Below are 47,188 nucleotides of genomic sequence, written 5' to 3'. Positions count from 1 at the left end.
GTCACTAATCTATTACATTAATAATCTCCTAAAAATCATATTCCCCTCATTTTCTTCAAATGATATGATGAACAAGGGTATATCCCCACCACTCTTATAGCGGTGGGGATTTTAATGTCAATATGCAACATACTACACAATAGAAGGTGATTTTTATGAGAAAATACGCAGCAATTGCTTTATGTACGTCTGCCATTCTAGCAGGCTGTAATACTAACAATGTAAGTCCAGAACCTAAAAAAGAGAAAACGGCTCAAGGGATTAAGAAACAAGAAGAGACTGTGCAAGAACAAGGTAAAATCTCATATAATTCAGTTACACACGAATCTACAAACACAAGTATTCATATTACAGACATAAAAGATTCTTTAAATGAAGTACAATATAAAATTTGGCGCACAGCTGATGGCAAGGAAAGTTCTAAATCTTTTTCTTCTAAAGAAAAAGAGAAACAATTCACACTTCTTTTTGATATAAAGGAATTTGAAGGAAAACGCGGTGAGTTCCAAATTGAAGCAACAGGACTGAAAGAAGATGGGAAAACAATCCCGCTTACGAAATCTACTATTACTTTCGAACAAAAGGTTCCTGTTCTTATGTATCACGCAATTGATGATTATCATGGTCAAGGCATTAAAGACTTATTCGTATCACCAGCTAACTTTGAAGCACAAATGAAACATTTAAAGGACAATGGTTATACGCTTTTAACGTTTGAACGCTGGGGCGATATAAATAAAGTAAATAAACCGATTTTCGTTACATTTGATGACGGTATGAAAAATAATATGAATGCATTTCGCATTTTACAAAAGCTAAAAGATGATACTTTTAAACCGGCAGCAACAGAATATATGATTGTTGATAACGTTGATGTAGAAGGAGCATTGTCTACTTCTGAAATAAAAGAAATGGTTGATTCCGGCATTTTCTCGGTGCAATCTCATACTGCAACACATGCAGACTTACCGAAAATTACAAACTATGAGGAAGAGTTAAAAGGTTCAAAAGAAAAGCTAGAAAAAATAACAGGTAAGCCTGTTATCGCGATTGCTTATCCATTCGGTCATGTAGATGATAAGGTTGTTACAGAAACGAAGAAGTATTATCAATTTGCGTCGACGACAAAGCCTGGGCAATTCATTACGAAGGGTGAACCTGATGAATTGTTAAAGATGAAGCGCGTTCGTATACACCATACAACGACTGTAGAGCAGTTTGCTTCTTCAATTAAGTAAATATAAGGGCTCAATACATTTTGAGCTCTCTTTTTACTTTATATTTATATATATTTTTAGAATTTTCTTGTATTATATATAGTAAGAAATCTTTCAAATTAAAGGAGATTATACATATGTCATTTGAACAAACGTTAGAGAAATATGCTGCTCTTGCAGTTAATGTTGGTGTTAATATTCAACCTGGACAAACTTTATCAATTAGTGCACCTCTTGAAGCTGTACAATTTGTACGCCTCGTTACAGAAAAAGCATATAAATCTGGTGCAAAACACGTATATGTAGATTGGAATGATGAGACGTTAACACGCTTAAAATTCGATCTAGCTCCTGAAGAAGCTTTCGCTGAATTTCCATCTTGGAAAGCACATGCTCGTGAAGAATTAGCAAAAGAAGGCGCTGCATTTATGTCTATCTATGCAGAAAACCCTGATTTATTAAAAGGTGTAGAAGCATCGCGTATTGCAACAGCTCATAAAGTAGCTGGAGAAGCGATGAAAGTATACCGTGATTACGTACAAGCCGATAAAGTAAGTTGGTGTGTCATTTCTGTTCCTACGAAAGAATGGGCTGCGAAAGTATTCCCTGACGTAGCGCCAGAAGAACAAGAAGCAAAGTTATGGGATGCTATTTTCAAAGCTACTCGTGCTGATTTAGAAAATCCTGTAGAAGCATGGAAAGAACATGATGAAACATTACATACAAAAGTGGATTACTTAAACGAAAAGCATTATAAAGCTCTTCACTATACAGGTCCTGGAACAGATTTAACAATCGAACTTCCAGAAAAACATGTATGGGCTGGTGCTGGTAGCTTAAATGAAAAGAACGTACCATTTATGGCTAATATTCCAACTGAAGAAGTATTTACAATGCCACTTAAAACAGGTGTAAACGGCCAAGTTTCTAGTACAAAACCGTTAGTATTTGCAGGTAATATTATCGATAATTTCACGTTAACATTTGAAAACGGGCGTATCGTAGACTATAAAGCTGAAGCTGGTGAAGAAGCTTTAAAACATTTAGTAGAAACAGATGAAGGTTCTCACTTCTTAGGAGAAGTAGCTTTAGTGCCTCATGACTCACCAATTTCAAACACAAATGTTTTATTCTACAATACACTATTTGACGAAAATGCATCTTGCCACCTTGCAATCGGAAATGCTTATGCATTTAACTTAGTTGGCGGAAAAACAATGTCTAAAGAAGAACTTGCTGAAAACGGCGCAAACGCTAGTATCACACACAACGACTTCATGATTGGATCAGCTGAGCTTGATATTGACGGTATTACTGCTGATGGCAGACATGAGCCTATCTTCCGTAAAGGTAACTGGGCGTTTTAAATTTATTACCATAAAGAAACACATTGGATAATCCAATGTGTTTCTTTATTTATTTGGTTTCAATTCAAATTTTATCGTTCTATTTTCATGCGTAAACTCCGGTCTATACGTAGCGATATACGTATTTTCTTTCGCTACGTCAAATAGCATGATATCTTGAATTTTTTCATCTGGTGCTAACTTTTTACTAATAAAGCTATCAGGGTTATTATATTCTTTAAATCTTGTACCTTTCTTATCGGTAATCTCAAATTCATAAAATGCAAAAGGTATTTCCTTTTTACTATTATTTTCTACTTTGAAAATAATCCCCAAAATCTCCTCTTTCTTTTTATTCTCACCATAATCCGGATATCCTAATTTAACTGAATCGATAGTTACTTGCAAACCATCTACGTCTACTGTCTCCCCTATTTTATACACTTTATCTTGAACATCTTCTTGTTTACTTTCATTACTATCTTTAGTCTCAGTGCAAGCACTTAAACTAAAAGCTATGCCAAAAATTAAAACAATTTGACTTACCTTTTTTAACATACTCTTTCCTCCACATAAGACAATATTTCATATGTATCATAACAAAACGCTTTACTCTTTCTTGTCATATTTTGTCGTATTAATTGCTAACTGCACAAATAGAAAAAAGCTATCTTCTACAAAAGATAGCTTTCATGATGCCGATGAAACCTTAAGCCCAATGACACCCAAAACAATAAAAAGAATACAAAATGCTTGAAATAAACTAATATGCTCTTTAAAAAAGTAAACACTAATGATTGTAATAAGTAATGTTCCAACGCCAGACCAAATAGCATAAGCAATGCTTAAATGAATCTTTTTAACGACGATAGCAAATACGCTAAAACAAATACCATAGAATACGAAAATTAGTACACTCGGAACGAGCTTTGTTAAACCATTTGATAGTTTCATCGCAATTGTTCCAGCTACTTCAAAAATAATTGTAACAAGTAATAATAGCCAATATACCATACTAAAATCTCCTTCTCTGTTACCTTATAGAGATTCTAGTATACTACTTATAGTCCCAATGAAATATATTTAATTTCTAAATATTCCTCGATGCCGAAATGGCCTCCTTCACGACCGATACCACTTTCTTTAAATCCACCAAATGGTGCTTGTGCAACTGATGGAAGACCGTCGTTTAGACCGATAATACCGTACTCTAACGCTTCACTAATTTGGAATGCTTGGCTAATGTCTTTCGTGAAAATATACGCAGCTAAACCGTATGGTGTATTATTTGCACGTTCGATTACTTCATCAACTGTTTTAAATTTCGCAACTGGTGCCACTGGCCCAAATGTTTCTTCATTCATACAAAGCATCGTATCATTTGCCAATCCAATTACAGTCGGTTGAATGAAATGTCCCTCTAACTCTGCGACCTTTTGACCACCATATAAAACTGTTCCACCTTTTTGAATAGCATCTTCAATATGTTCTTGTACTTTTGAAACTGCATTCTCATCAATAAGTGGTCCGACAGTCGTTCCGTCACCGAAACCGTCTCCTACTTTCAACTGCCCTACTGCCTTTTGGAACTTCTCTACAAATACTTCGTATACTTCTTCTTGAACGAATACTCGGTTTGTACATATACACGTTTGTCCTGCGTTACGGAATTTCGAACCAATCACCGCTTCTACCGCTTTATCTAAATCTGCATCATTCATTACGATAAACGGAGCGTGACCACCTAACTCAAGTGAAACTTTTTTCATCGTTTGCGCAGCACTAGCCATTAACTCTTTCCCGATTTCCGTTGACCCTGTAAAGGACACTTTTCGAACACGACTATCTTCCATCCACGTATCAGCAATTGCTTTTGCACTACCTGTTACGATATTGATTACGCCCTTTGGAATATCTGCTTCATGAGCTAATTCAGCTAATTTCAATGCAGTTAATGGCGTTTGACTCGCCGGTTTCACAACGGCTGTACAGCCTGCTGCAAGCGCTGGGGCTACCTTTCTCGTAATCATCGCTGCCGGGAAGTTCCAAGGTGTAATAGCTGCCATAACGCCAACTGGTTGCTTCATAACTAAAATGCGCTTATTCGGATGAGAAGCAGGAATCATTTCACCATATACACGTTTCCCCTCTTCTGCATACCATTCAACAAAACTATTTGCATAATTTACTTCACCAAGCGCTTCTGCAAACGGCTTTCCTTGTTCCTTCGTCATAATCGCTGCGATCTCTTCTTTATTTTTATCAATAAGCATGAACCACTTTTTTAACTTCGTGGCACGATCTGCTGCCGTTAACTTAGACCACGTTTTAAAAGCTTCATGTGCAGCATCAACAGCTTGCTTTGCCTCTGTTACTTCGCCTTTTGGTACAGTTGCAAATATTTCCTTCGTCGCAGGATTATTTACTTCAATTTGTTCTTGTAGTGTAATCCACTCACCATTTATATACATCGCCTTTTTATCTATACTTACAAAAGTCGCCTTTTTATCCAATGTTTTCTTCCTCCTCTATGAACTTCTTAATTTTCCTAGTAGCAGCAGATTGACTAATTTGCAAAAACTCAGCTACTTTATAACTTGATCCATACGTTTTATACGCTTTAAGAATAATATTTCTCTCTACCTCTTCCAGCATTTTATAAAGGCTTTGCCCCGATTGTTCAACTGCAGCCTCTTGCATAGAGAGTGGCAAATCCTCTACCGTTACAACATCATCGACAGTAATAACAATTCTCTCAATTACATTCTCTATTTCTCTATTGTTTCCTTCCCACGGATATCCAACAAACATTTGTAACGTACTCGGCGCTAGTTTCACATCACGTCCGTACTTTTTATTAAATTGCTGCAAGTAATGATAAATAAGCGGCAAAATATCTTCTGTTCTTTCCCTAAGCGGGGGAATTGCAATTGGAATGACATTCAAACGATAGTATAAATCTTTCCGAAATGTTCCTTGTTTCACCATCTCGCTTAAATCTCTATTTGTTGCCGCCACAATTCGGACATCCACTTTTTTTAATTCTCTTCCGCCTATAGGGCGAAATGTTTTTTCTTGCAATACTTGCAAAAGCTTCGCTTGAATTTCAAGCGGCATTTCACCGATTTCATCTAAAAAAAGAGTTCCTTTATGCGCGGATTCTAATAGTCCCTTTTTCCCTTCACGATTCGCACCTGTAAAAGATCCACCTGAATATCCAAAAAGCTCTGATTCAATTAAATTAGTTGGCAATGCCGCACAATTAATTTCATAGAAACTTTCATTCTTACGGTGACTCACTTCATGTAAATGGCGTACTAATCGACTTTTCCCAACTCCAGTCTCGCCTAAAACGAGAACAGTACTATCCACTACAGATACTTTTTTGATTGTATCGACTATTTTTTGCATAGCTAGACTTTTAAAAATAAGTCCTTCATGCTCATATGTTTCTCTTAATTCTTTTTTATATGTTTTTAGCTGATTATCCATTTCCTCTACCTTTTGACGTAATTGATAGAGTTCAGTAAGGTCCCGAGAATAACTAATCACTCTTCTTAAATTTCCCTCATCATCAAAAACAGGCCTTGTACGAACGTGTAAATACTCTCCTGATTTTGTAGTTTGAACGAGTTCAATTGGCCTCTTTTTTTCAATCACTTCTAATGTCGCTGATGGATAAAAGATTCCATCCTTTTGTAGTTCTTTTACATGCTTACCAACTAACTCTTCGGCAGCTAGTTGGTAGTGCCTTTCACATGTACTATTTACACGCACAACGATCCCTTGCTCATCTGTAACAAAAATTTCGTCAAACGCATATTCAAATACATCTTTTAAATCCATTAACACTCGTTCCTTTTCTGCAACCATCCTAGCCACCCCTAACTTCAAATCCATCGATCCACTTCACTACCTTTATTATAAAGTGAATTTTCTGCATTTAATATAGAGTCAGCTAGAATGTTTGCTATTTATACTTCAGTTTTTAAACGCGAGCGATGTTTGTTTGTTCATAACAAGCTTGCAACGATTCTTCAATTATTGTTAATCCTTCTTCAAGTTGCTCATCTGTAATAACTAAAGGCATTAACACACGGATAACATTTCCATATGTTCCTGCTGATAATAACAGTAACCCACGCTTATTTGCTTCTGTACATAGATTAGCTGTTAACGCTTTGTCAGGTGCTTTCGTCTTACGATCTTGAACGACCTCAAATGCACACATTGCTCCTAACCCACGCACATCACCGATGCAATGATATTTATTTTTCATCTCTTCGAATCGGTTCATTACGACTTTTCCTAATTCTATCGCTCTATCATTTAATTTCTCATTTTCTATTACATCGAGAACAGCTAATGCAGCCGCACATCCTAATGGACTTCCTGCATACGTTCCACCAAGTTCACCTGGTGCAGACTCATTCATAATTTCTTTACGTCCAATGACACCACTTATCGGTACACCAGCACCTAATGATTTAGACACTGTAATTAAATCTGGAACGACATCATAGTGATCAATTGCAAAATATTTTCCTGTACGACTAAAGCCTGTTTGTATTTCATCCGCTACAAATAAGATGCCGTTCTCTGAACAAATGCGGCGTACTTCTTGAACAAATTTCTTACTTGGGACGATAAATCCACCTTCCCCTTGAACAGGTTCCATTACAACAGCTGCAATTGTTTCTGGTGCTACTTCCGATATGAAGAAGTTCGTAAACTCTTCAATAATAAAATCATCATACTGCTCTTCCGTTAATCCCTCTGGGCGACGGTATTCGTATGGAAATGGCGCTTTATATACTTCTGGAGCAAAGGGACCAAACCCAAATTTATATGGCTTCACTTTACTTGTCATCGTCATTGTCATTAATGTACGCCCGTGGAAACCTTTAGAAAATGCGATAATACCAGGTCTCTTCGTATATTTACGAGCGATCTTCACCGCGTTCTCAACTGCTTCTGCACCACTATTTAAAAAGAGGACTTGCTTATCGAAACTTCCCGGTGCCAATGCCGCAAGCTTTTCCGCTAATTCAATATATGGCTCATACATCATGACATTAAATCCAGTATGAATGTATTGATCGACTTGTTTATGGAGCGCTTCTTTAACCGTTGGATGACAATGCCCTACGTTAATTGTCCCAATTGCTCCTGCAAAATCAATGTACTGATTACCATCAACATCTGTTACAAGAGCACCATTTGCAGATTGTACAAACGTTGGGATGCCGTTACTTACTCCTTTTGGTACTATATTTTGACGGCGTTCTAATAAAGATGCCGCTTTCGGTCCTGGAATTTGTTCATTTATTTTAGCAAATTTTTTTGTGTTCATTGCGTACCCCATCCTTTTCTTTACATTGTTTTCTCTTTTTATTGCAAAATGTATGCCAACTTTCTTTTCTAGCATTTATCCTATATTCTTTGTATCCAGGCATAAAAAATAAGTCTATAAAGACTCATTAAGAGTCTTTATAGACTTATTTTCCTTACACATTAGACTTTTCTTTCTCCCAGAAAAACTCACCCGATTGAGAAATAAACTCTTCAACAGAATCTAACACTAAATCAGCAAGTGGTTCTAATGTTGGACGGTCTCCCGTACCAGATAGCACCCCAATTGCATAGCAATCGCCATTTTGGGCTAAATGTAAATCAGTTGGCGTATCTCCAACAACCGCAACCTCACATGATGCTAAATTAAATTTTTCACAAAACACTTCTATAATCTTTTTATCTGGTTTTTGCGCAGGGAATGTATCCGAGGCTATAATATAATCAAAAAAGTTCTCCAACTTATATTGTTTTAAAAATAATTCTGTTGGTGCAAAATCATCCGCCGTGACAACCCCTAATATAAATCCTTTATCTTTTAATGCCTGTAACACTTTCGGTAAATCTGCTGTCATTTTCATATGCGAACGATGCTCATACATAAGGGAAAATAACTTCTCACTTACCCACTGATGCATCTCTTCTTCTCTAGCAGACTCAATATAATTACAAAGCCCCTTCGCTACATCAAGGCTTGTTCCAGCAGCTATTGCACTCCTTGGATTAACAAATGCCCCCTCTACACCAATCTCTTCTAATAAGGTCTGCCGCATTGTACTTGGTAAATGATATAAACTTATACATTCAGCTACAAGTTCTTCAGCTACTTTTATCCATATTGAATGAAAATCCATTAATGTCCCATCTTTATCAAATAATATTGCTTTTACCTTCTCCATAGCACCGATACGATAAACTTAACTAAATCTATACAATTCAATCAAATTCACACAAGTTAGTGCTTCATCGTGTTCTCGCAGCCCCAAAGGGACGAGGGGTATAACACTCCACACGAGGCAGTATCGTTACCTCCTATTATCAAGCTTTTATTTTACCCATCTTGATAAATTTATCGAAGCATTTAAATCTCTATCGTGATGGCTATTACATGAAGCACAACGCCACTCACGTATTTTTAAACTCCACTGTCCTTCTGGTTGAACTGAATGGTCGTATTTCATGCCGCAACATGAACAAATCTTGCTTGAGGCGAACCATTTATCAGCTTTTACATACGCAATGCCATACTTCTCGCACTTGTATGACAAACATTGAAAGAAGAAGTTTAATTTTTGAAATGAAAATGCTTTCGATAGTTTTTTGTTTTTTAACAGGTTTGAAATAGATAAGTCTTCCACAACAATTCTCATTGGTTTGGTTTTCACCAATTTAGCTGTTGCTTGATGGATATGGTTATTTCGGATATTCGTAATTTTCCTAGATAACCGCAGGTGCTCAGCTTTCGCTTTTTCATATCCGGCAGATTGAATTTTTACACCTTTTTTAAATCTCCTAGACATATCTCTTTGTGCTGACTTTTTCCTTTTCAAAAGTTTTTTAACCTTAGCATCTTTGTTTATATTTCGTTCTTTCGTACCATTAGAAGCTACAAACAGCTCTTTTAAACCAACATCCACACCAATCGACTCATTGGTTAGTTCTTGTGATTCAAAGTCTTCTTGGAACCCTACACTAATCCACCAGTGACGACCATCAAAGGTAACTCTTGGATTGGATGGCTTTTTGTTTCTTGGTAGTTGTTGGCTTGTTTTCACTTCTCCAATAGACTGAATATCAACTACTTTCTTTCCTATAATCAGTCTTTCATAATTGGCATAAAACCCTTGAATTAAATCTTTTTTGGATTTATAAGAAGTGTGATAACCATTTTTGTACTTTTTGAACGAATGTTTTCGCGCCTTGTCAAAATCTTTTGAAGCCTGTTTAGGAACTTGTGCGTTGATGTCATGTAACCACTCATATCTCTTTCGCTTCTTGATCTTTGTAAATCGTTTCTGTAAAGCTAACTGTGAAACAGATTTTCCAAATAGCTTATAATATCTATCACTTATTCTTTTACAATAGTTATAAGCAAATCTTGCAGCACCAGCATGGTTTCTAAGCACTTTTTCTTGTTCAGGCGTTGGAATCAGTCTAACTTTCTTCGCCAATATCATCAGAATGTAACTCCTTTAATGAAAGATTTGTTCTTCTGAATCGTAGCGTGTTCCACCAGCATTCTCCTGAGACCACTCGGATGCAAACCTGTTAATTCCGATACTTGACTAACTCGTGAAAATTTCATTATTATTCTCACCTCATCGAACCAAACATAGCACGTACGTTCGATAAAATCAATAAAGTTTGATAGATTCAATAAAATTTATCTTGTTCAACTAAGGGCGCAATTCCTTAGCCAGTTCTCTTATGAACTTCTCATGTTTTCACATGAGCGCAGACTATATGTTTATCTCTTTAGAGATAGAGGATTTTTCCACCACCATAGGCTTGTGATGTACTCTCGTCAGTTATACGAGATAGTCGTTGAACGTTCATCCTATCACTTTTGACTTAGATGATTCGAGGCGGAAGACCCATTGTTCTAGTGTTTAGGATTTAACCTTGCACCATCTGATTGATTTTTTCTGCTTTCGCAACATTCACGCTCGCTATTTCTAGCCACGTTGTAGTTCAATCAGCTTTAGGGATTGCCCGCAGTTAACCCTCACTACTAGCCAATCACTTGACTAGCAGGGCTTACTGATATATTTAATTAACATTGGTTATAATCGGTTAAATAAATCGTAACAGTTAGTTACCCTACCTCTCATTTCTTATCTCTTCCAGTGTATCAATAAAGTATGGATGTAAAATAAAAGAATTGTAAAAATACCATAAAAATCAAACTAACTCCCAATTTACAATTCATTTTAACAAAGTAAAAAGGATGCCTTTACAGGGCATCCTCTTGATGTTCAGGAACAAATAGTTCTAAACAATGATATATATTTTCGAATTCCATCGGTGCATCTCCACCATACTCACCATCTAAATTAATCATTAGTTTATCTGGTGAATGTACTTTAATTCGGTTCGCTTGTGTATATAACACTTTTGGATTATTAATATGTTCACCACGTTGTGCTTGTGTTGCTGCTTTAATTAAATCAGCGATAGAACCTTTTTTCAGTACTAATAGGTCAAATAACCCATCGTTAATAGATGCATACGGTGCTACCTTTTCAAATCCACCTACTGAACGAGTATTCGTAATTAAAAACATCGTAATTTCTTCTTGTAGTAACTTTCCATCATACTCAATTTCAACATATGTCGGATGCAATGATGGTAACATCTCGATACCTTTTAGGTAATAAGCAAGTTGTCCTAATACTGTCTTTAACTTACTCGGTACTTCGTATGTTAATTCTGTAATACGACCGCCACCAGCGATGTTAATAAAATATGTATCGTTCGCTCTACCGAGGTCTAATGGCACTGTTTTTCCTTCGCAAATAATATCTGCTGCCTCTTCAATAGAACGAGGTACACCAATTGCACGTGCAAAGTCATTTGTCGTTCCAACTGGAATAATTCCAAATTTCGGACGGAATTCATGCCCAACTAAACCGTTTACTACTTCATTTAATGTACCGTCGCCACCAGCCGCAATAACAACATCAAACTTACGATCCGCAGCTTGCCTCGCCGCCACAGTAGCGTCTCCAGGACCCGTTGTCGCATGACAAGATGTCTCATAGCCAGCTTGTTCTAATTTTTGTAATACTTCTGGTAAGCTCTTCTTAAATAGCTCACGCCCAGAAGTAGGATTATAAATAATTCTTGCTCGCTTCATCATTTATTAGCACAGGAAATTTCTTTATGTATCGAAAAAGAACATACTGAACTTCTATTCAGTATTCCCATGCCTACCTCCTCTCATCTTGCTATCCTTCTTTTATCCCGCTCAAACAGGCAGTAAGAACCCGATTCGTGTAGTCCATCAAAAGTAAATATTCATTTCAATGGTTTTTTTATTTGACTCCAAAATTTATCCCGCTATTTGCGGGCAGTAAATGCCCGATTGGTGAGGGCTAATAATCAATGGTGGATGAACCTCCTACTGATTAAAGTTTCACTTTATTTCTATCCATTCTTCCATAAAAATTTACATATAACGAATAATAACTATCTATTATTTCATGAGATGAAAAAAAACCTCTATGTTTAGATTTATCATTATTCCCACCTTTTTGCAACTATCATACCATAGTTGCTATACAAACATTTTTCCACTTTTGACAGTTAATCAAACGTTTGTTTAAACGATTTTGTCTCATTTAAACAAACGTTTGATTAACCTAGAAAAACACCCATGTACGGGTGTTTTTCTGCTTAATCTTTAAAAGTCACTACTATTATCGCTTATTAATCTCTTCAAGTAAGATTTTGTTAACAAGTGGTGGATTTGCTTGTCCTTTTGTAGCTTTCATAATTTGACCAACTAAGAAGCCAATTGCACGGTCTTTACCGTTTTTAAAGTCTTCGATAGATTGCTCATTATTATCAAGAATTTCTGTTACAACTTTACGAAGTGTACCCTCATCAGAAATTTGAACAAGACCTTTCGCTTTAACGATTTCTTCTGGGTCTCCACCTTTTTCAATTAATTCGTTAAATACTTTCTTCGCGATTTTAGAAGAAATTGTACCTTTTTCAATTAATTGAACCATTTTAGATAAACCAGCAGGCGTTAATGCAACGTCTTTTAATTCTTTTTGTTGTTTGTTTAAGTATGCAAGTACTTCACCCATTAACCAGTTCGATGTTAATTTCGCATCAGCACCGTCTGCAACAGTTGCTTCAAAGAAATCAGACATTTCTTTCGTTAATGTTAACACGTGTGCATCATAAGCTGGTAAGCCTAATTCTGCAACGTAGCGAGCTTTACGTGCATCTGGAAGTTCTGGAATAGAAGCTCGAACTGCTTCTTTCCACTCATCATCAATGTAAAGTTCAACTAAGTCTGGCTCCGGGAAGTAACGGTAATCGTCAGATCCTTCTTTCACACGCATTAAGATTGTTTTCTTTGTTGCTTCATCATAACGACGTGTTTCTTGTTGGATGATGCCACCAGATAACAGTTCTTTTTCTTGGCGCACTTGCTCATGCTCAAGACCTTTTTGTACGTAAGTGAATGAGTTTAAGTTTTTCAGTTCCGCTTTTGTACCGAACTTCTCTTGTCCAACTGGACGAAGAGAAATGTTCGCATCACAACGTAATGAACCTTCTTCCATCTTACAATCAGATACACCAGTGTATTGAATGATTGATTTTAACTTCTCTAAGTATGCATATGCTTCTTCTGGCGTACGCATATCTGGCTCAGATACGATCTCGATTAAAGGCATACCTTGACGGTTGTAGTCTACTAATGAACCATCAGCTGTATGCGTTGATTTACCAGCATCTTCTTCTAAATGAAGACGTGTAATACCGATACGTTTCTTTTTACCGTCTACTTCGATTTCAATCCAACCATTTTCACCAATTGGCTTATCAAATTGAGAGATTTGGTAAGCTTTCGGGTTATCTGGATAGAAATAGTTTTTACGGTCAAACTTTGTTTCCGTTGCGATTTCACAGTTTAATGCCATTGCAGCTTTCATTGCAAAGTTAACTGCTTCTTTATTTAAAGTAGGAAGTACCCCTGGGTATCCTAAGTCAATTACACTTGTTTGTGTATTTGGCTCCGCTCCGAATTCTGTTGGACTCGCAGAGAAAATTTTCGAATTTGTTTTTAACTCAACGTGAACCTCTAAACCAATAATTGTTTCTAAATTCATCTATGCTCGCCTCCTTACAGACTTGCTTTTTTTGTATGATAGTCTGTTGCTTGCTCAAACGCATGTGCAACGCGGTAAATTGTCGCTTCATCGAAGTGTTTACCAATGATTTGTAGACCAAGTGGCATGTTGTTAGCACCGAATCCACATGGAACAGAAATCGCTGGAACACCCGCTAAGTTTACTGGGATTGTTAAAATGTCATTTGCATACATTGTCATTGGATCATCAACTTTTTCGCCCACTTTAAATGCCGGAGTTGGCGTTGTTGGTCCAATAATAACATCATAGTTAGCAAATACATTTTCAAAGTCGTTTTTAATTAATGTACGTACTTGTTGTGCTTTCTTGTAATATGCATCATAGTAACCAGAGCTAAGCGCAAATGTACCAAGCATAATACGACGTTTAACTTCATCACCGAAACCTTCACTACGTGTGTTTTTGTAAAGATCTAATAAGTTATTGACATTATCAGAACGAACACCGTAACGCACGCCATCAAAGCGTGAAAGGTTCGCAGATGCTTCAGAAGAAGATAGTAAGTAATACGTTGCTAGAGCGTATTTAGAGTGTGGAAGCGATACTTCCTCCCAAGTTGCGCCCATACCTTCTAATACTTTTAAAGCAGCTAGTACTGACTCACGAGCTTCTTCGCCAACACCTTCGCCTAAGTATTCTTTCGGTACAGCAATGCGTAAACCTTTAACATCGCCTGTTAAACCAGCTAAATAGTTTCCAACTTCAACGTTTGCAGAAGTTGCATCCATGCGGTCAATACCTGAAATAGCTTGTAATAAGTATGCATTGTCTTCTACTGTACGTGTAATCGGTCCGATTTGGTCAAGTGAAGATGCGAATGCTACTAATCCGTAACGAGATACGCGTCCATAAGTTGGTTTTAAACCTACAACACCGCAATATGCAGCTGGCTGACGGATAGAACCACCCGTATCAGAACCTAGAGAGAATAGTACTTCTCCTGCTGCTACAGCTGCTGCAGAACCACCACTAGATCCGCCCGGAACGTAATCTAAGTTCCATGGGTTTTTCGTAGCGTAGAATCCTGAGTTTTCATTTGAAGAACCCATTGCGAACTCGTCCATGTTTAATTTACCGATTGTAATTGTGTCAGCAGCTTTTAGCTTTTGCACAACTGTCGCATCATAAATTGGATCGAAGTTTGCTAACATTTTGCTCGCACAAGTTGTACGAAGACCGTTAGTTACAATGTTATCTTTTACACCAATTGGCATACCGAATAATAAACCATTATCTTCAGCGCCAATTTTTGCATCTAATTCTTTCGCTTTTGCGCGTGCATTTTCTTCATCTAATGTAAGAAAAGCTTTTACGTTATCTTCAACATCCGCAATACGTTTGTAAGATTCTTCTACTAAATCCGTAACGGAAATTTCTTTGCTGTTTAACTTCTTATGTAACTCTGATACTGAATGATCAAATAATGACATCGAAATTCCCCTCCTCTATTCTAATACTGCTGGAACACGGATTTGATTATCTTTGTGATCCGGTGCATTTTTTAATACTTCTTCAACTGGTAAACCTTTTTCTGGTACATCTTCACGCATAACATTTTTCATAGTTAATACATGAGTTGTTGGTTTTACATCTGTTGTATCTAATTCATTTAACTGTTCTGCAAATGTAACAATTGCATCTAGTTGTTTTTGAAATTTTTCTGCTTCTTGATCAGTAATTGCAAGACGTGCTAAATGTGCTACGTGCTTTACATTCTCAACGGAAATTCTTGACACGGCTAGGCCACCTCCATAATATATCGTTCAATCTACAATACTATTGATGATACCAAATTTTCAGTACTTCAAGCAAGTCAACACAGAGTACTTACGCCATTTTTACATAAAAAAAGAAAGGCAAATGCCTTTCTTTACAATTTACTCTTTATCTAACGGTTTATTTTTCGGAAATCTCTCGTTATCTTCTTCATTATCACGAATTGTTTTTTGTAATACAAAACAAGACATCGTTAAAAATAATGTTCCAATTAAATAGTATCCTTTTACACTAAGCGTTTCATCTAACGTATAAATCCCAATTAGCATACCTGAAAGCGCACAAACAAATGAAGTCCATGCTAAAAACGTGAACGCTTGCGTATTACGTCTTCTCATCGTTCTCCCCCTCGTTAGCTGTATACCCATTATAGATAAGTATATTTACCATGATGGATTTTTATGTAAATTCTAGTTTTATATTTATAAATCTATCATAAAAGAATACTATTTTAAAGAAAGTTTTCTGCCTAATCTGAAAAAACAATTAAAATCATTGACAATTATTTCTATTCTACATAAAATAAAAATAAATATTACGAACCTCGAAATATACGGGAGTGGAATTAATTGTTGCAATATGAACATTTTTTAGACTTACTGCTAGATAACGCCAAGAAACTTTTCTATCCTGAAGAATGGGTAAGCCTAGATTTAACACTTTCTAAAACAGAAGTATTTTGTTTACTTTGGATGGAACGAAATACCGATATTACAATGACGAAAATTGCTGATCTTCTTGATATACCGATGAGTACAACAACGGGCGTTGTAAATCGCCTTGTAAAAAAGGGATTTATTGAACGCTACCGTGATGAAAATGACCGACGTATTGTATTAATTCGGTTAACAGAAAACGGCGTAATGCTCGTTCAAGAAGTAAAACAAAATGCGGCCCATTACTTTAGCTTAGTAACAGAAGCATTATCAGAAGAAGAAAAAGCATTCTTACTACAAATCTTCCAAAAAATCATGAATCACATCGCTACGTCACAGCAGAAAACAGAAGAAAAAGTTTCTACACCTAAAATGAAAAACATTCCGATTGAATAAAACCCTATCTGGGTTTTTATTCAACTATTTACTTCGACACTCGTAATATTCGACATTCGAAACAAAGGGGATATGAATGATGAGAATTATCTTGTATACAGGTAAAGGCGGCGTAGGAAAAACTAGCATTTCAGCAGCAACAGCAATTCAAAGTGCGAAACAAGGATTAAAAACATTAGTAATGAGCACAGATCCTGCTCATAGTTTAGGAGATTCATTTGGTATAAAGCTATCTTCTGAACCACTAGAAATTCGTGAAAATTTGTGGGCACAAGAAATTAATACAATTTATGAAATGGAAAAAGGCTGGGGAAAATTACAGAAATATATTACACTACTCTTCACTTCCAAAGCAGCTGATGATATTACAACAGAAGAGTTAACGATGTTTCCTGGTATGGAAGATTTAATTAGCCTACTTCGCGTACTCGATTATTATAAACAAAACACATATGATGTTATTATCATTGATTGTGCTCCAACAGGAGAAACATTAGCAATGTTAAGCTTTCCAGACATGCTCGGCTGGTGGATGGAAAAATTATTTCCTATTAAAAGAAAAGTTTTAAAAGTCGTTCGTCCTGTAGCTCAACCACTCCTTGGTGTTCCTCTTCCAACCGACGATATTATGGACGAATTAACAAGTACACTTGAAAAGCTCGGAGAAATGAGAGATATTTTATCAAATCGAGAAGTAACAAGTATCCGCATCGTTGTAAATCCTGAAAAAATGGTCATTAAGGAAGCCCAGCGCAGCTTTACTTATTTGAATTTATACGATTATAACGTAGATGCCATTATGATTAACCGCGTCATCCCTAACACTGTCACCGATCCTTATTTTCAGGCATGGAAAGATACACAGAAGAAATATAAAACATTAATTCAAGATAGTTTTCAACCCCTTCCTATTTACGAAGCTCCAATGTTTGAACAAGAAGTTGTTGGTTTGTCTATGTTAGAACGTGTAGGAGATTCTTTATTTAAAACTGATCATTCCCCTACAGAAGTAAAATTTAACGGGCGCACTCAATATGTAAAAAAGGATGGCGATGAGTATATTTTCGTTCTGTCCATTCCCTTCTCAAACAAAAGTGAACTTTCCTTAAATCAAAAAGGTGATGAACTTATTATTCGAGCGGGTTCTGTTAAACGGAACATCACGTTACCAAAAACATTAACACACCTTTCTATTCAAGGAGCAAAATTTGAAGAAGATATACTAAATATTCGGTTTGGAGGTGTAGTACATGCATGAGGAATTACTACGAAGGGTAATTCGTACAAAAGTAAAAGTCGGGATGCATATATTAGAAGAGCTACCTAATCCAATCCAACAATCAGCTAAGCAAATATTAAATATTTTACAAGAGGAACTAGCTGCTTATCTGAAAGAACGAGAGCATCATGAAGTTAATTTAAAAAATATCATAATTGAATAACCATCTCTGTATAGAGGGCCTTTTTTAGGCTTTCTATACTTTATTGGAGTGATGTAAATTGATGAAAAAACATTCCACTACTATATTCTGGATCATTCCCTTATTATTTTTCATTCATAACCTTGAAGAAGCTTTCCAAATGCCACAATACCTTGCTAATCAATTTTCAATCCGTCTTATAACTAGCCAACAATTTTTCATCGCCATTTCCGTATTAACAATCTTTGTATTACTTATCGTCTTTCTATATCAACTTAACTTCTTGTCTTCTATATGCTGGATTATTTTTATACAAGGGGCCATCTTCTTCAACTCTGTTCAACATATTATTTTGTTTTTCATTTATCGCTCTTATAACCCCGGCGTAATATCAGCATTTTTCATTACTCTCTTTTCTATTTTCTTTTTTTTATCAAAAAAACACTTAATTCATCCAAAGCAATTCGTAATTACACTCCTTTTCAGCTTATTTTCTTATCCCATTATAATTTGGATCACCTTACTGTTCGCTAGCTACTTTCATTCATAAAAAAAGACCAGGAAAATTCCTGGTCTATCACTCTACTTAACAAACATTGGATTCTATGTTATACAAAATTGGAAGGTACAGAGTTAGGGTTTGTTTGTTAAGTTTATATGTTGAACGAACTAACAGCGGAGGGGTTCCTTCTGTTAGTCCATTAAACCCAATGATTATTTTACGATTTTTTCAAGCTCATCAAGTGAAAGATCTACTGAAATGGAACCATCATTTGTTTCTTTCTTAATTGCATCTGTTACTTCTTTTGAATGATATAGTTCAATTACTTTTTTCAATGTTGGATCATCTTTATCTTTCGTACGAGCTGCAAAAATATTAATATATGGCTTCGCATTTTCATTCTTTGGATCTTCTAAGAAAATAGGATCCTTCGCTGGATCTAATCCAGCTTGACCAGCAACACCGTTATTAATAACTGATGCTGCAACATCTTTTAACACACGAGGTGTTTGCTGTGCGATAACCGGTGTAATTTTTAATTTCTTCGGATTTTCAGCAATACCACTTGGATCTCCAAATAGACCAAAGTCTTTTTTAAGCTTTAATAATCCAGCTGCATCAAGAAGTTTTAATGCACGTGCTTGGTTCGTTGGATCGTTTGGAATTGCAATTTCTGAACCATCTGGGATTTCATTTGCTTTCTTATATTTTTCAGAGTATAAACCCATTGGCGCAATTTGCGTTGTACCAACAGCTGTAATATCTAACTTATGCTCTTTTTTAAATTGCTCTAAGAAAGCAATATGCTGGAATGAGTTTAATTCAATATCTCCATCAGCTAACGCTTTATTTGGCGTTGTGTAATCAGAGAACTCCACCAGTTTAATCTTAATCCCTTCTTTTTCAGCTTTTTTCTTCAAAATTTCCCAAGCGTCTCCATCCGTTCCAGTTACACCGACGCGAACTACTTTTTCTTTCGCTCCTGCACCCGTGTCTCCACTTGAGCAGCCGCTTAATGCTGAGACTCCTACAATCACTGATAATGCAAATGCTAAAATTTTCTTCATTTTCTTTTCCTCTCTTCCTTTTTATGATCTGCGTAACAAGACTTTCGCAAAGTAGTTTCCTAAATTTTGAGCTATCTGTACGAGAATGATAAGTAACACGACCGTTACGAACATAACTGATGTATCAAAACGTTGATAACCATATGTCATTGCCAAGTCACCAAGACCTCCACCACCGACAAGCCCAGCAACTGCAGAAAATTCGATTAAACCAACTGTCATAAATGTGACACCTAAGATTAATGGTGCTAACGCTTCTGGTACAAGGATTTCAAAAACAATTCTAATTGGCGAGGCGCCCATTGCTTGCGCTGCTTCAATTACTCCTTTCGGAACGGAAACAAGGTTTGTTTCAACCATTCTAGCAATACCAATTGATGCGACTAACGTCATCGGGAAAATTGCCGCTGCTGTTCCAATCGTCGTTCCGATAACACTTCTTGTTAGTGGACTCAAGGCTACTAAAAAGATAATGAATGGTACCGGACGAATTGTATTAATTATGATGTTAAGAATAGAAAAGACCCATTTATTTTCTAAAAAGTTTCCTTTTCTCGTTACATATAAAAGTAAACCTAGAGGTATACCCAGAATTGTAGCGAATATAAGGGTTACAATTACCATTAAGAGGGTATCCCCCGTCGCATCTAGTATGCGCGGCCAAAATATACTCCAATCAACTCGCATGAGCTTCTACCTCCTTCAGCTGCACTTGCAGTCTTAGATGTTGTAATGCTTTTTGAATTTCCCTCTGCTCACCTTGCAACTCTACAAGAAGATTTCCAAATAGCACATTTTGAAGTTCAATAATATTTCCGTACAGTACATTTACATCGACGTTATAGTTTTTTGCGATATATGATAGTACCGGCTGTCCTGTCTCCTCACCAGTAAATGTTAGACGATAAATTTGACCACCATTTTGAATTTTCGCTAGAACACTTTCCGGTAAATGATCATTAATGACAGAACGTACAAAGTTTTGAGTCGTCTTTGTTTTTGGTTGCGTAAAAACATCAAACAGTTTTCCTTCTTCAATAACTTTCCCCTTCTCCATTACAGCTACACGGTGACAAATTTCTTTCACAACATGCATTTCATGTGTAATAAGAAGAATTGTTAAATTGTATTCTCGATTTACTTTCTTTAATAAGTTTAGAATTTCTGTCGTTGTTTCTGGATCTAAGGCTGATGTTGCCTCATCACATATAAGAATATCTGGCGATGTCGCAAGTGCTCTAGCAATGCCCACACGCTGCTTTTGCCCACCTGATAGCTGCTCTGGATAATAGTTTGCTTTATCTTCTAACCCTACAAACTTCAGCAGTTCATTTACTCTTTCTTTTATCTCATTCTTTGGTACTTTCGCTAACTTTAATGGATAAGCAATATTTCCAAATACTGTTCTTGAATTAAATAAATTAAAACTTTGAAAAATCATTCCGATTCTTTGTCTTAGTTTACGCAATTCTTTCGTCGATAATGATGTAATATCTTTATCATCTATTGAAATCGTTCCTGCCGTCGGTCTCTCTAACATATTTACTAGGCGTAATAACGTACTCTTTCCAGCGCCACTAAAACCGATAATGCCAAAAATTTCGCCTTTCTCAACTGATAATGTTACATCCTCCACCGCATGAACAGATTGGCCAGCTGATTCATACACTTTACTTACATTGGTAAAAGAAATCATTTTTTTCCCTCCTATATGCTGTAAAAACTTGAAGCAGAGCTTTCGAGGTAAAATAAAAAGTGCCCTCCTTCTTATCAACCATAAAGATAAGAAGGAGAGCACTTATATGTACTCGTTCACATCTTCTCATCTTCCAAGCCTTTATATGGCTTGCTGGAGTTAGCACGGTATTAAAAAACCCGTTGCTGAGGTATCGTAGGGCCAGTCCCTCCACCTCTCTGGATAAGAATGTATCGATTTAATTGTCGTTTAATTAATTCTCATTATAGAACTCAGAATAATAAGAGTCAATACATTTTTTAGAAAAATATTAATTATTCCTTTATTAAAATTTTCAGATGAATATTCATCTGAAAAATAGTAACTTTCAAGGTTATTTAAAATTCTTCTTCCTCATATTTTTAAACAGGAGAATCCTCTCTACGAATTGAATAAATTTATTTGAATATGAAACTCGGAGGAAGATAAATATATGAAAACAGCTCTTTTACTCGTCGATATTCAAAACGATTATTTTCCAAATGGAAAGATGGAATTGCGTAATCCAGTAGAAGCAAGCGAATATGCTAATCAGTTATTACAACACTTTAGAACAAACAGCGAACCTATTTTTCATATCCAACACGTAGCTATAAAAGAGGACGCTACTTTTTTCCTACCTAATACAGAAGGTGTACATATTCATGAAAGCGTACGTCCACTTAGAGAAGAAACAGTTATAGTCAAACATTATCCAAATAGCTTCCGAGAAACTAATCTTCTAGAGCAATTAAAACGTTTAAATATTGAACATGTCGTTGTATGCGGGATGATGACTCATATGTGTATCGATGCAACAGTAAGGGCTACATTCGATTTTGGCTTTCAATGTACCGTTATACATGACGCTTGTGCTACAAAAGACCTTTCTTTTAAGAACGCTACTATACCAGCTGTTTATATTCACAATACAATTTTAGCTAGTTTAAATGGCGTATATGCAAATGTAATAAACACGCAAGAATTTTTAGCTACATAAAAAAACACTCCTTTCAGTGAGCAAAACTGAAAGGAGTGTTCCTTGTCGAACCATAGATTTTCTTTCAAATTGTATTATACAGGAAATTCTCAAAATGAATACTAAAAAATATGACTAATAAGTCAACTTTTCTCATCATTTTATTTCTGTTCACATGTTTATCACGCTATTAATAGGTTTTAGCTCATTCTCTTCGAACGACGGTAATATATGGGGGTTCAATTTTAAAAGGAGCTCTTCACATTCTGTGAAGAGCTCCTCTACTATTTCTTATAAAGTTTCAGAAGTAGTTTTTGCTTGCATGTGAAGTGCTAAGTAATCAGGTCCACCAGCTTTAGAGTCTGTACCAGACATGTTAAAGCCACCGAATGGTTGGTAACCTACGATTGCACCAGTACATCCACGGTTGAAGTATAAGTTACCAACGTGGAAGTCTTCGCGTGCTTTTTCAATATGGTCACGGTTGTTAGTAATAACAGCACCTGTTAAACCGTATTCCGTATTGTTTGCAATTGCAAGTGCATGATCGAAGTCTTTCGCTTTACAGAATGCTACTACTGGTCCGAAGATTTCTTCTTTCATTAAGCGAGCATCTTCTGCAACGTCAGCAACGATTGTTGGTTGGATGAACCAGCCTTTAGAATCGTCTCCTTCGCCACCTGCTAAGATTCTACCTTCTTCTTTACCAATTGCAACATAGCTCATTACTTTATCAAATGCAGCTTGGTCATTAACAGGACCCATGTTTGTACCTAATACCGCTGGGTTAGCAACTGTTAATTCTTTTGTTAATTCAACAGCACGATTTAATACGTGATCGTATACATCTTCATGGATTACTGCACGAGAACATGCAGAACATTTTTGTCCTGAGAATCCGAATGCTGATGCAACGATAGACTTAGCTGCTAATTCAAGATCTGCTTCTTTATCAACAACGATTGTATCTTTACCGCCCATTTCAGCGATAACACGTTTTAACCAAATTTGTCCTGGGTTTACTTTCGCTGCACGCTCGTAGATACGGATACCTACATCACGAGATCCCGTGAAGCTTATGAAACGTGTACGAGGATGATCTACTAAGTAGTCACCAACTTCAGAACCGTTACCTGGAACGAAGTTTACTACGCCAGCTGGTAAGCCAGCTTCTTCTAATACTTCCATAAATTTCGCTGCTACTACAGGAGTTGTACTAGCTGGTTTTAGTAATACTGTGTTACCAGAAACTAAAGCAGCTGTTGTCATACCTGCCATAATTGCGAATGGGAAGTTCCAAGGAGAAATGATAACACCTACTCCTAATGGAATGTAAGAGAAACGATTATATTCAATTGGACGGCTTTCTACTGGAATACCGTCTTTTAATTTTAACATTTGACGACCATAATATTCCATAAAGTCGATTGCTTCTGCTGTATCAGCATCTGCCTCATTCCATGGCTTACCTGCTTCTTTTACAAGAATAGCAGAGAATTCATGTTTTCTGCGACGAACGATTGCTGCAGCACGGAATAAAATGTCTGCACGCATTTCTGGCTTTGATTTTCTCCAAGTTTGGAATGTTTCATCCGCTACTTGCATTGCTTTTTCAGCTAACTCACGGCTTGCTTTTGAAACACGACCAACAAGTTCCTCTTTATTTGCAGGGTTTACAGAAACAATTTTGTCTTCTGTAGTGATTTTTTCTCCCCCGATAATTAATGGATAGTCTTGTCCAAGATAAGATTCTACTTTCTTTAAACCTTCTTCAAACGCTAATTTGTTAGCCTCCACTGAAAAATCTGTAAATGGCTCATGTTTGTATGCTACTACCATTTTTTTAGCCTCCCCTTAGAAAAACGTTTACATTTTACAACATTATTCTACACGATAATTTAGATTTATTCAAATATTCCTAGACTTATATTTTAAAAATTAATAAATTTTTAAAATATAATAAAAAAAAGAGATTCATACATGCGTATGAATCTACAAAATATGAGTATATTCCAAAACATTTTTCCCGATCAATAATATAGTAACCAACAAAAATAAAGTCCTTACATATCCAACACCTTTTTGAACCGCAAACTTCGATCCAAAATAAGCACCTAAGATCATTGATAATCCCATGATAATACCGTATTCAAAATGAATTATGTCTAAGAATAAAAAAGTAATTAAAGATACAATATTACTAACAAAGTTCAAAAGTTTTCCAGATGCTGCCGCTTGAATAAAATCCAAGCCAATTAATAAAAATGCAAAAATTAAAAACGACCCTGTCCCTGGTCCAAAAAAACCATCATAAAATCCTATCATTAAAATAGCAAAGAAAAATATTAATGTTTTTCTTTGCGTCATCTTCTTATAGGTAGACACACTTCCCCAATTCTTTTTTGCAATAATATAAATAGCAATAAATACCAACATTACAAGTACTAATGGGCGTAAAATATCCGATGGAATAAATTTTACTACTAAAGCACCTGCAACAGCTCCAACAATAGTTAACGGGATTAACTTTCCTACAATTTTAAAATCAACTTTTCCTGATCGAATGAAATACATCGCACTCGTAAACGTCCCCATTGTTGCCGCTAATTTATTCGTTGCAATTGCCGAAGCTGGCGATAGGCCAACAAACATAAGTGCAGGAAGCGAAATTAACCCTCCTCCTCCAACAACGGAATCAATAAAAGCTGCTAAAAAACCGAATGCAATTAATAAAATAATGACTTGAAAACTTAATTCTTCCATGAGCTTTACCCCTTACCCCTATTTTTTACAACATTTTAAATTATAACAAAATTACATAAGAAAAAAAGCTGTTCCATAGAGGAACAGCCTTCATATTTAATCTAAAATTTTCACAAGTGGTTCATCTTGTTTTGCTTCACGTATAATAATAGCTTCTGGGCGTTCTACAGATTTAATCGTTACTTGTACTTTCATATAATTCGGGAAGTATTCCATAACAAGCCCTGCCACATATTGTGTAAAACCAACTATTTCCGCTTTTCCATTAAACTGGACAGGAATATCAAGCTTCATTTCTCTTAATTCATCATCTCTATACATACCAGTACCAATAACAGCTGTATAGTCGCCTTGGAAATAATCGCTTAGTTTTGCCTTAAAGTTGGATACTCTTGCAAGATCTTCACGTTTATTATCTGTTTTCGCTTGCTCTGATGGGAACAAATAATATTTTTCATTAATTTGTTTCCAATCTTCAACCGTTTCACTACCTTTTTCGACATTTGCATAAGAAACAAAATTACCTGGCACGAGCGAAGACTTTGGAGCTTGGCGATAAATCGCAAATGTTATCGGAATATTTTTTGTTTCAGGTTCTTTTTGATGTATGACTTTCAAAATTTCTTGCGCCATTTTTTTCCCTTCAGCTAACATCTTTTCATCTGGGATTGCAGCTTCACGTGGGTAACCATGCTCTTCGTTAAAATATTGAACAGAATTCATCGCTAATCCAACTACCATACCAACACGTTCCTCGCCGTTATCGCCTTTTTTCACATAATAATCATGCTCTAAAATATTTGAAATATATATTGGATTTTTTTTATTTTTCACTTCTAGTGATTCGGATCCTGTTCCTAATGCAGGATTTAATCCTATATTAGGAAATTTAACTGCATCTTTTTTTAATTTTTCCTCTAGTTCCTTTTGTTCAGCATCTGTACGTTTTCTTTTAACAAGCATCTGTATAGTTTGAGTATCTAGAGCTTTTCCGCCTTTTAAAAAATTATCTTTCGTACTAAATGATTCTTTTGCAATTCGCATTAATCCTGTTTCAAATTCATCTATATCAAGGCGACTATTTAACCCTTGCACCACTAAACCACGTGCCTTTCCACCATCAAATGGAATAGTCGTCTTATAATATTCATCCGAAATAGCGTATTTTGGAACAACTGATTGTTCTTTTGCTTTCCCCGATTTCCCAGCCACTTTTTCATCTTTGTCGGCACCTGCACTACACCCACTTACAAGTAGGCCAAGGCTTAATACCGCTAATGCTATTTTTTTCATGGTAAGTTTGCACCTCTTACTTATTTAGCTCTTGTAAGAACCTCTCTTCATTCCAAACCTCAACATTATGTTTCTCCGCTTGTGCTAATTTCGAACCAGCTGCTTCACCTGCAACAACTAAATCCGTACTCTTACTAACACTTCCTGTTACTTTTCCACCTAATGCCTCAATCTTCTTCTTCGCTTCACTTCGTCCCATAACTTCTAGCTTACCTGTTAAAACAACCGTTTTTCCTGCGAAGTAAGATTCAACATTTTGTAAATCTGCAATTTTTATACCTTTGTATGTCATATTTACGCCATACTCTTTAAACTGCTGTAATAACTCTAATACATCTTCATTATCAAAATATGTCACAACAGATTGAGCCATTTTTTCGCCAATTTCATTAATTGCTTTTAGTTCTTCTTCCGTTGCTTTTACAAGCTCATCCATCGTTTCAAAGTGCTCTGCAAATGTACGTGCTGCTTTCGCTCCAACGTGGCGAATTCCAAGACCAAATAATAATCGCTCTAACGAGTTTTCTTTAGAATTTTCAATTGCTTGTATTAAGTTTGTTGCTGATTTTTCACCAAAACGTTCTAACTGTAATAATTGCTCTTTCGTCAATGCATATAAATCAGCAAATGTACGAATATAATCTGCATCAAAGAGTTGTGTAATGACACGTTCTCCAAGTCCATCAATATTCATCGCATTTCTTGAAACGAAATGGATTAATCCCTCTCGAATTTGAGCAGGACAAGTTGGATTTATACAACGAAGTGCTACTTCTTCTTCTAAACGAACAAGTTCACTCTCACATGCTGGACAATGAGTTGGCATGCGGTATTCTTCTTCCTCACCAGTACGCTTATCAAAAATAACGTTCACAACTTCAGGAATAATATCTCCAGCCTTCTTCACAACAACGTAGTCACCAATTCGAATGTCTTTTTCACGAATTAAATCTTCGTTATGTAAAGAAGCACGACGAACAATCGTACCAGCAACTCTCACTGGCTCTAGTTCTGCAGTCGGTGTTACAACCCCTGTTCGGCCAACACTTAATTCAATGCCTGTTAATCTCGTTACAACTTCTTCAGCTGGGAATTTATAAGCAATCGCCCATCTTGGACTCTTCGCTGTAGTTCCTAGACTTTCTTGAAGAGCAACATCATCTACTTTTATAACGATTCCATCAATCTCATAATCAAGATGCGGACGTTTTTCTTGCCATTCTTCTACATAAGCTATAACTTCTTCAATTGTTTCACATGTACGGCGATTTGGATTTGTCTTAAATCCGAGTTCACCTAAGAAATCCAGCGATTCACTATGTGATGAAATTGTTTTTTCTTCTACATTCGCAAGACCATACACAAACATAGATAAGTTACGCTTCGCTGCAATTTTCGGATCAAGTTGACGTATTGAACCTGCTGCTGCATTACGCGGATTCGCAAATACATCTTCTCCATTTTGCTCTTTTTCTTCATTTAGTTTAACGAATGAACGCTTCGGCATATAAGCTTCGCCTCTTGCTTCTAACGTTACTTCTTCATTTAAACGAAGTGGGATAGCTTTAATCGTTTTTAAATTTTGAGTAATATCTTCACCCATTACACCATCACCACGTGTCGCCCCTTGAATGAAGCGTCCTTTTTCATAATGAAGCGAAACGGCAAGCCCGTCAATTTTTAATTCACATATATATCTTACATTCGCACCATCAATTCCTTGACGTACTCTTCTGTCGAAATCACGTAAATCTCCTTCGTTAAATGCATTTCCTAAACTTAACATTGGTGACTTATGTGTTACTTTTTCAAATATATCAAGAACAGTCCCCCCAACGCGAACGGAGGGAGAATCTTCACTCATAAACTCTGGGTTCTCTGCTTCTAATTTTATAAGCTCCTGCATATTACGGTCATATTCCGCATCAGAAACAGAAGGATTGTCTAATACGTGATATTGATAGTTAAATGTATTTAACAAGTCACGTAATTCTTCTATACGTTTTTTTACTATCTCTTTTGACATATCCTCATTCCTTTCCTATTGTTTCGTCACAGGTGCAAATTTTGCTAACAAACGTTTAACACCAATTGGGCTTGGGAACGCAATATCTAATTCTTTTGCATCACCTTCACCTTTTACACTTACAACTGTACCGACTCCCCATTTTTGGTGGGAAGCTTTATCTCCTACTGCCCAGCCAATTTGTTCGCCGCCTGTCGTCTTAGCTGCAGGGCGCGCGAAAGCTGAACGAGAGCGTGTTGCTGTTGTGATTGTCGTTTTGCCGCTACTTGCCGTTCTGCCTTTTGTACCAAACGATGTTTCACGCTTCGGCGCTGTTTCATTTAATGATTCCACTAGTTCTGTCGGGATTTCTGTAATAAATCGAGACGCAGCGTTCATACTTGTTCTACCAAATAATGTACGCATTTGCGCGTTAGATAAATATAGCTCTTCTTCTGCACGAGTAATACCTACATAAGCAAGACGACGTTCTTCTTGCATTTCATCCTCTTCCATAAGAGAACGAGTATGAGGGAATATCCCTTCCTCTAAGCCAACAATAAAGACAACCGGGAACTCTAATCCTTTCGCCGAGTGCATCGTCATTAAAATAACTTCTTCACCAGCAGTTGGGTCTTCATCTACACGATCAATATCAGCAACAAGTGCTAAATCTGTTAAGAATGCAACAAGGCTCTTATCTTCGCTTTGAGATTCAAATGTTTGCGTAACAGATAAGAACTCGTCTAAGTTTTCTAAACGACCTTCCGCTTCTAAAGAACGTTCATTTTTCAACATATCGCGATAGCCTGTTTTTTCAATAACTTCTTCTACTAATTCTGTAACAGATAAATACTCTTGCATATTTACCCAGTTATTTAATAAATTCGCGAATTCTTTTACTGCCTTTGTAATTTTTGCACTTACTCCAACATGCTCAATCTCATCAAATACAGCAGTTAATGAAATTCCATTTTGCACACCGTAATTAATAATTTTATCGATAGAAGTCGCACCAATGCCACGCTTTGGCACATTTATAATACGTGCAAAACTAATTTCATCATCTGGATTACCGATTAAACGTAAGTACGCCAAAATATCTTTAATCTCTTTACGATCGTAGAACTTCGTACCCCCGACAATTTTATATGGAATGTTAGATTTAAGGAAAATCTCCTCGACCATACGAGACTGAGCATTCGTACGATATAGCACTGCAAAATCAGTATATTTTCGTTTCCCCATTTGAATATCGTCACGAATTTTTTTTGCAACAAAATACGCTTCGTCCTTTTCAGTTGCAGCACGATAATACGAGATTTTACTTCCAACTTGATTGTCTGTCCATAATTTCTTCGGCTTACGATTCGTATTTTTTTCAATAACAGCATTCGCTGCATTTAAAATATTTTGTGACGAACGATAGTTTTGTTCTAACAGAATTACTTGTGCATTCTCATAGTCTTTTTCGAATGACAAAATGTTAGAAATATCTGCACCACGCCAGCGATAAATAGACTGGTCAGAGTCACCCACAACGCAAAGATTTTTAAAACGCGCTGCCAAATGTTTAACAAGAAGATATTGCGCTTTATTCGTATCTTGATACTCATCAACATGAATATATTGGAACTTACGCTGATAAAACTCTAGTACTTCTGGAACACGTTCAAATAGCTGAATCGTCGTCATAATTAAATCATCAAAGTCTAATGAATTATTTTTCAAAAGACGTTTTTGATACTCTGTGTATACATCGCTCGTTAATTTTTCATATGGATCAGCCATTGTAATTTTTTTTGCATATTTATCCGCAGATAACAGTTCATTTTTCGCATTACTAATACCCGCTAAAATAGAGCGCGGCTCAAATTTCTTCGGATCAACATTGCGCTCTTTCATAATTTTTTTGACTACAGTTAGCTGATCACCTGAATCTAAGATTGTAAAGTTACGATTAATACCAATACGATCGATATCGCGTCGTAAAATACGTACACACATAGAGTGAAACGTCGAAATCCAAATATCTTCTGCTTCTGGTCCCACAAGTGTATCAATACGCTCACGCATTTCACGAGCTGCTTTATTTGTGAAGGTAATAGCTAGTACATTCCATGGTGCTACACCTTTTTCACCAAGTAAATACGCAATACGATGTGTTAACACACGTGTCTTACCACTACCTGCACCTGCCATTAATAGAAGTGGTCCATTCGTTGTTTGTACTGCTTTTTGTTGCTGTGGATTTAAACCGTTTAATAACTTATCTGTCATACTCATATACGCCTGCACCTACTCTCCTTTTACTGCTTTAACTGTTTTTAACGCCGATTTTATATCATCATAAATAATATTTCCAACAACTACTGTATCAGCATATTGTGCCATTTCTTTCGCCTGTTCTGCATTAGAAATACCACCGCCATAATATAACTTAGCTTGTTTCAATTCTGCTTTTACATTTTTAACAAGTTCAACATCTCCATACGTACCGCTATATTCTAAATAAAATATCGGTAAACGTAATAGCTTGTCTGCTAAACGAGCATATGCAATAACGTCATCTTCTGTTACATCACATTTCGCTTCTGTAAGCTGGGCTACTTTCGCTTCTGGATTTAAAACACAATACCCTTCCATAAAAATTTCGTCCCAGTCCATAATATCCCCAAATTCTTTCAATGCCTCATGATGAACACCTGTTACCCATTCTACTTTTCGGCTATTTAAAACACTTGGGATGTAATAAAAATCAAATCCTGGTGTAATTGCTTCTACATCAGAAACCTCTAATACACAAGGAACTGCATATCTACGAATGCTAACTAGCATGTGTAATACGTTATCAATTGTAACTCCATCACTTCCGCCTACAATAACCGCATCAGTTCCAGACTCACAAATCATTTCTAAATGTTCATCGCTTAACTCCTTATTTGGATCAAGCTTAAATACATGTTTCCATCCGGAAATATCGTACATGAAAACACCCTTCCTTTTCTCTAGTTATATATATTTCTGTTCAAAATAACAGTTTATTTTCATCATTATTGTTTTAACTTCATCTTAAATATTTGTTTAAAACGGAGAATTAAGTTTGGAATTACCTCTTCCATATTTTTTAAACTAGAGGATTTAATTTTGAAGTTTCTTTTATGCATTCTTTCATTATAACAAAAAAAGTTACTTACACACACGCACATTCCAACATCTTTTTCCACGTCAAATGTTGGATTACATATCCCAAAAATCAAACGGGATACTAATAAAAGAAATAGTATTATCTATTTCAACTTTCATAAAAAGGAGTGTTTTTCTAATGAAGCAAAATATCGGGACAATAAACGCTCTAATTCGAATTACACTTGGGCTCGTCCTCTTCGGATGTAGTGCAACTAAACTTGTACGCAAGCCGTGGTGCACTTGGTCTAACATTTTTCTATGGATTGGTGCAATGAAAGTTGCAGAAGGAATTGTTCGTTTCTACCCTGTTGTTGAAATGTGGAAATTCGGAAAATATATGAACATGGGGGCATTTAAAATGCCTAGCATGAATTTTGCTGAAAAAGGACATGCTAAAGAAGAAGTGAATCAAACTTCCACTCATGACAAGCCAGAGTCAAAAGGAAGTTATGACGCTTCTGACAAAGAGATTGAGTCAGCGATTGAAGATATAATCCTGGCAAAACCGCTTTGAATCATTTGTCACGATGCAAGATGCTCTCAAAGGGACTTAGCTGCTGCAGTGGGCGGTTAAGTCTTCTTTATTTTACCATAAAACAGAACGTATATTCTCTTTTTGAACCTTAAAATGTATATAAAAGATATCAACCAATAAAATTCAGAAAATTAGATGCATACCTCTTGCTTAAGATGATATAAAAGTGATATCATTTTTATATCAGGAGGCGATCATATGAAAGAAAAACAAGTATTTTATGTAAATGGTTTTCTCGGTATTATTGGAATTTTGATTTTAGCTGCTATCGGTGTATTTTTCCTTGCACAAGAAATTTTCATAGGAGCGGCACTAACTATTATATTAGCCGCAGTTCTCGCTACAGGTATCGGTATTGTTCAACCGAATCAAGCGAAGGTTATTACGTTCTTCGGTAATTATTTAGGAACAATTCGTCAAAACGGTTTATTTTTAACGATTCCGTTCGCATTCCGTCAAACTGTATCTTTACGTGTTGAAAACTTTAACAGTAAAAAATTAAAAGTAAATGACGTTGATGGAAATCCAATTGAAATTGCAGCTGTTATCGTATATAAAGTTGTTGATTCTGCAAAAGCAATGTTTGGTGTTGAACATTATGATCGATTTGTAGAAATTCAAAGCGAAACGGCAATCCGCCATGTTGCAACAAAATATCCTTATGACAATTTCCAAGATGAAACCTGCGTTACGTTACGCGGAAATACTGAAGAAATCTCTGAAGAATTAAAACGTGAGTTAGAGGCGCGTCTTGAAATTGCTGGTGTAGAAGTATTAGAAACTCGTTTAACGCACTTAGCTTACGCAACAGAAATTGCCCATGCAATGCTACAACGCCAGCAAGCAAAAGCAGTATTAGCTGCTAGAAAAGAAATTGTTGAAGGTGCTGTGAAGATGGCGAAAGATTCCATCCATATGTTAGATGAAGAAGGCGTACTAGAACTCGATGACGAGCGTAAAGCAAATATGGTAAACAACTTATTAGTTGCCATCGTTTCAGATAAAGGTGCGCAGCCAGTTATTAATACAGGAAGCCTATACTAAGGGCTATAAGTAATTATGGCTAAAAAGAAAAGCTTTCCATTACGTATTGATCCTGAATTACACGCAGTCATCGAAAAATGGGCAAATGATGAATTTCGTAGCGTCAATGCACACATCGAGTATTTACTTCGAGAAATGGCAAAGCAAAAAGGGAAATTAAAAAAAGATAAAGATGCATAAAAAATCCCGCTGATTCCTCAGCGGGATTTTTACATATTAACTTTTCGTCATCTCATGCCCAATTGCACGATATCCTATATCACTTCGATAAAATAGACCATCACTCTCAATTTTACCGATTTCTTTATATACTTTATCTTTTGCTTCTTGTAAACTATTTGCCTTACAAGCAACAAATAATACACGGCCACCGTTCGTTACAAAGTCCCCATGTTTCATTGCTGTACCTGCATGGAAAACAATCACATCTTGCAGTGCATCTAGTCCGCTAATAATATCACCTTTTTTATATGCTTCTGGATATCCTTTAGAAGCAAGTACAACACCGATTACCGCTTCTTCTGACCATTGTAACGTTAGTTCACTTTCATCTAATACAGCGTTACATACATCAACTAAATCGTTTTCTAATCGAGGTAATACAACTTCTGTTTCAGGATCACCGAAGCGTGCATTAAATTCAATTACCTTCGGACCATTATTTGTTAAAATAAGACCTGCGTATAAAATACCTGTAAACGAACGGTTTTCTTCAATCATCGCCTTAGCAGTTGGATGCAATACGGTTTGAATCGCTTCTTGAACTGCTGATTCTGGAATTTGTGGTACTGGAGAATATGCACCCATTCCACCCGTATTTGGACCTTTATCACCATCAAAAGCTCTTTTATGATCTTGGGCGATTACCATTGGATGTACAGTTGTTCCATTCACGAATGCCATTAATGAAAATTCTTGTCCATCTAAAAACTCTTCAATAACAACCTTCTTACTTGCCGCGCCGAATTTCACATCTTGCAGCATTTCTTTCACAGCTTGTAATGCCTCTTCAAGCGTCATCGCTACCGTTACACCTTTACCAGCAGCTAGGCCGTCAGCTTTAATAACGATTGGTGCACCAACTTTTTGAATGTACTGTACTGCTTCTTCATAATCTGTAAAAGTTTCGTACGCCGCAGTTGGAATATCATACTTTTTCATAAGCTCTTTTGTAAAAGCTTTACTACCTTCAATAACAGCAGCCGCTTTATTCGGACCAAATACGCGAAGTCCCTCTTCTTTAAAACGATCAACAATTCCATTCATAAGCGGAATTTCTGGTCCAACGAAAGTTAACTCAACATTATTCTCTTTTGCAAATAAAACTAATGCATCAAAATCATTTTCATCAATATCAACTGGTGTTGCAACATCTCTCATACCTTCATTACCTGGTGCTACATATACCTTTTCTACTTTTTCAGATTGTGCAAACTTCCAAGCTAAAGCATGCTCACGCCCACCGCGGCCAATTACTAAAACATTCATATTTCATCCCCCAATAATTAAATAAGTACAAACTAGAAGCTATGCTCCTAGTTTGCTTTTTCATATCAATAAAAGGTTATCTCGACCGGACTTTTTAAACATCCATATCAATAAAGGTTTAAAAAGGAGGATTAAGAGAACCAAGCAGGTCGAGGCGCATTTGCCAGGAGGACACGGAGTGTAGCTTTCCTACATGAGTACCGCACTGGCGATGCAACGACGACATGCGAAGGTTATCTTAACCGGACTTTTTAAACATCCTCTATTAGTGTTTGAAATGACGTACGCCAGTGAACACCATAGCAATCCCATAAGTATCTGCCACTTTAATAGAATCTTCATCACGGATTGATCCGCCCGGTTGAATGATTGCTGTAATTCCTGCTTTTGCTGCTTCTTCTAATGTATCTGGCATTGGGAAGAAAGCATCAGATGCAAGCGCGCTACCTTGTGCTTTTTCACCAGCTTGTGTAATTGCGATTTTTGCAGAACCTACACGGTTCATCTGTCCCGCACCGACACCAATTGTCATATCATCTTTCGCTAAAACAATTGCGTTTGATTTCACATGTTTTACAACTTTCCAAGCGAGTTTTAAATCTTTCCATTCTTGCTCTGAAGGTTCACGTTTCGTTGGAATTGAAATTGTACTTTCATCTAATGATAACGTATCTTCCTCTTGAACAAGAAGTCCACCTTGTACAGAAGTTAGTTTTTTGCTTGCACTTGTCGCTTTTTCAATATTTATAGTTAATAAACGTAAGTTCTTCTTACTTTGCAACACTTCTAAAGCTTCTTGCGAGAACGAAGGTGCGATAACAATTTCTAAGAAAATTTCATGTAACTTTTCTGCTGTAGCTTTATCAATTTCACGATTTGCTGCGATAATACCGCCGAAGATTGATACTGGATCTGCTTCATAAGCACGAGTATATGCTTCGTGAATATTAGTTCCTACTCCAACACCACATGGATTCATATGTTTTACTGCTACTACTGCTGGTTCTGTAAATTCTTTTACGATGCTAAGCGCTGCGTCTGCATCATTAATATTGTTATACGATAATTCCTTACCGTGTAATTGTTCTGCGTATGCAACAGAAGAAGTTGCTGCGAATGGCGCTTTATAGAAAGTTGCTTTTTGATGTGGGTTCTCGCCATAACGTAAGTCTTGCTTTTTCTCAAATGTCACAGTTAATGTTTCTGGACTTTCTTCACCCATTTGCTCTGTTAAGTAGTTAGAGATTAACGCATCATATGCCGCTGTATGACGGAATACTTTCGCTGCTAATTTACGTTTCGTTTCTTCTTTTACTTCACCGTCTTCTTTCAGTTCTGCTAATACAACATCGTAATCTACTGGATCTACAATTACCGATACAAATTTATGATTTTTCGCAGCAGAGCGAATCATTGTCGGGCCACCGATATCAATATTTTCAATTGCATCAGCAAATGTTACATCAGGCTTAGCGATTGTTTCTTTAAATGGGTATAAGTTAACAACAACAAAGTCAATTGGCTCTATACCTAACTCATTCATTTGTGTTACATGTGTTTCATTATCACGAACTGCTAATAGACCACCATGAATATTTGGATGTAATGTTTTCACACGGCCATCCATAATTTCAGGGAAACCAGTTACCTCAGAAATGCCGATTACTTGTAAGCCATTTTCTTCTAGTAACTTTTTCGTACCACCTGTTGAAATAACTTCAATCCCTTGTTCTAGTAACCCTTTAACAAATTCTACTACTCCTGTTTTATCTGAAACACTTACTAATGCACGCTTTTTCATTTATCCTTCACCCCTGGTTGTATGTTAGTTAACAGTTGATTCTTTCACAGACTGAACAATTTGATTCACTGTATTTACGTATAATTTATGTTCAACTTGTTGAATTTTCTTTTGTAAGCTTTCTCTCGTATCCCCTTCAGAAACAACCACTGCTTCTTGTGCAATAATTGGCCCTGTATCCATACCTGCATCTACATAATGAATTGTTACTCCAGTTACTTTCACACCTGCTTCTAACGCTTGACCGACAGCATCTTTACCCGGAAAGCTCGGTAGTAATGATGGATGAATATTAATAATCTTCCCGCCGTATGCTTCTAGTAACGTCGGCCCGATTAAACGCATATATCCAGCTAAAATAACATAATCAATTTCATATTCTTCTAGCTTCTTTAATATCTCTTTTTCAAACGCTTCTTTTGACTCATATGCTTTCGCTGAAAAAGCAAAACACGGAATATGATGATAATTTGCCCGTCCAACAGCGCGTGCTTCTGGTTTATCACATACTAATAAACTAATTTCTGCATCCAATCTTTTTTCTTCTACCGCATTAACGAGAGATTGAAAGTTAGATCCGCTTCCAGAAGCAAAAACTGCTAATCTACTCATAGTGCTGTGCCCCCATTAAAAGTAACGCCAGCTCCTTGTATAGTACGTCCAATAATACGAGCCATTTCTCCTTGCTCTTCAAGAAGACGAACAACATCTTTTGCATCTTCTTCCTTCACTGCTACTACCATACCAATACCCATGTTAAAAATATTGAACATTTCTTTCTCTTCCAGTTTTCCAACTTCTTGAAGCAAACTAAAGATCGGCTGAATTTCCCAAGATCCTAGTTCAATCTCAGCACCGATTCCTTCTGGCAACATGCGTGGAATATTTTCAATAAATCCACCACCTGTAATATGCGCCATACCGTATACTTCATGTTTCTTCAATAGTTCTAAAATAGGTTTGACATAAATTTTCGTTGGTTTTAATAATTCTTCACCAAGAGGTAGTTCTAAGCGGCCATAAATACGCTCTAAAGATAGTTCCCCATCTTCTAATAACACTTTTCGTACTAAAGAGTAACCATTGCTATGAATACCGCTAGATGCTAAGCCAATTAGCACGTGACCAGCTTCAATCTTTTCACCTGTTACAATTTTCTTTTTATCAACAATCCCAACTGTAAAACCAGCTAAATCATATTCTTCCGTAGAATACATTCCTGGCATTTCAGCTGTTTCTCCACCGATTAATGCACAACCAGCTTGGCGACAGCCCTCTGATATACCTTTGACGATGTTTTCAATTTTACTAGGTTCAGCTTTACCACAAGCAATATAATCAAGGAAGAAAAGCGGCTCTGCTCCTTGGACAACAATATCATTTACACACATTGCTACTGCATCAATACCAATTGTGTCATGTTTATCTGCCATAAAAGCGAGCATCAATTTCGTTCCCACGCCATCTGTTCCAGATACTAATACAGGTTCTTCTAATGCAAATTTTGATAGATCAAACATACCTCCAAAACCGCCTAAACCGCCTAGTACTTCTTTTCTCATAGTTGTTTGTACGTGTTTTTTCATGCGAGATACCGCTTCATATCCAGCTTCAATATCTACTCCTGCTTGCTTATATGCATTCGCCATCGTTATTTACACCTCGTCTTTTAATTTCTCCCCATCCAGGGCGGGCTATTTTAAGAAAGGATCTAGCTCCTACATCAAAAGAAGTAGAAGCTTTTCTCACTTTTCTTATTTCATACTTTCTAAAAGCTCTTGCTCATAATCATAAAGAGCTGTTGGATAGTCCCCATTAAAGTAAGCCATGCATAGGCCGCCATATTTCCCTTCATATGGACGTCCAATTGCATCTACTAATCCATCTTCGCTTAAAAATGTTAAAGAATCTGCTCCGATCATTTCACGGATTTCTTCTACTGTATGATTTGCTGCAATTAATTCTTTTCTCGTTTGAATATCAATGCCATAGAAACATGGATATTTCAGAGGTGGTGAAGCAATTCTTACGTGAACTTCTGTCGCTCCAGCTTCACGAAGCATACGAACAATTCGTTTACTTGTCGTTCCTCTTACGATAGAGTCATCAATCATAACAACTCGTTTCCCTTCAACTACACCTCTTACTGCGGAAAGCTTCATCTTAACCCCTTGCTCGCGCAGTTCTTGAGAAGGTTGAATAAACGTACGTCCAACGTAACGATTTTTAATTAATCCTAACTCATATGGAATACCTGTCGCCTCCGCATAGCCAATCGCAGCTGAAATACTAGAGTCTGGTACACCAGTAACAACATCAGCTTCAATAGGAGCTTCTGCCGCTAAACGTTTCCCCATATTCTTACGTGCTGCATGAACATTAACGCCTGCAATATTAGAATCTGGTCGTGCAAAGTAAATATATTCCATACTACAAATTGCATGTTCTACATCGTTTGTGAAACGATCTACGTGAATTCCTTCATCATTAATGATAAGTAATTCACCCGGTTCTACATCACGAATGTATGTTGCACCTACTACATCAAAAGCACATGTTTCAGATGCTACAACGTAAGCATCCCCCATCTTTCCAATTGAAAGCGGACGGAACCCATTCGGATCTAATGCAACGATCATTTCATTTCCAGTTAGTAAAAGATACGCAAACGCACCTTTCACTTTATTTAAAGCCTCTTTTACACTTTCAATTAAAGAATCTTTCGTGCTACGTTTAATAAGATGTAAAAGTACTTCTGTATCTGAACTAGTTTGAAAAATACTGCCCTCTGCTTCTAATTCACGACGAAGCATTTTTGCATTAATTAAATTTCCGTTATGAGCTAACGCCATACTATGATCGGAAAAACGGAACAACAATGGTTGAACGTTAGCAACTTCACTTCCACCAGCTGTTGCATATCGTACATGTCCGATTGCTGATTTTCCATTTAATCCTTCTAGCTCACCTCTTGAAAACACTTCTGATATTAAACCTAACCCCTTGTGACCGACGATTTTTTCCCCATTATTTACGACAATGCCTGCGCCTTCTTGCCCACGGTGCTGTAAACTGTGCAATCCGTAGTATGAAACTTGTGCTGCATTTTCATGCCCCCAAATTCCGAAAACGCCACATTCTTCGTTTAACCCCTTTATTTCAGCAAGCATGGGATTGCCCCTTTCCAAGCCTTTCTCATTTCATCTACATTTGCTGTAAGTAATACTTCATTTTCTTCATTATGAATTGTTACTTCATTTGTACTTGTTACTTCTCCAACTTGGATTGCTTCTACCACTTTCTCAAACGCCTCTTTATTTTCACGTTTTACAGTTATCACGAAGCGAGACTGTGATTCAGCGAATAATGCTGCTGTTGCTTCTCCATCTAATTTCACAGTAGCACCTAAGCCTTTAGCACCAATTGCACTTTCTGAAATCGCAACTGCTAAACCACCTTCAGCAACATCATGTGCAGATTGAACAAGACCAGCTTGAATTGCTTCTAATACTTGTTTTTGGCGTTTTAATTCTACATCTAAATCGATACTTGGTGATTGACCGAAAATTTTGCCGTGAATCATTTTCTGTAATTCACTTCCGCCAAACTCAGCTTGCGTCTCACCAATTACATACACTAAATCACCAGCTTGCTTAAACTCTTGTGTTGTTACATGTTTTAAGTCATGCACAAGTCCGACCATCCCAACAGTTGGTGTTGGATATACAGCTTCACCACTACGCTCGTTATACATCGATACGTTTCCGCCGATAACTGGTGTTTGTAATGTGCGACAAGCTTCACTCATACCGTCTACTGATTTCTCAATCTGCCAGAAGATTTCTGGTTTTTCTGGGTTACCGAAGTTTAAGCAATCTGTAATTGCAAGTGGCTCTCCTCCAGAACATACGATATTACGCGCTGCCTCTGCTACTGCAATTTTACCGCCCATCTCTGGGTCTAGATAAATGTAGCGAGAGTTACAATCTGTCGTCATTGCTAATCCTTTTTCTGTACCGCGTACACGTACAACTGCAGCATCTGAACCTGGCGTAACAACTGTGCTTGTGCGAACTTGGTAATCGTATTGATCGTATACCCACTCTTTACTTGCAATTGTTGGTTGCTGTAATAAAGCGAATAACGTTTCTTTATAATTTTCTACTTTTGGCGTTTCCATTTTCATTGCTTGGAATTCAGCAAAGTATGCTGCTTCTTTTGATGGCTTATGATAAATTGGTGCTTCTTCTGCTAAAGCATCTGCTGGAACTTCAGCTACCTTTTCACCTTTATGGAATAAACGAAGCATTTTATCTTCCGTTACTTTCCCCATCGTAACCGCTGCAAGACCATACTTCTCAAATAAATCTACTATTTCTTGTTCTCTACCTTTTTTCACAACAATTAACATACGCTCTTGTGATTCAGATAGCATCATTTCATATGGTGTCATTCCTGTTTCACGCTGTGGTACATCATCTAAGTACATTTCAATACCCATTCCTGCTTTACTTGCCATTTCTGCAGATGATGATGTTAAACCAGCCGCACCCATATCTTGAATTCCAACAAGTGCATCGGATTGAATTAATTCTAAACACGCTTCAATAAGAAGTTTTTCCATAAATGGATCCCCTACTTGAACCGCTGGACGTTTCGCTTCTGAGCTTTCAGATAGTTCTTCCGACGCGAATGTTGCACCGTGAATACCGTCACGACCAGTTGATGCTCCTACGTACATTACTGTGTTACCAGCACCGTGCGCTTGCCCTTTTTTAATGTCTTCGTGGTTAATCAAACCTACGCACATTGCATTTACAAGTGGATTTCCTTCATAACATGGATCAAATTGTACTTCGCCGCCAACAGTCGGAATACCGATGCAGTTACCGTATCCTGCAATTCCTGCTACTACTTCTTCGAATAAATATTTCACACGTGGTGACTGTAATTCACCGAAACGAAGTGAGTTTAATAGAGCTACCGGGCGTGCTCCCATAGAGAATACGTCACGAATAATACCACCAACACCTGTTGCAGCTCCTTGATATGGTTCAATAGCTGAAGGATGGTTATGACTTTCCATTTTAAATACAACTGCTTGATTATCACCGATATCTACAATTCCAGCACCTTCTCCAGGTCCTTGCAGAACGCGCTCACCTGTAGTTGGAAACTTACGAAGAACTGGTTTCGAATTTTTATAACTACAATGTTCAGACCACATTACAGAGAATAACCCTGTTTCTGTATAATTTGGCAGACGACCTAAAATCTTTTCAACCATGGCAAACTCTTCGTCTGTTAGCCCCATTTCCGCATATATACGCTCTTCTTTAATTTGTGTTGGATTTGGTTCAAGCATTAACGACATATGTTTCCCTCCACTGTTTTAAGATAGATTGAAAGACTTTTAACCCTTCAGCACCGCCAAGTAATTCATCTACAGCACGCTCTGGATGTGGCATCATACCAAGTACATTTCCTTTTTCATTTACAATACCAGCAATATCTGAAACGCTACCGTTAGGGTTTTCTACGTAACGGAATGCGATTTGATTGTTCTCTTCTAATTGTTTAAGCGTCGCTTCATCACAATAGTAATTCCCCTCACCATGCGCGATTGGAATATTAATTACTTCATCTTTTCCATATTGTGATGTAAACATCGTTTCATTATTTTCAACACGCAACTGAACAGTGCGACACATAAATTTTAAGTTTTCGTTTCTCATTAACGCTCCTGGTAGTAATCCTGATTCAACAAGAATCTGGAATCCATTACATACACCTAAAATCGGCTTTCCTTGCTCAGCAGCTTTTTGCACTGCTTTCATTGCATTAGCAAAGCGAGAGATAGCACCGCAGCGTAAGTAGTCACCATAAGAAAATCCACCTGGTAGTAGAATTGCATCATATTCATCTAGATTCTCTGTATCGTGCCAAACGTAATCTACTTCTTCGCCAAGCTCATCTTTAATTGCATGGAACATATCGACATCACAGTTCGAACCCGGAAATACTATTACGGCAAATTTCACTGTGCGACAACCTCCTCAACTTCATAACGGAAGTCTTCCATTACAACGTTCGCTAATAGTTTTTCACACATTTCCTTTACCTTGCTATCTAAATCAGATACAGATTTATCAATTGTTAGTTCCATGTACTTTCCGATTCGAACATCTTGTACTTCTGTGAATGAAAGACTATGAAGTGCTCCTTTTACTGCTGTTCCTTGTGGATCTAATACGCTTTCTCTTAATGTTACATATACCTTAACTTTATACATGTGAAATTCCCCCTAAACGTTTTAAAATCTCTTCATAAGCATCTGTTAAATTTCCAAGATCGCGACGGAATACGTCTTTATCAAACTTTTCATTGCTCGTTTCATCCCATAAACGGCAAGTATCCGGTGAAATTTCATCCGCTAAAATGATTTCTCCTTCTTCCGTTACACCAAACTCTAATTTGAAATCTACTAATCTTACACGACAGCTTGCGAAATGATCAATCAACACTTGATTGATTTGTAGAGCCATATCTCGTAATACACTTACTTGCTCTGGTGATGCAACGTTTAATACACGAATATGATCTTCCGTTACAAGCGGATCTCCTAAATCATCATCTTTGAAGTAAAATTCTACGATTGGTTCTGCAAGTACAGTTCCCTCTTCCATTCCTAATCGTTTTGAAAGACTTCCTGCAATTACATTTCTTGTGACAACTTCTAAAGGAATAATACTCACTTTTTTAACAAGTTGTTCTGTTTCAGATAACTTCTCAACAAAATGTGTTTTAATTCCCACTTCTTGTAACTTTCTGAACAATAAAGTTGTAATTTCATTGTTCAAACGACCTTTTCCTGTAATCGTCTCTTTTTTCTCCCCATTGAAAGCAGTCGCACTATCTTTGTACTCTACCCAAACCATATCTGCTGATTCTGTACGATAAATTCTTTTTGCCTTACCTTCATACAGCAATTCTAGCTTTTGCATTTCGCAAGCCCCCTGTAGTTTGAAAAATGTGAATAATGTTTTTATAAAGAATGGCACAGAATGACTCTATTCTGTGCCATATGAAATTTTACGCTTCGTTTAATCCAAGGCGTTCAAAGATTGTATCAACGTGTTGCATATGATGCTCATAGTTGAAGCATTCATTAATTTCTTCTTGTGTTAACTTGCTTGTAATACGCTCATCAGCTTCTACAAGCTCTTTAAATTGTACTTGTGTTTCCCAAGCTTCCATCGCTTTAGGCTGTACGATATCATAAGCTTCTTCACGTACCATACCTTTGTCGATTAGTGTAAGCATTACGCGCTGAGAATAAATTAAGCCGTATGTTCTTGTCATATTGCGTTTCATATTCTCTGGGTATACAGTTAAGTTTTTAACGATATTACCAAAGCGATTTAACATGTAATTTAATGCGATTGTAGCATCTGGTAAAATTACACGTTCTGCCGAAGAGTGAGAAATGTCACGCTCATGCCATAATGGAACATTTTCGTAAGCTGTCATCATATAACCGCGGATAACACGAGCTAAACCAGTCATATTTTCAGAACCAATTGGATTACGTTTATGTGGCATTGCAGAAGAACCTTTTTGACCTTTTGCGAAAGCTTCTTCAACTTCACGTGTTTCACTCTTTTGTAAACCACGAATCTCAACTGCCATCTTTTCGATAGATGTTGCAATTAGTGCAAGTGTTGACATGTAGTGTGCGTGACGATCACGTTGCAATGTTTGTGTTGAAATTGGTGCTGCTTCTAATCCTAAGTTTTCACAAACATATTTTTCTACGAATGGATCGATATTTGCATATGTACCAACCGCACCAGATAGTTTACCAACACGAACTGTATCAGCAGCTTGTTTGAAACGCTCTACGTTACGTTTCATTTCTTCATACCAAAGACCAAGTTTTAAACCAAATGTTGTTGGTTCTGCATGAACACCATGTGTTCTTCCCATCATGATTGTGTATTTATGCTCTTTCGCTTTGTTAGCTAAAATGCTTACAAAGTTCTCTAAGTCTTTTAATATAATTTCATTCGCTTGTTTTAAGATGTAAGATAATGCTGTATCTACTACGTCTGTAGATGTTAAACCGTAATGCACCCATTTACGTTCCTCACCTAATGCTGGCGTTTCTGATACAGCACGAGTGAATGCAACTACGTCATGACGTGTTTCTTTTTCAATTTCATAAATACGATCAATATCAAATGATGCATGCTCACGAATTTTCTTAACATCTTCTTTTGGAATATCGCCAAGCTCAGCCCATGCTTCACAAGCTAAAATCTCAACTTCTAACCATGCTTTAAATTTGTTCTCTTCCGTCCAAATTGCACCCATTTCTGGGCGTGTATAACGACTAATCATCTTTTTCCCTCCAACAGTTGTTCTTGATGGTCCCAAATATGCAAACTCTTCGCTTTTTCTAGAGCGACTTCAATATTATCATTTAAAATATTAACATGCCCCATTTTTCGCTGTGCTTTTGCTTCTTCTTTTCCATACAAGTGTAAATAGCACCCGGTTAATCTATTCACTTGTCTTAGGACCCCTTCTATATGTTCGCCTAAAATGTTTACCATGACAACTGGTTTTAACAAATTTGTTTCTCCTAGAGGTAAATTACAGATTGCTCGAATATGTTGACCAAATTGACTCGTCTCACATGCATCCTGTGTATAGTGTCCTGAATTGTGAGGTCTTGGCGCTAATTCATTAATATAAATCTCACCATTATCTGTAGCAAACATCTCTACAGCTAGTGTTCCCACAAGTGCTAATTCATCCGCAAGTACCTTTGCATAAGCAATTGCTTTTTGAGAAAGCTCTTCTGTAATGCGAGCTGGAACGATAGATTCATGTAAAATGTTATTTACATGAATATTTTCTGCTACTGGAAACACTTTTGTTTCACCACTTACACTACGAATCACAATAACTGATACTTCTTTTTCAAAAGGCACCCATTTCTCTAAAATACATTCTGCTTTATCCACAAGATTTCTTGCTGTCTCAACATCAGCTTCACTTCTTAAAACAACTTGTCCTTTCCCATCATATCCACCTGTCGTCGTTTTTAAGACGGAAGGGAATGATAACTCAGCAATTGCTTCTGTAAGCTGATCTTGATTTTGAACTAATCTATACGTTGCTACTGGTAACCCAGCCTTCTCAATCGCATTCTTTTCTGTAAAACGATTTTGCGTTGTATTTAACAACTGACTACCTTGTGGTAAGTACGCATGTTTTTCAAGCCATTGTAAACATCTATAATCAATATTCTCAAATTCATATGTGACAACATCACTTATCTCTGCTAAATGCTGAATTGCTTTTAAATCATCATATGGTGCAACAATTTCAATATCAGCAACTTGTGCACATGGTGAATGCTTTGTAGGATCTAAAACAGCAATTTTATATCCCATTTCCTTAGCTGCCAATGCCATCATTCTTCCTAGCTGGCCGCCTCCAATAATACCGATTGTTTTTCCAGGTAAAATGATTCTCGTCATACTAGCTCACTACCTTCACGCACATCTTTTTCAATCGCTTCTCGTCTCAATTCTAATGCATCATGTATATCATCATGGAATGATCCAAGTATTTGTGCGGCAAGTAATCCAGCATTCGTTGAACCAGCTTTACCAATTGCAACAGTTGCAACTGGAACACCTCCTGGCATTTGGACGATGGATAATAATGAATCTAAGCCGTTTAATGCTTTTGATTGAACTGGAACTCCAATTACAGGAAGATTTGTCTTCGCTGCAACCATTCCTGGTAAATGTGCTGCTCCACCAGCTCCAGCAATAATAACTTTCAATCCACGTTCACGAGCCGTCTCTGCATATTCAAACATATAATCCGGAGTCCGATGAGCGGATACAACTTTTTTCTCATACGGTATATTTAATTCATCTAAAATGTCACAAGCATATTTCATTGTTTCCCAGTCTGACGTACTTCCCATTATGACTCCAACTAGTGATTTCATATTAGAATCCCCCCGATTCAAATAAAAAAAGCCTGAAATAGAACAGTTTCTCTTTTACTATGAGAGAAAGCGCTCTACTCAGGCATACGTATCCCTTGTGAATAGAAAAATACCGAGTGACTTTCCCTCATAGTCTAACGAATAACGGTCGTTAGGTAGAGACTTGCAGGCCATATCCCCGCGATTATATGAGGTCTTATATTATTGTTTCTATGGTTATATTAACAATATTTCATAAACAATGTCAATAAATAATCGAATGTTTTTTTATTAGTAGTCAATAACGTTCGTGTTTTAGTTATATTCAAAAGAAGAATTGCAACTATATGCAAGAAGAAAAGGGAATTAGAATATATATTTCTAGACATCTATTTTACGTATAATCTTTTAAATGGCACTTCAGTATGTTTTAAATCAAAATATATACACTCTTGTATTATTATAACGATTTAATTTCTAAGGAGGATAACTGTTAAAGAAAGAACTATGCTATTATCCTATTTATTTTTCTCTATTGTAGTAATTTCTGTAATTATTAAATACTTATTTATAGCATCTCATTATTTAAAATATATACTTATGATAGAAATAATGTGTCCTATTTTAAGTATTACTTTAGTGGCTATTTCATTCTTTTTCGTCTTTAGCTTTATTAAATTTATGGATTATAGCATTCGGTAAATAAAAATAAACACAAAAAAACCTAAGTCAAAATGACTTAGGTTC

Annotated in this window: 43 protein-coding genes, 2 pseudogenes and 2 riboswitches; of the genes and pseudogenes, 11 read left to right on the top strand and 34 right to left on the bottom strand. The window is 36.7% G+C overall.

Annotated elements, in window-relative coordinates:
- Nucleotides 1–155 precede the first annotated feature (155 nt).
- Both ACQGS6_RS03970 and ACQGS6_RS03965 read left to right on the top strand, forming a co-directional pair.
- A complete protein-coding gene (locus ACQGS6_RS03970) occupies nucleotides 156–1,238 on the top strand; it encodes a polysaccharide deacetylase family protein (protein WP_426964888.1) in 1,083 nt (360 codons plus the stop codon).
- Nucleotides 1,239–1,354: 116 nt separating this feature from the next.
- Nucleotides 1,355–2,584, top strand: coding sequence for an aminopeptidase (locus ACQGS6_RS03965; protein WP_000007349.1), 1,230 nt, complete (start codon nucleotides 1,355–1,357; stop codon nucleotides 2,582–2,584).
- 45 nt (nucleotides 2,585–2,629) lie between these two features.
- Here ACQGS6_RS03965 and ACQGS6_RS03960 read toward each other — a convergent pair whose 3' ends face one another.
- The 13 genes from ACQGS6_RS03960 to ACQGS6_RS03900 all read right to left on the bottom strand — a co-directional run bounded on the left by ACQGS6_RS03960 (nucleotide 2,630) and on the right by ACQGS6_RS03900 (nucleotide 15,917).
- Nucleotides 2,630–3,121, bottom strand: a complete 492-nt coding sequence (locus tag ACQGS6_RS03960; RefSeq protein ID WP_074625188.1) for a DUF4352 domain-containing protein — start codon at nucleotides 3,119–3,121, stop codon at nucleotides 2,630–2,632.
- A 132-nt stretch (nucleotides 3,122–3,253) separates the two neighbouring features.
- Entirely contained in the window at nucleotides 3,254–3,577 is a 324-nt protein-coding gene (locus ACQGS6_RS03955; protein WP_000263262.1) for a DMT family transporter, read from the bottom strand.
- A 47-nt stretch (nucleotides 3,578–3,624) separates the two neighbouring features.
- Nucleotides 3,625–5,076, bottom strand: coding sequence for an NADP-dependent succinate-semialdehyde dehydrogenase (gabD, locus tag ACQGS6_RS03950; RefSeq protein WP_000358121.1), 1,452 nt, complete (start codon nucleotides 5,074–5,076; stop codon nucleotides 3,625–3,627).
- Nucleotides 5,069–6,436: a sigma-54 interaction domain-containing protein gene (locus ACQGS6_RS03945; RefSeq protein ID WP_000225144.1), complete on the bottom strand. Its 1,368-nt coding sequence runs from the start codon at nucleotides 6,434–6,436 to the stop codon at nucleotides 5,069–5,071. The genes gabD and ACQGS6_RS03945 overlap by 8 nt, the downstream gene beginning before the upstream one ends.
- Before the next feature lie 115 nt (nucleotides 6,437–6,551).
- Nucleotides 6,552–7,916: a 4-aminobutyrate--2-oxoglutarate transaminase gene (gabT, locus tag ACQGS6_RS03940; protein ID WP_001092997.1), complete on the bottom strand. Its 1,365-nt coding sequence runs from the start codon at nucleotides 7,914–7,916 to the stop codon at nucleotides 6,552–6,554.
- A 154-nt stretch (nucleotides 7,917–8,070) separates the two neighbouring features.
- Entirely contained in the window at nucleotides 8,071–8,814 is a 744-nt protein-coding gene (locus ACQGS6_RS03935; protein WP_000416670.1) for an HAD family hydrolase, read from the bottom strand.
- A 147-nt stretch (nucleotides 8,815–8,961) separates the two neighbouring features.
- On the bottom strand, nucleotides 8,962–10,092 hold the full coding sequence (locus tag ACQGS6_RS03930; protein WP_000599308.1) for an RNA-guided endonuclease InsQ/TnpB family protein: 1,131 nt from the start codon (nucleotides 10,090–10,092) through the stop codon (nucleotides 8,962–8,964).
- Nucleotides 10,092–10,220 (bottom strand): hypothetical protein, encoded by a 129-nt coding sequence (locus tag ACQGS6_RS03925; protein WP_000672782.1) that lies wholly within the window; start codon nucleotides 10,218–10,220, stop codon nucleotides 10,092–10,094. The genes ACQGS6_RS03930 and ACQGS6_RS03925 overlap by 1 nt, the downstream gene beginning before the upstream one ends.
- A gap of 648 nt (nucleotides 10,221–10,868) precedes the next feature.
- Nucleotides 10,869–11,774: a diacylglycerol kinase gene (locus tag ACQGS6_RS03920; RefSeq protein ID WP_000977679.1), complete on the bottom strand. Its 906-nt coding sequence runs from the start codon at nucleotides 11,772–11,774 to the stop codon at nucleotides 10,869–10,871.
- 559 nt (nucleotides 11,775–12,333) lie between these two features.
- Complete coding sequence (gene gatB / locus ACQGS6_RS03915; RefSeq protein WP_001047685.1) at nucleotides 12,334–13,761, bottom strand: Asp-tRNA(Asn)/Glu-tRNA(Gln) amidotransferase subunit GatB; 1,428 nt, start codon at nucleotides 13,759–13,761, stop codon at nucleotides 12,334–12,336.
- Nucleotides 13,762–13,775: 14 nt separating this feature from the next.
- Entirely contained in the window at nucleotides 13,776–15,233 is a 1,458-nt protein-coding gene (gatA, locus tag ACQGS6_RS03910) for an Asp-tRNA(Asn)/Glu-tRNA(Gln) amidotransferase subunit GatA (RefSeq protein ID WP_000051455.1), read from the bottom strand.
- Nucleotides 15,234–15,248: 15 nt separating this feature from the next.
- Nucleotides 15,249–15,539, bottom strand: coding sequence for an Asp-tRNA(Asn)/Glu-tRNA(Gln) amidotransferase subunit GatC (gene gatC, locus ACQGS6_RS03905; RefSeq protein WP_000086999.1), 291 nt, complete (start codon nucleotides 15,537–15,539; stop codon nucleotides 15,249–15,251).
- Between the two features lie 141 nt (nucleotides 15,540–15,680).
- On the bottom strand, nucleotides 15,681–15,917 hold the full coding sequence (locus tag ACQGS6_RS03900; protein ID WP_001254393.1) for a YiaA/YiaB family inner membrane protein: 237 nt from the start codon (nucleotides 15,915–15,917) through the stop codon (nucleotides 15,681–15,683).
- 231 nt (nucleotides 15,918–16,148) lie between these two features.
- Here ACQGS6_RS03900 and ACQGS6_RS03895 point away from each other — a divergent pair, with 231 nt between their 5' ends.
- The 4 genes from ACQGS6_RS03895 to ACQGS6_RS03880 all read left to right on the top strand — a co-directional run bounded on the left by ACQGS6_RS03895 (nucleotide 16,149) and on the right by ACQGS6_RS03880 (nucleotide 18,602).
- Nucleotides 16,149–16,631 (top strand): MarR family winged helix-turn-helix transcriptional regulator, encoded by a 483-nt coding sequence (locus ACQGS6_RS03895; protein ID WP_000942463.1) that lies wholly within the window; start codon nucleotides 16,149–16,151, stop codon nucleotides 16,629–16,631.
- Nucleotides 16,632–16,707: 76 nt separating this feature from the next.
- Nucleotides 16,708–17,889, top strand: a complete 1,182-nt coding sequence (locus tag ACQGS6_RS03890) for an ArsA family ATPase (RefSeq protein WP_001985980.1) — start codon at nucleotides 16,708–16,710, stop codon at nucleotides 17,887–17,889.
- The gene (locus ACQGS6_RS03885) at nucleotides 17,882–18,073 is read left to right on the top strand and encodes a DUF3926 domain-containing protein (protein ID WP_000544105.1); all 192 of its coding nucleotides are present in this window, start codon (nucleotides 17,882–17,884) and stop codon (nucleotides 18,071–18,073) included. Before ACQGS6_RS03890 ends, ACQGS6_RS03885 begins: the two co-directional genes overlap by 8 nt.
- Nucleotides 18,074–18,134: 61 nt before the next feature.
- Complete coding sequence (locus ACQGS6_RS03880; protein WP_001986283.1) at nucleotides 18,135–18,602, top strand: HXXEE domain-containing protein; 468 nt, start codon at nucleotides 18,135–18,137, stop codon at nucleotides 18,600–18,602.
- A 164-nt stretch (nucleotides 18,603–18,766) separates the two neighbouring features.
- Here the strand turns inward: ACQGS6_RS03880 and ACQGS6_RS03875 are convergent, their stop codons facing one another.
- The 3 genes from ACQGS6_RS03875 to ACQGS6_RS03865 are packed head-to-tail and all read right to left on the bottom strand — an operon-like array spanning nucleotide 18,767 to nucleotide 21,317.
- Nucleotides 18,767–19,621 carry a MetQ/NlpA family ABC transporter substrate-binding protein gene (locus tag ACQGS6_RS03875; RefSeq protein ID WP_000721612.1) on the bottom strand — a complete coding sequence of 285 codons (855 nt, stop codon included), beginning with the start codon at nucleotides 19,619–19,621 and terminating at the stop codon, nucleotides 18,767–18,769.
- A gap of 21 nt (nucleotides 19,622–19,642) precedes the next feature.
- Nucleotides 19,643–20,308: a methionine ABC transporter permease gene (locus ACQGS6_RS03870; protein WP_001261865.1), complete on the bottom strand. Its 666-nt coding sequence runs from the start codon at nucleotides 20,306–20,308 to the stop codon at nucleotides 19,643–19,645.
- Entirely contained in the window at nucleotides 20,298–21,317 is a 1,020-nt protein-coding gene (locus tag ACQGS6_RS03865) for a methionine ABC transporter ATP-binding protein (protein WP_000623013.1), read from the bottom strand. Before ACQGS6_RS03865 ends, ACQGS6_RS03870 begins: the two co-directional genes overlap by 11 nt.
- Nucleotides 21,318–21,440: 123 nt before the next feature.
- Nucleotides 21,441–21,546: riboswitch (SAM riboswitch) on the bottom strand.
- 243 nt (nucleotides 21,547–21,789) lie between these two features.
- On the opposite strand from ACQGS6_RS03865, the pseudogene ACQGS6_RS03860 reads away from it, so the two are divergent.
- Nucleotides 21,790–22,355: pseudogene (locus ACQGS6_RS03860) on the top strand (cysteine hydrolase family protein).
- A gap of 250 nt (nucleotides 22,356–22,605) precedes the next feature.
- Here the strand turns inward: ACQGS6_RS03860 and pruA are convergent.
- The 6 genes from pruA to ACQGS6_RS03830 form a co-directional block, all read right to left on the bottom strand.
- Nucleotides 22,606–24,153, bottom strand: coding sequence for an L-glutamate gamma-semialdehyde dehydrogenase (gene pruA / locus ACQGS6_RS03855; protein WP_000259551.1), 1,548 nt, complete (start codon nucleotides 24,151–24,153; stop codon nucleotides 22,606–22,608).
- Nucleotides 24,154–24,306: 153 nt separating this feature from the next.
- Nucleotides 24,307–25,077, bottom strand: a complete 771-nt coding sequence (locus ACQGS6_RS03850; RefSeq protein ID WP_000391975.1) for a TSUP family transporter — start codon at nucleotides 25,075–25,077, stop codon at nucleotides 24,307–24,309.
- Nucleotides 25,078–25,173: 96 nt separating this feature from the next.
- Nucleotides 25,174–26,370, bottom strand: a complete 1,197-nt coding sequence (locus ACQGS6_RS03845; protein ID WP_000717034.1) for a CamS family sex pheromone protein — start codon at nucleotides 26,368–26,370, stop codon at nucleotides 25,174–25,176.
- A gap of 16 nt (nucleotides 26,371–26,386) precedes the next feature.
- Nucleotides 26,387–28,396 carry an NAD-dependent DNA ligase LigA gene (gene ligA / locus ACQGS6_RS03840; RefSeq protein WP_426964887.1) on the bottom strand — a complete coding sequence of 670 codons (2,010 nt, stop codon included), beginning with the start codon at nucleotides 28,394–28,396 and terminating at the stop codon, nucleotides 26,387–26,389.
- Between the two features lie 15 nt (nucleotides 28,397–28,411).
- A complete protein-coding gene (pcrA, locus tag ACQGS6_RS03835) occupies nucleotides 28,412–30,661 on the bottom strand; it encodes a DNA helicase PcrA (RefSeq protein ID WP_002100669.1) in 2,250 nt (749 codons plus the stop codon).
- A gap of 12 nt (nucleotides 30,662–30,673) precedes the next feature.
- A complete protein-coding gene (locus tag ACQGS6_RS03830) occupies nucleotides 30,674–31,363 on the bottom strand; it encodes a heptaprenylglyceryl phosphate synthase (protein WP_000272103.1) in 690 nt (229 codons plus the stop codon).
- A 337-nt stretch (nucleotides 31,364–31,700) separates the two neighbouring features.
- Here ACQGS6_RS03830 and ACQGS6_RS03825 point away from each other — a divergent pair, with 337 nt between their 5' ends.
- From ACQGS6_RS03825 to ACQGS6_RS03815, 3 genes are all read left to right on the top strand, one after another.
- A complete protein-coding gene (locus ACQGS6_RS03825; RefSeq protein WP_426964886.1) occupies nucleotides 31,701–32,078 on the top strand; it encodes a YgaP family membrane protein in 378 nt (125 codons plus the stop codon).
- A 219-nt stretch (nucleotides 32,079–32,297) separates the two neighbouring features.
- Nucleotides 32,298–33,143 (top strand): SPFH domain-containing protein, encoded by an 846-nt coding sequence (locus ACQGS6_RS03820; protein ID WP_000660669.1) that lies wholly within the window; start codon nucleotides 32,298–32,300, stop codon nucleotides 33,141–33,143.
- 15 nt (nucleotides 33,144–33,158) lie between these two features.
- Nucleotides 33,159–33,323: a toxin-antitoxin system HicB family antitoxin gene (locus ACQGS6_RS03815; RefSeq protein WP_001085171.1), complete on the top strand. Its 165-nt coding sequence runs from the start codon at nucleotides 33,159–33,161 to the stop codon at nucleotides 33,321–33,323.
- 36 nt (nucleotides 33,324–33,359) lie between these two features.
- Here ACQGS6_RS03815 and purD read toward each other — a convergent pair whose 3' ends face one another.
- From purD to purE, 12 genes are all read right to left on the bottom strand, one after another.
- Nucleotides 33,360–34,631, bottom strand: a complete 1,272-nt coding sequence (gene purD / locus ACQGS6_RS03810; RefSeq protein ID WP_001101978.1) for a phosphoribosylamine--glycine ligase — start codon at nucleotides 34,629–34,631, stop codon at nucleotides 33,360–33,362.
- A gap of 265 nt (nucleotides 34,632–34,896) precedes the next feature.
- Nucleotides 34,897–36,432, bottom strand: coding sequence for a bifunctional phosphoribosylaminoimidazolecarboxamide formyltransferase/IMP cyclohydrolase (gene purH, locus ACQGS6_RS03805; RefSeq protein WP_000745437.1), 1,536 nt, complete (start codon nucleotides 36,430–36,432; stop codon nucleotides 34,897–34,899).
- Between the two features lie 24 nt (nucleotides 36,433–36,456).
- A complete protein-coding gene (gene purN, locus ACQGS6_RS03800) occupies nucleotides 36,457–37,044 on the bottom strand; it encodes a phosphoribosylglycinamide formyltransferase (RefSeq protein WP_000088589.1) in 588 nt (195 codons plus the stop codon).
- Nucleotides 37,041–38,081: a phosphoribosylformylglycinamidine cyclo-ligase gene (gene purM, locus ACQGS6_RS03795; RefSeq protein ID WP_001262439.1), complete on the bottom strand. Its 1,041-nt coding sequence runs from the start codon at nucleotides 38,079–38,081 to the stop codon at nucleotides 37,041–37,043. The genes purN and purM overlap by 4 nt, the downstream gene beginning before the upstream one ends.
- Before the next feature lie 105 nt (nucleotides 38,082–38,186).
- Nucleotides 38,187–39,602 (bottom strand): amidophosphoribosyltransferase, encoded by a 1,416-nt coding sequence (gene purF, locus ACQGS6_RS03790; RefSeq protein WP_000879025.1) that lies wholly within the window; start codon nucleotides 39,600–39,602, stop codon nucleotides 38,187–38,189.
- Complete coding sequence (gene purL, locus ACQGS6_RS03785) at nucleotides 39,587–41,806, bottom strand: phosphoribosylformylglycinamidine synthase II (RefSeq protein WP_000055565.1); 2,220 nt, start codon at nucleotides 41,804–41,806, stop codon at nucleotides 39,587–39,589. Before purL ends, purF begins: the two co-directional genes overlap by 16 nt.
- Nucleotides 41,790–42,473, bottom strand: a complete 684-nt coding sequence (purQ, locus tag ACQGS6_RS03780) for a phosphoribosylformylglycinamidine synthase subunit PurQ (RefSeq protein WP_000666787.1) — start codon at nucleotides 42,471–42,473, stop codon at nucleotides 41,790–41,792. The genes purL and purQ overlap by 17 nt, the downstream gene beginning before the upstream one ends.
- Nucleotides 42,470–42,724, bottom strand: coding sequence for a phosphoribosylformylglycinamidine synthase subunit PurS (gene purS / locus ACQGS6_RS03775; RefSeq protein ID WP_000278823.1), 255 nt, complete (start codon nucleotides 42,722–42,724; stop codon nucleotides 42,470–42,472). The genes purQ and purS overlap by 4 nt, the downstream gene beginning before the upstream one ends.
- On the bottom strand, nucleotides 42,717–43,436 hold the full coding sequence (purC, locus tag ACQGS6_RS03770) for a phosphoribosylaminoimidazolesuccinocarboxamide synthase (protein WP_001170544.1): 720 nt from the start codon (nucleotides 43,434–43,436) through the stop codon (nucleotides 42,717–42,719). The genes purS and purC overlap by 8 nt, the downstream gene beginning before the upstream one ends.
- Nucleotides 43,437–43,524: 88 nt before the next feature.
- Nucleotides 43,525–44,832, bottom strand: a complete 1,308-nt coding sequence (gene purB, locus ACQGS6_RS03765) for an adenylosuccinate lyase (RefSeq protein ID WP_000625682.1) — start codon at nucleotides 44,830–44,832, stop codon at nucleotides 43,525–43,527.
- On the bottom strand, nucleotides 44,829–45,980 hold the full coding sequence (gene purK / locus ACQGS6_RS03760; protein WP_098397934.1) for a 5-(carboxyamino)imidazole ribonucleotide synthase: 1,152 nt from the start codon (nucleotides 45,978–45,980) through the stop codon (nucleotides 44,829–44,831). The genes purB and purK overlap by 4 nt, the downstream gene beginning before the upstream one ends.
- Complete coding sequence (gene purE / locus ACQGS6_RS03755) at nucleotides 45,977–46,462, bottom strand: 5-(carboxyamino)imidazole ribonucleotide mutase (RefSeq protein WP_000839367.1); 486 nt, start codon at nucleotides 46,460–46,462, stop codon at nucleotides 45,977–45,979. The genes purK and purE overlap by 4 nt, the downstream gene beginning before the upstream one ends.
- A 110-nt stretch (nucleotides 46,463–46,572) precedes the next feature.
- Nucleotides 46,573–46,674: riboswitch (purine riboswitch) on the bottom strand.
- A gap of 274 nt (nucleotides 46,675–46,948) precedes the next feature.
- Between purE and ACQGS6_RS03750 the strand changes: the two are divergent.
- Nucleotides 46,949–47,147: pseudogene (locus tag ACQGS6_RS03750) on the top strand (hypothetical protein).
- Nucleotides 47,148–47,188: the final 41 nt, after the last annotated feature.

It is taken from the genome of Bacillus sp. GMs2/2 (assembly GCF_050172095.1).
Taxonomy (GTDB): Bacteria; Bacillota; Bacilli; order Bacillales; family Bacillaceae_G; genus Bacillus_A; species Bacillus_A cereus.
The sequence above is the reverse complement of the archived record's forward strand: the minus strand, read 5'-3'. Positions and strand labels throughout refer to the sequence as shown.

Bases quoted from the DNA above. Each gene is read 5' to 3' on its own strand.
- ACQGS6_RS03970 (WP_426964888.1), top strand. From the start codon at position 156: ATGAGAAAATACGCAGCAATTGCTTTATGTACGTCTGCCATTCTAGCA.
- ACQGS6_RS03965 (WP_000007349.1), top strand. From the start codon at position 1,355: ATGTCATTTGAACAAACGTTAGAGAAATATGCTGCTCTTGCAGTTAAT.
- ACQGS6_RS03960 (WP_074625188.1), bottom strand. From the start codon at position 3,121: ATGTTAAAAAAGGTAAGTCAAATTGTTTTAATTTTTGGCATAGCTTTT.
- ACQGS6_RS03955 (WP_000263262.1), bottom strand. From the start codon at position 3,577: ATGGTATATTGGCTATTATTACTTGTTACAATTATTTTTGAAGTAGCT.
- ACQGS6_RS03945 (WP_000225144.1), bottom strand. From the start codon at position 6,436: ATGGTTGCAGAAAAGGAACGAGTGTTAATGGATTTAAAAGATGTATTT.
- gabT (WP_001092997.1), bottom strand. From the start codon at position 7,916: ATGAACACAAAAAAATTTGCTAAAATAAATGAACAAATTCCAGGACCG.
- ACQGS6_RS03935 (WP_000416670.1), bottom strand. From the start codon at position 8,814: ATGGAGAAGGTAAAAGCAATATTATTTGATAAAGATGGGACATTAATG.
- ACQGS6_RS03930 (WP_000599308.1), bottom strand. From the start codon at position 10,092: ATGATATTGGCGAAGAAAGTTAGACTGATTCCAACGCCTGAACAAGAA.
- ACQGS6_RS03925 (WP_000672782.1), bottom strand. From the start codon at position 10,220: ATGAAATTTTCACGAGTTAGTCAAGTATCGGAATTAACAGGTTTGCAT.
- ACQGS6_RS03920 (WP_000977679.1), bottom strand. From the start codon at position 11,774: ATGATGAAGCGAGCAAGAATTATTTATAATCCTACTTCTGGGCGTGAG.
- gatB (WP_001047685.1), bottom strand. From the start codon at position 13,761: ATGAATTTAGAAACAATTATTGGTTTAGAGGTTCACGTTGAGTTAAAA.
- gatA (WP_000051455.1), bottom strand. From the start codon at position 15,233: ATGTCATTATTTGATCATTCAGTATCAGAGTTACATAAGAAGTTAAAC.
- ACQGS6_RS03900 (WP_001254393.1), bottom strand. From the start codon at position 15,917: ATGAGAAGACGTAATACGCAAGCGTTCACGTTTTTAGCATGGACTTCA.
- ACQGS6_RS03890 (WP_001985980.1), top strand. From the start codon at position 16,708: ATGATGAGAATTATCTTGTATACAGGTAAAGGCGGCGTAGGAAAAACT.
- ACQGS6_RS03885 (WP_000544105.1), top strand. From the start codon at position 17,882: ATGCATGAGGAATTACTACGAAGGGTAATTCGTACAAAAGTAAAAGTC.
- ACQGS6_RS03880 (WP_001986283.1), top strand. From the start codon at position 18,135: ATGAAAAAACATTCCACTACTATATTCTGGATCATTCCCTTATTATTT.
- ACQGS6_RS03875 (WP_000721612.1), bottom strand. From the start codon at position 19,621: ATGAAGAAAATTTTAGCATTTGCATTATCAGTGATTGTAGGAGTCTCA.
- ACQGS6_RS03870 (WP_001261865.1), bottom strand. From the start codon at position 20,308: ATGCGAGTTGATTGGAGTATATTTTGGCCGCGCATACTAGATGCGACG.
- ACQGS6_RS03865 (WP_000623013.1), bottom strand. From the start codon at position 21,317: ATGATTTCTTTTACCAATGTAAGTAAAGTGTATGAATCAGCTGGCCAA.
- pruA (WP_000259551.1), bottom strand. From the start codon at position 24,153: ATGGTAGTAGCATACAAACATGAGCCATTTACAGATTTTTCAGTGGAG.
- ACQGS6_RS03850 (WP_000391975.1), bottom strand. From the start codon at position 25,077: ATGGAAGAATTAAGTTTTCAAGTCATTATTTTATTAATTGCATTCGGT.
- ACQGS6_RS03845 (WP_000717034.1), bottom strand. From the start codon at position 26,370: ATGAAAAAAATAGCATTAGCGGTATTAAGCCTTGGCCTACTTGTAAGT.
- ligA (WP_426964887.1), bottom strand. From the start codon at position 28,396: ATGTCAAAAGAGATAGTAAAAAAACGTATAGAAGAATTACGTGACTTG.
- pcrA (WP_002100669.1), bottom strand. From the start codon at position 30,661: ATGAGTATGACAGATAAGTTATTAAACGGTTTAAATCCACAGCAACAA.
- ACQGS6_RS03830 (WP_000272103.1), bottom strand. From the start codon at position 31,363: ATGTACGATATTTCCGGATGGAAACATGTATTTAAGCTTGATCCAAAT.
- ACQGS6_RS03825 (WP_426964886.1), top strand. From the start codon at position 31,701: ATGAAGCAAAATATCGGGACAATAAACGCTCTAATTCGAATTACACTT.
- ACQGS6_RS03820 (WP_000660669.1), top strand. From the start codon at position 32,298: ATGAAAGAAAAACAAGTATTTTATGTAAATGGTTTTCTCGGTATTATT.
- ACQGS6_RS03815 (WP_001085171.1), top strand. From the start codon at position 33,159: ATGGCTAAAAAGAAAAGCTTTCCATTACGTATTGATCCTGAATTACAC.
- purD (WP_001101978.1), bottom strand. From the start codon at position 34,631: ATGAATGTTTTAGTAATTGGCCGCGGTGGGCGTGAGCATGCTTTAGCT.
- purH (WP_000745437.1), bottom strand. From the start codon at position 36,432: ATGAAAAAGCGTGCATTAGTAAGTGTTTCAGATAAAACAGGAGTAGTA.
- purN (WP_000088589.1), bottom strand. From the start codon at position 37,044: ATGAGTAGATTAGCAGTTTTTGCTTCTGGAAGCGGATCTAACTTTCAA.
- purM (WP_001262439.1), bottom strand. From the start codon at position 38,081: ATGGCGAATGCATATAAGCAAGCAGGAGTAGATATTGAAGCTGGATAT.
- purF (WP_000879025.1), bottom strand. From the start codon at position 39,602: ATGCTTGCTGAAATAAAGGGGTTAAACGAAGAATGTGGCGTTTTCGGA.
- purL (WP_000055565.1), bottom strand. From the start codon at position 41,806: ATGTCGTTAATGCTTGAACCAAATCCAACACAAATTAAAGAAGAGCGT.
- purS (WP_000278823.1), bottom strand. From the start codon at position 42,724: ATGTATAAAGTTAAGGTATATGTAACATTAAGAGAAAGCGTATTAGAT.
- purC (WP_001170544.1), bottom strand. From the start codon at position 43,436: ATGCAAAAGCTAGAATTGCTGTATGAAGGTAAGGCAAAAAGAATTTAT.
- purB (WP_000625682.1), bottom strand. From the start codon at position 44,832: ATGATTAGTCGTTATACACGCCCAGAAATGGGTGCAATTTGGACGGAA.
- purK (WP_098397934.1), bottom strand. From the start codon at position 45,980: ATGACGAGAATCATTTTACCTGGAAAAACAATCGGTATTATTGGAGGC.
- purE (WP_000839367.1), bottom strand. From the start codon at position 46,462: ATGAAATCACTAGTTGGAGTCATAATGGGAAGTACGTCAGACTGGGAA.